The 57,671-nt window shown below is 39.9% G+C and carries 48 protein-coding genes and 1 tRNA gene (2 of these 49 only partly in view); 37 read left to right on the forward strand and 12 right to left on the reverse strand.

The window, feature by feature from the left end; genetic code table 11:
- Positions 1-818 carry the 3' portion of a universal stress protein gene (locus B9Y87_RS05390; RefSeq protein ID WP_085496949.1) on the forward strand. 7 nt of this gene lie to the left of the window's left edge, so the window shows 818 of its 825 coding nt (coding positions 8-825); its start codon lies beyond the left edge, outside the window; it ends in the stop codon at positions 816-818.
- Between the two features lie 33 nt (positions 819-851).
- On the opposite strand, the gene B9Y87_RS05395 is transcribed toward B9Y87_RS05390, so the two are convergent.
- Positions 852-1,256 carry a hypothetical protein gene (locus B9Y87_RS05395; protein ID WP_085496951.1) on the reverse strand — a complete coding sequence of 135 codons (405 nt, stop codon included), beginning with the start codon at positions 1,254-1,256 and terminating at the stop codon, positions 852-854.
- A gap of 92 nt (positions 1,257-1,348) precedes the next feature.
- On the opposite strand from B9Y87_RS05395, the gene B9Y87_RS05400 reads away from it, so the two are divergent.
- The 8 genes from B9Y87_RS05400 (at position 1,349) to B9Y87_RS05435 (ending at position 9,528) form a co-directional block, all read left to right on the forward strand.
- The gene (locus B9Y87_RS05400) at positions 1,349-2,860 is read left to right on the forward strand and encodes a sensor histidine kinase (protein WP_085496953.1); all 1,512 of its coding nucleotides are present in this window, start codon (positions 1,349-1,351) and stop codon (positions 2,858-2,860) included.
- A gap of 7 nt (positions 2,861-2,867) precedes the next feature.
- Entirely contained in the window at positions 2,868-3,920 is a 1,053-nt protein-coding gene (locus B9Y87_RS05405) for a response regulator (RefSeq protein ID WP_085496955.1), read from the forward strand.
- A 97-nt stretch (positions 3,921-4,017) separates the two neighbouring features.
- On the forward strand, positions 4,018-4,854 hold the full coding sequence (locus B9Y87_RS05410) for a universal stress protein (RefSeq protein ID WP_085496956.1): 837 nt from the start codon (positions 4,018-4,020) through the stop codon (positions 4,852-4,854).
- Positions 4,855-4,948: 94 nt separating this feature from the next.
- Complete coding sequence (locus B9Y87_RS05415) at positions 4,949-5,794, forward strand: universal stress protein (RefSeq protein WP_085496958.1); 846 nt, start codon at positions 4,949-4,951, stop codon at positions 5,792-5,794.
- 18 nt (positions 5,795-5,812) lie between these two features.
- Complete coding sequence (locus B9Y87_RS05420; RefSeq protein WP_085496960.1) at positions 5,813-6,679, forward strand: universal stress protein; 867 nt, start codon at positions 5,813-5,815, stop codon at positions 6,677-6,679.
- Complete coding sequence (locus B9Y87_RS05425; RefSeq protein WP_085496962.1) at positions 6,679-7,527, forward strand: universal stress protein; 849 nt, start codon at positions 6,679-6,681, stop codon at positions 7,525-7,527. The genes B9Y87_RS05420 and B9Y87_RS05425 overlap by 1 nt, the downstream gene beginning before the upstream one ends.
- A 166-nt stretch (positions 7,528-7,693) precedes the next feature.
- Complete coding sequence (locus B9Y87_RS05430) at positions 7,694-8,554, forward strand: universal stress protein (protein WP_085496964.1); 861 nt, start codon at positions 7,694-7,696, stop codon at positions 8,552-8,554.
- Between the two features lie 134 nt (positions 8,555-8,688).
- Positions 8,689-9,528, forward strand: a complete 840-nt coding sequence (locus B9Y87_RS05435) for a universal stress protein (RefSeq protein ID WP_085496966.1) — start codon at positions 8,689-8,691, stop codon at positions 9,526-9,528.
- Positions 9,529-9,572: 44 nt separating this feature from the next.
- Here the strand turns inward: B9Y87_RS05435 and trxA are convergent, their stop codons facing one another.
- Entirely contained in the window at positions 9,573-9,872 is a 300-nt protein-coding gene (gene trxA, locus B9Y87_RS05440; protein WP_085496967.1) for a thioredoxin, read from the reverse strand.
- A 114-nt stretch (positions 9,873-9,986) separates the two neighbouring features.
- On the opposite strand from trxA, the gene B9Y87_RS05445 reads away from it, so the two are divergent.
- The 10 genes from B9Y87_RS05445 (at position 9,987) to B9Y87_RS05490 (ending at position 18,429) form a co-directional block, all read left to right on the forward strand.
- Positions 9,987-10,823 carry a universal stress protein gene (locus tag B9Y87_RS05445; RefSeq protein ID WP_085496969.1) on the forward strand — a complete coding sequence of 279 codons (837 nt, stop codon included), beginning with the start codon at positions 9,987-9,989 and terminating at the stop codon, positions 10,821-10,823.
- A gap of 10 nt (positions 10,824-10,833) precedes the next feature.
- Complete coding sequence (locus B9Y87_RS05450; protein ID WP_085496970.1) at positions 10,834-11,679, forward strand: universal stress protein; 846 nt, start codon at positions 10,834-10,836, stop codon at positions 11,677-11,679.
- A 62-nt stretch (positions 11,680-11,741) separates the two neighbouring features.
- On the forward strand, positions 11,742-12,587 hold the full coding sequence (locus tag B9Y87_RS05455; protein WP_085496973.1) for a universal stress protein: 846 nt from the start codon (positions 11,742-11,744) through the stop codon (positions 12,585-12,587).
- A 12-nt stretch (positions 12,588-12,599) separates the two neighbouring features.
- The gene (locus B9Y87_RS05460; RefSeq protein WP_085496975.1) at positions 12,600-13,013 is read left to right on the forward strand and encodes a hypothetical protein; all 414 of its coding nucleotides are present in this window, start codon (positions 12,600-12,602) and stop codon (positions 13,011-13,013) included.
- Between the two features lie 71 nt (positions 13,014-13,084).
- Positions 13,085-13,984: a mechanosensitive ion channel family protein gene (locus tag B9Y87_RS05465; RefSeq protein ID WP_085496977.1), complete on the forward strand. Its 900-nt coding sequence runs from the start codon at positions 13,085-13,087 to the stop codon at positions 13,982-13,984.
- A 1-nt stretch (position 13,985) separates the two neighbouring features.
- Complete coding sequence (locus B9Y87_RS05470; RefSeq protein ID WP_085496979.1) at positions 13,986-14,831, forward strand: ATP cone domain-containing protein; 846 nt, start codon at positions 13,986-13,988, stop codon at positions 14,829-14,831.
- Between the two features lie 3 nt (positions 14,832-14,834).
- Positions 14,835-16,211, forward strand: coding sequence for an MBL fold metallo-hydrolase RNA specificity domain-containing protein (locus B9Y87_RS05475; RefSeq protein WP_085496981.1), 1,377 nt, complete (start codon positions 14,835-14,837; stop codon positions 16,209-16,211).
- A 61-nt stretch (positions 16,212-16,272) separates the two neighbouring features.
- A complete protein-coding gene (locus B9Y87_RS05480; protein WP_085496983.1) occupies positions 16,273-16,701 on the forward strand; it encodes a hypothetical protein in 429 nt (142 codons plus the stop codon).
- Between the two features lie 98 nt (positions 16,702-16,799).
- Complete coding sequence (locus B9Y87_RS05485) at positions 16,800-17,456, forward strand: hypothetical protein (protein ID WP_085496985.1); 657 nt, start codon at positions 16,800-16,802, stop codon at positions 17,454-17,456.
- Positions 17,437-18,429: a 2-hydroxyacid dehydrogenase gene (locus B9Y87_RS05490; RefSeq protein ID WP_085496987.1), complete on the forward strand. Its 993-nt coding sequence runs from the start codon at positions 17,437-17,439 to the stop codon at positions 18,427-18,429. Before B9Y87_RS05485 ends, B9Y87_RS05490 begins: the two co-directional genes overlap by 20 nt.
- Positions 18,430-18,439: 10 nt before the next feature.
- On the opposite strand, the gene cls is transcribed toward B9Y87_RS05490, so the two are convergent.
- From cls to B9Y87_RS05505, 3 genes are all read right to left on the reverse strand, one after another.
- The gene (gene cls / locus B9Y87_RS05495) at positions 18,440-19,852 is read right to left on the reverse strand and encodes a cardiolipin synthase (protein ID WP_085496989.1); all 1,413 of its coding nucleotides are present in this window, start codon (positions 19,850-19,852) and stop codon (positions 18,440-18,442) included.
- Between the two features lie 260 nt (positions 19,853-20,112).
- Entirely contained in the window at positions 20,113-20,664 is a 552-nt protein-coding gene (locus B9Y87_RS05500) for a hypothetical protein (protein ID WP_085496991.1), read from the reverse strand.
- A gap of 440 nt (positions 20,665-21,104) precedes the next feature.
- Positions 21,105-21,650 carry a hypothetical protein gene (locus tag B9Y87_RS05505; RefSeq protein ID WP_085496992.1) on the reverse strand — a complete coding sequence of 182 codons (546 nt, stop codon included), beginning with the start codon at positions 21,648-21,650 and terminating at the stop codon, positions 21,105-21,107.
- A 270-nt stretch (positions 21,651-21,920) separates the two neighbouring features.
- Between B9Y87_RS05505 and B9Y87_RS05510 the strand changes: the two genes are divergently transcribed.
- From B9Y87_RS05510 to B9Y87_RS05540, 7 genes are all read left to right on the forward strand, one after another.
- Positions 21,921-23,333: an alkaline phosphatase D family protein gene (locus tag B9Y87_RS05510; RefSeq protein WP_085497542.1), complete on the forward strand. Its 1,413-nt coding sequence runs from the start codon at positions 21,921-21,923 to the stop codon at positions 23,331-23,333.
- A gap of 183 nt (positions 23,334-23,516) precedes the next feature.
- Positions 23,517-24,797, forward strand: coding sequence for a mechanosensitive ion channel family protein (locus B9Y87_RS05515; protein WP_085496994.1), 1,281 nt, complete (start codon positions 23,517-23,519; stop codon positions 24,795-24,797).
- Between the two features lie 67 nt (positions 24,798-24,864).
- On the forward strand, positions 24,865-25,470 hold the full coding sequence (gene kefF, locus B9Y87_RS05520) for a glutathione-regulated potassium-efflux system oxidoreductase KefF (RefSeq protein ID WP_085496995.1): 606 nt from the start codon (positions 24,865-24,867) through the stop codon (positions 25,468-25,470).
- A complete protein-coding gene (locus B9Y87_RS05525) occupies positions 25,467-27,353 on the forward strand; it encodes a monovalent cation:proton antiporter-2 (CPA2) family protein (protein ID WP_085496998.1) in 1,887 nt (628 codons plus the stop codon). The genes kefF and B9Y87_RS05525 overlap by 4 nt, the downstream gene beginning before the upstream one ends.
- A 473-nt stretch (positions 27,354-27,826) precedes the next feature.
- Positions 27,827-28,927: a Re/Si-specific NAD(P)(+) transhydrogenase subunit alpha gene (locus tag B9Y87_RS05530; RefSeq protein ID WP_085496999.1), complete on the forward strand. Its 1,101-nt coding sequence runs from the start codon at positions 27,827-27,829 to the stop codon at positions 28,925-28,927.
- A gap of 11 nt (positions 28,928-28,938) precedes the next feature.
- The gene (locus tag B9Y87_RS05535) at positions 28,939-29,247 is read left to right on the forward strand and encodes an NAD(P) transhydrogenase subunit alpha part 2 (protein WP_085497001.1); all 309 of its coding nucleotides are present in this window, start codon (positions 28,939-28,941) and stop codon (positions 29,245-29,247) included.
- Positions 29,247-30,626: an NAD(P)(+) transhydrogenase (Re/Si-specific) subunit beta gene (locus B9Y87_RS05540; protein ID WP_085497003.1), complete on the forward strand. Its 1,380-nt coding sequence runs from the start codon at positions 29,247-29,249 to the stop codon at positions 30,624-30,626. The genes B9Y87_RS05535 and B9Y87_RS05540 overlap by 1 nt, the downstream gene beginning before the upstream one ends.
- Positions 30,627-30,834: 208 nt before the next feature.
- On the opposite strand, the gene B9Y87_RS05545 is transcribed toward B9Y87_RS05540, so the two are convergent.
- The gene (locus B9Y87_RS05545; protein WP_072861923.1) at positions 30,835-31,293 is read right to left on the reverse strand and encodes an Lrp/AsnC family transcriptional regulator; all 459 of its coding nucleotides are present in this window, start codon (positions 31,291-31,293) and stop codon (positions 30,835-30,837) included.
- A gap of 1,609 nt (positions 31,294-32,902) precedes the next feature.
- Here B9Y87_RS05545 and B9Y87_RS05550 point away from each other — a divergent pair.
- From B9Y87_RS05550 to B9Y87_RS05565, 4 genes are all read left to right on the forward strand, one after another.
- Entirely contained in the window at positions 32,903-35,839 is a 2,937-nt protein-coding gene (locus tag B9Y87_RS05550; RefSeq protein WP_217807488.1) for a TonB-dependent receptor, read from the forward strand.
- A gap of 27 nt (positions 35,840-35,866) precedes the next feature.
- Positions 35,867-36,367 carry a hypothetical protein gene (locus tag B9Y87_RS05555; protein WP_085497006.1) on the forward strand — a complete coding sequence of 167 codons (501 nt, stop codon included), beginning with the start codon at positions 35,867-35,869 and terminating at the stop codon, positions 36,365-36,367.
- Positions 36,368-36,401: 34 nt separating this feature from the next.
- The gene (locus tag B9Y87_RS05560) at positions 36,402-37,595 is read left to right on the forward strand and encodes a pyridoxal phosphate-dependent aminotransferase (RefSeq protein WP_085497007.1); all 1,194 of its coding nucleotides are present in this window, start codon (positions 36,402-36,404) and stop codon (positions 37,593-37,595) included.
- A 125-nt stretch (positions 37,596-37,720) separates the two neighbouring features.
- Complete coding sequence (locus B9Y87_RS05565; RefSeq protein ID WP_085497009.1) at positions 37,721-38,872, forward strand: AEC family transporter; 1,152 nt, start codon at positions 37,721-37,723, stop codon at positions 38,870-38,872.
- 190 nt (positions 38,873-39,062) lie between these two features.
- Here the strand turns inward: B9Y87_RS05565 and B9Y87_RS05570 are convergent, their stop codons facing one another.
- The gene (locus B9Y87_RS05570; RefSeq protein ID WP_085497011.1) at positions 39,063-39,419 is read right to left on the reverse strand and encodes a hypothetical protein; all 357 of its coding nucleotides are present in this window, start codon (positions 39,417-39,419) and stop codon (positions 39,063-39,065) included.
- 520 nt (positions 39,420-39,939) lie between these two features.
- Between B9Y87_RS05570 and B9Y87_RS05575 the strand changes: the two genes are divergently transcribed.
- The 4 genes from B9Y87_RS05575 to B9Y87_RS05590 all read left to right on the forward strand — a co-directional run bounded on the left by B9Y87_RS05575 (position 39,940) and on the right by B9Y87_RS05590 (position 44,195).
- Positions 39,940-40,188, forward strand: coding sequence for a hypothetical protein (locus B9Y87_RS05575; RefSeq protein WP_139827169.1), 249 nt, complete (start codon positions 39,940-39,942; stop codon positions 40,186-40,188).
- Between the two features lie 257 nt (positions 40,189-40,445).
- Positions 40,446-42,815 (forward strand): TonB-dependent receptor, encoded by a 2,370-nt coding sequence (locus B9Y87_RS05580; protein WP_245808655.1) that lies wholly within the window; start codon positions 40,446-40,448, stop codon positions 42,813-42,815.
- Between the two features lie 45 nt (positions 42,816-42,860).
- A complete protein-coding gene (locus tag B9Y87_RS05585; RefSeq protein WP_085497014.1) occupies positions 42,861-43,652 on the forward strand; it encodes a DUF4625 domain-containing protein in 792 nt (263 codons plus the stop codon).
- Positions 43,653-43,715: 63 nt separating this feature from the next.
- Complete coding sequence (locus B9Y87_RS05590) at positions 43,716-44,195, forward strand: DUF4625 domain-containing protein (RefSeq protein WP_085497016.1); 480 nt, start codon at positions 43,716-43,718, stop codon at positions 44,193-44,195.
- Positions 44,196-44,508: 313 nt separating this feature from the next.
- Here B9Y87_RS05590 and B9Y87_RS05595 read toward each other — a convergent pair.
- The 3 genes from B9Y87_RS05595 to B9Y87_RS05605 form a co-directional block, all read right to left on the reverse strand.
- Positions 44,509-44,583: transfer RNA gene (locus B9Y87_RS05595), tRNA-Pro, on the reverse strand.
- Positions 44,584-44,675: 92 nt separating this feature from the next.
- On the reverse strand, positions 44,676-44,915 hold the full coding sequence (locus B9Y87_RS05600) for a GIY-YIG nuclease family protein (RefSeq protein WP_085497018.1): 240 nt from the start codon (positions 44,913-44,915) through the stop codon (positions 44,676-44,678).
- A gap of 288 nt (positions 44,916-45,203) precedes the next feature.
- The gene (locus B9Y87_RS05605) at positions 45,204-53,636 is read right to left on the reverse strand and encodes a T9SS type B sorting domain-containing protein (RefSeq protein ID WP_085497020.1); all 8,433 of its coding nucleotides are present in this window, start codon (positions 53,634-53,636) and stop codon (positions 45,204-45,206) included.
- A 133-nt stretch (positions 53,637-53,769) separates the two neighbouring features.
- On the opposite strand from B9Y87_RS05605, the gene B9Y87_RS05610 reads away from it, so the two are divergent.
- Entirely contained in the window at positions 53,770-54,891 is a 1,122-nt protein-coding gene (locus tag B9Y87_RS05610; RefSeq protein WP_085497022.1) for a PQQ-dependent sugar dehydrogenase, read from the forward strand.
- Between the two features lie 40 nt (positions 54,892-54,931).
- Positions 54,932-55,336 carry a c-type cytochrome gene (locus B9Y87_RS05615; protein ID WP_085497024.1) on the forward strand — a complete coding sequence of 135 codons (405 nt, stop codon included), beginning with the start codon at positions 54,932-54,934 and terminating at the stop codon, positions 55,334-55,336.
- 1 nt (position 55,337) lies between these two features.
- Here B9Y87_RS05615 and B9Y87_RS05620 read toward each other — a convergent pair whose 3' ends face one another.
- On the reverse strand, positions 55,338-56,153 hold the full coding sequence (locus B9Y87_RS05620) for an N-acetylmuramic acid 6-phosphate etherase (protein ID WP_085497026.1): 816 nt from the start codon (positions 56,151-56,153) through the stop codon (positions 55,338-55,340).
- 285 nt (positions 56,154-56,438) lie between these two features.
- Positions 56,439-57,188, reverse strand: a complete 750-nt coding sequence (locus B9Y87_RS05625) for a DeoR/GlpR family DNA-binding transcription regulator (protein WP_085497028.1) — start codon at positions 57,186-57,188, stop codon at positions 56,439-56,441.
- 258 nt (positions 57,189-57,446) lie between these two features.
- Here B9Y87_RS05625 and B9Y87_RS05630 point away from each other — a divergent pair, with 258 nt between their 5' ends.
- Positions 57,447-57,671: the start of a SusC/RagA family TonB-linked outer membrane protein gene (locus B9Y87_RS05630; protein ID WP_245808656.1), read on the forward strand. It continues 2,685 nt past the right edge of the window; the window shows 225 of its 2,910 coding nt (coding positions 1-225); its start codon is at positions 57,447-57,449; its stop codon lies off the right edge, out of view.

A 57,671-nucleotide genomic window follows, 5' to 3' on the forward strand; every position in this document is an offset into this window, starting at 1 on the left:
ACATATTGGTACCTGTTGATTTTTCAAATCACTCGGCCTATGCACTGGAGGTCGCTGCCGGCATAGCAAAACAGCAGAACGCGGAAATTACCGTATTACATATGCTGGGAATTTCGGAGGCAGCATTTGCCGAAGAAGAATTTTCAGAGTACGAAGAAGCCAAATACTTTATGGGGCTTGCTAAGAAAAAATTTAGGACCTTTCTGGACAAACCCTATCTAAAGGACATTACTATTCATAAAATAGTACAGAACTACAAAGTATTCAATGAGCTCAACAATGTGGCCAAGGAACAAAATATAGATTTGATCGTGATGGGTTCGCATGGCAGCACTGGCTTCAATGAAATTTTTGTTGGATCCAATACAGAAAAGGTAGTGCGCACTTCCAATGTCCCTGTTTTGGTAATAAAAGAGCCAAATTCAAACTTCACTATAAACAATATCCTTTTCGCCTGTAGTTTTTCAGAAGATATGATTCCGGCATTTAAGAATGTTAAGTTGATGGCAAAAGAATTTTCGGCCCAATTAAAATTGATTTACATCAATACCCCATATCAAGATTTTTTGAGTACACCTGAAGGGGAAGATCGCATAGCCAAATTTATGTGGAAGGCCGGGGACACCCAATCCAAAGTTGAAATATACAATGACCGCAGTGTAGAAAACGGAATTCTTAATTTCAGTAAGACCGAAAAATTTGACCTCCTGGCACTTCCAACACATGGAAGAAAAGGCCTTTCACATTTCTTATTGGGAAGTATAGGTGAAGATATCGCCAACCACGCAAGATTGCCGGTAATGACATTTAAGATCTGATCAATGATCAGGGTCCCGACCAATTCTACATTACTATTCCTTTAGCAAAAGTTCCAGTTTGCCCAGCATCACCAACTCTGACTTATTTTTTCCTGAAAAACTATTGGAAATGGCATTTGCGGTGTCCAAAATAAGCACCTTGATAAATGCACTGAACATACCTTTATTATCCTCATAGAACTCCCTAAAATCGGCGTAACAGGCTTCACTGTCCAGATCATGGTCCATTGACCAATCAAATACCGATTCGATCTGATAAGCTGCATCGGTCCCAAAATCGTCCTCCAGCTCATCCACCTTCAACCAATATTGCCTAATAAAGGTCCTAAGCTTGCTAACTTCCTTTTCATGAACGCGGGAGTCTGCCATGGCAATGGCGTAGAATAATTTTCCCAAGTTTTCGTACAGTTCCTTACCTACTTCACTTGTATTTTTCATTGTTATATTATTAAAAAGAGTGAGCTAAAAATAGCGAATAGACCAAGCTTTTAATATGACAATAATCAGTTTAAAAATTTTATCTTTGGCTTATGCAGGCCTTTCAAAAAAACAGTGAAATATTCAATCTACTTTCCGAAGGGGTATCCGAAGGAATTATAGTTGTCAATACCAAACAGATTATAGTGGCCACCAATTCCTCGGCCGGGAGAATGTTTGGTTACGAAAAAGGAGAACTTTTGGGAAAACCATTGGACACCCTAATACCCAGAAGGTTCCACGGACATCACGGTCACCATGTTGAGGATTTTATTGACAAAAGTGAACGTCGGCAAATGGGCCGGGGCAGGGATTTGCACGGGGTACGAAAAAATGGGGAGGAATTTCCGGTCGAGGCGGGTCTAAATCCATTTAAGCTTTATAACGAAACCTATGTCATGGCTTTAGTAATTGATATTACCGAACGTAAGATCAAAGAAAGGGAATTGAGCCATTGGGCCAAGATATTTGATGAATCCCTTAATGAAATCTACGTTTTCGACGCCAACACATTACATTTTGTGAACGTAAACAAAGAGGCCCAGCGAAATATGGGCTATAAGTTGGAAGAATTTAAGGCCATGAAACCATTGGATATAAAGCCCAACATGGATGCCCCGCAATTCCAGTTACTTATAGAACCTTTGCTTAAAGGCAAAAGGGATAAGGTTAAGTTTGAAACCGAACATCAAAGAAAAGACGGATCCGTATATCCTGTAGAAGTACATTTGCAACTATCCACATTTGGTGAAAATGAGGTTATTGTTGCTATTATTTTAGACATTACAGAGCGTAAAAATTATACCGAAAAATTAGAAAAAAAGGTCCAAGAACGCACCAAACAACTCACCGAAGCCTTGGCCAAGGAGAAGGAATTGAATGAGCTTAAAACACGTTTCCTATCCTTGGTTTCCCATGAATTCAAAACCCCTTTGAGCAGTATCCTTACCTCCATAACCTTATTGGCCAAATATACCGAAAGCCACCAACAGGAAAAGCGAGACAAACACGTAGAAACCATAAAGAACAAAGTACGGTATTTGGATACCATTTTAACCGATTTTCTTTCGGTAGAGCGTTTGGATTCGGGAAAGGTAAACTACAAGATCGAAACCTTCCCTCTAAGTAAAATTGTAAACGAAGTAGTTTATGGTGCCAACATGCTCCTTAAGGCGGGCCAAACCATCCAATATCCCGAGAATATTGATGATATTTTCATCAGATTTGACGAAAAAACCTTGGAACTGGCATTGTCCAACCTAATACACAATGCCATAAAATATTCCCCTGAGGATACAACCATAAGTCTCGCTGTGAGCAGGGTTAAGGATACTATTTTAATAAATGTCATCGATTGTGGTATTGGCATACCTGAAGAAGACCAAAAACATATTTTTAATCGTTATTTTAGGGCAGAAAATGCGTTGTTAAACCAAGGTACTGGCATTGGACTTAACATTGCAAAACAGCATTTGGAAAATCTTGGTGCCACCATTGAATTTACCAGTGAAGAAAATAAAGGATCCATTTTTACTATAGTTATCCCATTAGAAAACGTAAATTGAATTAACAATGAAGACTATTCTATTAATAGAGGACGATAGGGCATTACGTGAAAACACCGAAGAGCTCTTGGAGCTTTCAGGTTATTCCATGATAACTGCCCCTAACGGAAAAATTGGTATTCAAATGGCCAAGGAGAAATTACCGGATATCATCGTCTGTGACATTATGATGCCAGAGGTAGATGGTTATGGGGTGCTTAAAGAGTTGTCTGTCCATGAAAAAACCAAACATATTCCCTTTATATTCCTATCTGCCAAAACCGAACACAAAGAGATAAGACGGGGAATGGATCTTGGTGCAGATGATTACCTTACCAAACCTTTCGAGGAAGAAGACCTTATAAATGCCATTGAAAGTAGATTGGCAAAGGTGGAGCTTTTGGGACGTCTGGCAAAGGAAGGATCCTTGCATCCTACCCAACCGGAAGATCAGATACGCTCCTTGAACGAGTTGAAGAATTTTTTTGACGACAATGGGGAACCCACTAGTTTTAACCAAGGAAGTACCATCTACCAAGAAGGAACCTATTCACATAAAATATACCTTATTCTAAAAGGGGTCGTAAAATGCCATACCATGGACGAGGACGGAAAAGAATTGATCACTTCCCTTTATAGGGCAGACGACTTTTTAGGTTTTACCTCCTTTATAGAAAATATCCCTTATCAAGAATCGGCAACTGCCATTGAGGATGTGGAACTGGCCGGGATATCCAAGGAAAACCTAAAACAGGTATTGGAGCAGAACCATAATATCTCCCTGGAGTTAATGGAACTGCTTACTGGGAATATCAAGGACATAAAGCAGCAATTACTGCAAATGGCCTATAGTTCCGTGCGTAAGAAAACCGCCCAAACCTTGTTGCAGTTCGCAGAACTAATGAACAAAAAATCCGAAGACCCTATTAAGATTTCACGAAACGATTTGGCCAGTGTAGCCGGTATTGCCACGGAAAGCCTTATCCGGACACTGTCCGGGTTCAAAAAGGAAGGGCTTATAGAAATTGAAGGTCGAAATATCCGTATCAAGGAATTAAAGGCCCTGCATTACATCAATTAAGATTATTCGTATAACTTTTTTTTGGAAACTGACCATTGTCATATTTCAAGCTTGACCATAGGTCTAGTTTTGTATGGATGTTTCTATTTAAAGTTGAATGAAGAATATACTGTTCCCCACCGATTTTTCCGAAAATTCATGGAACGCTATTGCATATGCCCTAAAGCTGTTCAAAGATGCCCCCTGTAATTTTTACGTTCTCCATGTTGATCCCTTAAGTAGATCGGGCGTAGAGAGCAATTCCTTTGTTATGCCGTCCAAAAGATTAAATACGGATCCCAGGAACCATTTAGCAGATATTTTTGGCCGCATTAAGACCAGCACCACCAACAAGGAACATCATTTTATTGCTCTCCATGAATTTGGCAATCTCATAGATATTATTCGAAAGACGGTATCGGATAAAAAGATAAATCTGATTGTCATGGGAACCAAAGGGGCTTCTGGCATTAAAGAAACCATATTGGGCAGCAATACCGGGAATGTCATGACCAAAGTACCCTGTAATTTATTGATGATTCCGGAAAAAGCCGAGCAATGCATCCCTAAGGAAATTGCCTTTCCTACCGATTACCATATTTTCTATTCCCATTCCATATTGGAAGCAATTTCAAATATGTTGCGTATCACAAAGGCCAAGCTAAGAGTTGTTAATGTCTCCAAGCCTGGGGTACAATTAAATGACACGCAAAATGAGAACATGATCTATCTACAGGACTATTTATTGGAACTTTATGAAGATTTGCATAGCATCCACCACTTAAAAAATGAAAAGGCAAAAAGGGCCATCGAGCAATTTGTAGTCAGAGAGAATATAGACATGGTACTCATGGTGGCCAAAAACCTAAATTTTTTACAACAACTGCTGTTCGATACCTCCATTAAAAAAATCAGTTTTCAGACCAGTATTCCTTTATTGGTCATGCACGAATAAACCTCCCCCCTATTGTGATATATGGCGACTGATAAATGTCATAGGTTTTGTAGGTCGCTACCGATAACTTTGGTAGGTATACAAAAGAAACCCTATGAGAGCAGTTTTAATTCCTACCGATTTTTCCAAGAGCGCTATGCATGCCATAGATTATGCACTTAATCTATATAAATGTGAACGCACCAATTTCTACTTTTTACATGCCTATGCAGACGAGGTTTATGGCCCCTTCAAAAACAATGGGGAAACCTCTTTTGAAGAACAAAAGGAAACTGTTAGGAATAACACGGATAAATCCTTAAAAGATCTCATACAAAAACTAGCTGCCAGGGAACACAATCCAAAACACACTTACGAAACCCTATCGGCATTCGACACTTTGGTCGATGCCGTTAACGACTTTGCCAACCAAATAAATGTTGACCTGGTCATAATGGGTACAAAAGGACAAACTGCCGACAAAAAAATTACTTTCGGCAGCCATACGGTACAGGTTTTCAAATACGTGCAGTGCCCGGTATTAGCAGTTCCTTTGGACTATAAGTACCATCAGCCAAAAAAGATATTGTTTCCCACAGATTATATGCTGCCTTATAAACGTAGGGAATTGAAGTTGTTGAACACCTTGGCCGCCGAATTTAAATCGGAAATTCACTGTCTTTATATTTCGGACTTTGAAGATTTAAGCAACAGGCAGATAGACAACCAACGTTTCCTTAGGGAATCATTGGCAGAAGCCTTCCTGTTTTTTGAAAGACGCCCCACAATGAATAAGGCGCAAGCCATAATGGATTACATCAAAAAGAACAACATAAATTTATTGGTCATGGTAAACTCGCGCCACTCATTCTTGGAAGACATGCTTTACAGATCAACGGTAGACGAAATTGGGCTACGTTTAAATATTCCCTTTTTAGTGATGCAGAATCTACCCCGATAATTCTAAAAAGATATAAGGATGAAAAAAGTATTATTGCCCACCGATTTTTCCGCCAATGCTTGGAACGCCATCGCGTATGCCTTAAATTATTTCCAAAATGAAAAGTGTCTTTTCTATATACTTCACACCTATACGCCCACTTTTTATAGGGTAGATTACATGATGGGCGGTCCGGTGAACAGTGCTATTCCGGACGAGGGGGTCGAGACGGCCCAGAAAGGTTTGGAAAAAACGCTTAGCGACATAAGAAAGAATTACCCAAATAAAAACCATCAATTCAAGACCATTTCTTCTTTTAATATTCTAACCGATGAAATTGAAGAGGTTACAGCACGGGAAGGATTGGACATTATTGCCATGGGAACCCAGGGGGCTACAGGGGCCAAGGAAATCTTTTTGGGAACCAACACGGTCCATGTTATCAAAAAAGCCAAGATTCCGGTATTGGCCATTCCCAATGGTTATGCCTTTAAGGAAATTGATACCATCGTCTTCCCTACAGATTACACCAGGCCTTATGACCCGGAAGCTTTAGGTTTTCTAGGTGAAATTTGCAAATGGCACAAGACTAAACTGATTGTATTAAATGTTAAGGAAGATTTTGTGCTTAATGAGCAACAAAATGCCCATAAAAAAGCACTTGGCGCTTTCCTTCAACCCATGGACCATAGCTTTGAGCAGGTGAAGGGCGAATTAATGCCCAATGCCATACATGAATATGTGGAAAAACACAGAATTGGGCTACTGGCCATCATGAACCGCAAACATACATTCTTACATCGCCTGATCAATAAATCTACCATAGACTCCATTGGATATCATTCCAGGATACCTTTTGTGGCCATACCGGAAACTTGGGAAGAATCCCTTAAAAAAACCAATTGATGAAAAATATATTGTTGCCGACAGATTTTTCCGATAATGCCTGGAATGCCATATTCACAGCATTAAAACTATATGCCAATGTACAATGTAAGTTTCTCATTCTACATGCCTATGAACCAAAGGCCATGAACATGTTGGGGCAAAAATACCAACAGCGATTAGGTGTAATTTATGACTCATTGGCTCAAAATTCGGTACAGGAACTAGATAAGATTTTGTCTTACCTCAACCAAAACCACAACAACCAGAACCATAGCTTTGAAACCATTTCCAGATCCGACACCTTAGAAGGATCGGTCAAGGAATTAGTCAAGATCAAAGATATTGACCTGGTTGTTATGGGTACCCAAGGTGCTACTGGGGCAAAGGAAATCTTTATGGGCAGTAATACGGTAAAAGTCTTAAAACAGCTTAAAAATATTTCCATTTTAGTAGTTCCCAATGACTTTAACTTCCAAAAGCTAAAAACACTCGTATTTCCAACAGATTATACAAGAAAATATGAAAAGTTTGAGCTATTTCCCATGCTAGAACTTGCAGAACTTTGGAACACTGCCATACAGGTGATATATGTGGCAGTAGAATTTATTCTTACCGATGACCAGAAAACGAACCTGAAAATTTTGGAAGAACGGTTGGGCGCTTATACATATACCCTGCATGATATTAACTTCGATGACAATATTGCGCAAAGTGTTGAGCGGTATGTTAATGAAACCAAGGCCGATCTCCTTACCATGGTGAGATACCGACATAGCTTTTGGGAAAGAATTATAGAAGAGCCTATTATTAAAAAAATAGCCTTCCATTCCATGGTACCGGTCTTGTTTCTTCCTGGGCAATCCTAGGAGAAGGAATTAAAAGAGGTTCAACCATTATTAGAGAAGGACCCACATAATGCCGAATATTATTATGCAAAAAGGGTCCTGACATTTTTTAATCATCCAAGGCTACGCCTCAAAGAACGAAACTTTCAGACAGGTGTTACCCCTTAGGAGCAATAACAACAAACAGATGAAAGCCAAGCATATACTTCTACCCACAGACTTTTCCACAAACGCCCGCAATGCCATAGACTATGCCATTTATCTATTTGAAAAGGAGAACTGTGTATTCCATATTTTGAATGCCTTTGAAGTAGGGGCCTCCAACTTAAGCAGTACAATGGGAAAGGCAAAAGACACCCGACTATTTAGGGCTATAAAAGATGAATCCAATAGAGACATAAAATCCCTAATAGACGAATTGAAATCCAAAAACACAAATAGCAAGCACTCCTTCAATGGATTGAGCATTGCCGATTCTTTGGTCAATGCCATAGGGAGAACCACAATAGATAAGGGCATACAATACATTTTTATGGGAACCAAAGGTTCCTCTGCATTAAAAGAGGTGTTTATGGGCAGTAACACGGTAAGGATCATTCAGAAAATAGACTTCTGTCCTATCATTGCCGTTCCTGAAAATTATAATTTTGACCTTCCTGATGAAATAGCCTTTGCCACAAATTTTGAACATATCTACAGTGAGGTAGAATTAGTACCACTTATAGGACTGGCCAAATTATGGGACTCCAGAATAAGCATAGTACATATTGATACGGGCAAGGATTTGCAAGCCCATCAAATTACTGCCAAGGATACATTGCCCGAACGGTTCTTTGGCCTAAAACACCGTTTTGAAGAGGTTAAAGGACATAGTACTATTTCTGGGGCCATAAATGACTATACCCATGAAAATGAAAACATAGGAATGATCGCCATGGTAAACTATTGGCATAGTTTCTTTGAGAAGCTTACCAAGGAAAATGTGATAAAGCGGGTAGCCTTCAATACGGAAGTACCTTTTCTAATATTTCCACTTATAGAGCCCTAAACACCACTGTCATTTTACAGCTATTAGAGCCAACATGATATATGTCATTCGGGAACAATTAAAGAACGATTAATTTTAGTTCATTATAATTTGCCAACCATACCAAACCATATTAAACCTTTAAAAAAACTTTTATGAAAAATATATTGATACCTACCGACTTCTCTGACAATGCTTGGAATGCCATTAAATATGGTACGGCATTGTACTCTAAAACCAGATGTACTTTTCATATCGTCCATATAAATCCCATTTCCTACAATTCCGGAGGCGAAGCCGCCATGTATGTCTCTCCGGAAATATTGGAGGAAACCATCCTTAAGGAAAGTAGGGAAAAATTGGAAAAATTGCTTAAAGAGGTCGAACGCCTGCCGCTAAACACCAAACATTCATTCAATATATCGGCCTTATACGGATTTTTTACCGATCATATTAAGCAGGAAGTGAAGGATAAAGACATTGACCTGATCATTATGGGAACCAAAGGGGCCACTGGTCTTAAAGCTGTTTCCATAGGAAGCAATACCGGCAACGTATTGACCAAAGTACGATGCGCGGTTTTGGCAGTGCCTGAAGACGCCGAATACAATACCCCACGAGAAATAGGGTTTCCTACAGATTTCCAGTTAAGCTATGACATTAAGGTCCTTAACCATATTAAGGAACTTACCATTATGCACAAGGCTGCACTACGCTTTCTGTATGTGTCCCAAAAAGGAAAGGACCTTACGGATCTACAGATGAAGAACAAGGAATTTATAAAGAATTATTTTAGTGAAAACGAACATTCCTTTCATACCCTTACCATAAAGAACCTGGATGACGCGGTGCAAGCTTTTGTAGAAAGCAGGGATTTGGATATGTTGGTCATGGTAGCCAAGAACCTAAACTTCCTGGAACGCATCCTATTTAAACCGGCGGTGGAAAAAATTAGTTACCATACCAAGATTCCATTTCTAATAGTACACGAATAAGAATGATGGTTCTTGATTGCAGGCCGAGTCCATGGGACCGCCCTTTATATATGCTGCTGAACAACCTGTAGTATGTCGTTCTTTTGAAGCACACCGGATTGCCTCCATACCTGCTTCCCGTTTTTAAACAATATCATGGTAGGCACCCCCCTTACCTGATAAGTACTGGCCAAGGATTGATTCTTATCCACATCGATCTTTACGATTTTTAGGGCAATCCCCATTTCGTCCTTGACCTGTTTTAAAATAGGTGCCAACATTTTACAGGGTCCGCACCAATCCGCGTGAAAATCAACCAGAACAGGGGTGTCTGAATTGATAATGTTATTAAAACTATCCTTCATAATCAAATTTTTAAAAAGTAAAATTACCTAAACAAAGAGAAAATGAAACTGACGAATATCATGGTTTTCAAAATTCTTCCGCTTTAGATTTACTGTACCAATGTAATAAACACTATGAAAAAAATATTGCTTCCTACTGATTTTTCAGATAACTCCATTAAGGCCATTGGCTACGCCTTGAAAATTTTCAAGAATGCAAAATGTAACTTTTACCTTATGCATACCTATATGCCGCCGGTATACAACGCCGAATATTTGGTAGGAAGTCCAGGTCTGATAGGCTTGGGCGATGTAATGCAGGAAACGTCCATGACCCAACTGGAAAAACTAAAAAGCCGTTTGGAAAAGGAACACAGCAACCCTAATCATAACCTGGTTATACACACTGCCTTCAACACCCTAGTAAATGAAGTTATGGAAACGGTTGAATCCGAAGGCATAGATTTGGTCGTAATGGGCACCAAAGGGGCCACAGGGGCCGAGGAGATCCTCTTTGGAACAAATACGGTGCACGTAATAAGAAAAGCCAATTGCCCTGTTCTGGTGGTACCTCCCAATTTTGAGTACGAGAATCCTATGGAAATATTATTTCCAACAGACTATGAAATTGTATACAATAAGGAGAAGTTGAGTCCGCTTTTGCACATAGCCAATGAATACGGATCCCAAATAAATGTTTTACACGTGTCCACAGGCTATGAACTTACAACAGATCGAGAAAAGCAAAAGAAAGGCCTTGAAAAGATTTTGGGTAACAAGGCATTGTTCCACAATGTTCCCAATAATGAAATTATAGATGCCATCAATGCCTTCCAGGCTAAGGAAAAAATCAACCTGCTGGTCATGGTTCAGAACAAACACACCTTTATGGAGCGACTTTTTATTGAACCTGTCATCAAAAAAATAGGTTTCCATGTTACTATTCCTTTTTTGGTAATTCCACAATTTTAATTTGTAGATTATGAAGAATATTCTTGTTGCCACCGATTTTTCCAATAATGCCTATTGCGCCCTGTTCTACGTAACAAAACTATTGGCATCGGAAAAATGTACTTTTTACATTCTTAACACCTATTCGGAACTTACCATAGCCCCAGGCAAAAAGCTTCCAATACTAAATATCAAAAAACATCTGAAAGAACTGGAAGTGGAGTCCAAAGATAAATTAACGCATACCAAACACAAAATAGTCTTGGACAATGAGAATCCTCTACACACCTTTAAGACCATATCACAAAAAGGGGACTTGGTAAATATCATAGCGCAACAAATAGAGGAACATAAGATTGATTTGGTAACCATGGGGAACAAAGGACTCACCGAAGCTACCGATGTATTTTTTGGGAGCAATACCATAAAAGTGGCGGATAATCTTAAATGCCCTTTATTGGCCATTCCGGGCGAAATGGATTTCCACCCTATAAAGGAAATTGCTTTTGTCACTGACCTGAGAAAGGATTGTGGCCAAAAAACAATAGATCAACTGCTCTACATGGCTTCTTTGTCCAAGGCTTCCATTAGGGTCGTACACGTTCAGGAACAGCATATGCTAAACAAGACACAGGAGGAAAACAGAAAGAAATTGGAAGATAGTCTAAATAAGGTAGGCCATTCCTTTCAATGGATCAAAAATTTTGACGACAAAGCCAAGGTAATAGATATCTTTTTGGAAAAACTGAAGGTGGATTTGTTCGCCATGGTACATGAAAAACGAAATCTTTTTGAAAAACTTACCCGTGAACCAGTGGTAAAAGACTTAAGCATGTATTCCGATATCCCCTTCTTAATTCTCCCCTCCCAAGAATGACCATTGTCATAGTAAATATGGCCAAACCCAATTATATTTAATAAAACTAAAGAAGCATTGAAATGGACAAAAGAATATTAATTCCTACCGATTTCTCCAAAAATGCGCTGAACGCTGCACGCTATGCCTTGGACCTTTATACAAAGCTCAATTGCGAATTCTATTTTTTGAACGTATTCCGGCTGACCAATTACACTACAAATACCTTAATATTGCCAGAACCAGGAAGTGCAGAATACGAAGCTGCCAAAGGGGCATCGGAGGAGGCTTTTATCAAGCTATTGGACATGCTGGAGTTACACCATGACAACCCAAAACATAGTTATCACACCATTTCTTCCTTCAATTTTCTCTCAGAGGCTATGAAACAGACCATTGATAACAAAGATATAGACCTTGTTGTAATGGGTACCCAAGGAGCTACTGGCGCCAAGGGAATCATTTTCGGAAGCAATACGGTAAATGCTATGGAGAAAATAAGGGAGTGTCCAGTACTGGCAGTTCCAGATGAACTGCGGTTTTCCATTCCCAAGGAAATTGTCTTTCCTACGAATTATAAATCCAGCTTTAGCCGAAAGGAATTGAATTATTTGATAGAGATTGCCAAGATGCACAATACATCCATAAGGGTTGTATACTTTACGAAAAAAACCACGCTTACCGAAGACCAAGAAAAACACAAACAACTCTTGGACGACATCCTCCAAGGTGTAGACCATAGCTTCCACACCGTACCGGATAAGGATGTTGCCCAGGGAATAACCTCTTTTGTTCAAAGTAGGAATAGCGACATGATCGCGTTCATTAACAAAAAGCATTTCTTGTTCAATAGTATATTTTCTAGACCATTGGTCAAAGAAATTGGTTATGATGCCACAGTGCCTATTTTGGCTTTGAACGAATCTTGAAAATACTGTATTATGAAAAATATTGGAATATGGATGGACAGGGAAAAAGCCCATATCATCCGGTTGGAGAACAAAGAAGAGAAATTGGAAACCATTTTTTCTGAGATGGAATTTTTTAATCGCAAGGGTACCTCCGGACCTAGGGTAAAATCTGGTGCAACCCAAGACGTTACACATGAGCGCACCTATCTGGAAAGGGAGAAAGCACAATTGAAATCATATTTTAAAAAACTTGCAGATGCCATAGGCGATGCAGATTCTATAGCGCTTTTTGGCCCGGCAGATACCAATGAAAAATTTAAAAAAGAACTACTGGAACACCACAAAGGCCTGGCAGAAAAAGTCAAAGCCGTAACCAAAGCCGATAGCATGACCGAAAACCAGACCAAAGCCTTGGTCAGGGACTTTTTTGGCCAAAAAAAATAGTTGGTTATTTTTTAATTGGGAGACCGCCTAAACAAAAATTGTTCTGGCGGTCTTATTTAAATCCATTGCCCATGAACAGTCCCTTGGACTTTATTAACGACCCTGTAGTATTACGAATTGCCAAACTTTTATTGTGGATACTGGCCATAGTAATTTTCATTGGGTTTCTTCGGAGGGTCTTAAAAAAAAGAATTGATAATGTCTCCGTTAGATATAAGGCCCAAAAAGGAGTAGAGATTATTGGCTACGTACTAATTACGCTCTTGATCCTAATGGCATTTACGGTAGAAAATATAAAGGACTATACTATTATTATAGGACTATTTACTGCTGGTATAACATTTACCCTTCAAGAATTGATTCTAAGTATTGCGGGATCCTTCTATATCTTTTTTGTAAAGGTCTATAAACCTGGTGATCGTATTGAAATTAACGGCATTAAAGGGGATGTCATTGATATAGATAGCATCTATACAACCTTAATGGAAATTGGGGAATGGGTGAGCAGTGACAATTATTCGGGTAGGATCGTCAAGATAAGCAACGCCTTTGTTTTTAAAGGCCCCATAAAGAACTATTCCATGGATTTCCCTTTTGTTTGGGACGAACTCAATATACTCATTACCTATGATTCTGATGTTGCCCTGGCAAAAAAACTGGTCCTGGAAAAGGCTACGGATTTCCTTTCCGAATACACTAAAAGCTCATTGGCCAAATGGGAGGAAATGGTGGAGCACTATTATATAGAAAATGCCAAAATTGCCCCTACCCTGGCCATTAGTCCGACGGACAACTGGATTGCGATAAACTTAAGATATATCACGGATTATAAATTAAGGCGTATTACGAAACACGAACTGTTCGAACAGATAGTACAGGCCCTTATGGCTACGGATGACAAAGTTAAACTTGCTTCCACCACCTTGCAACTACTAAAAATACCAGAATTGGATATTCATCTAAAGCAATGATATGGAAAAGGAATTGGACATTGAAATTCTAAAATCCTCTGGGGAACGGGCCAAATTTTCTTTGGACAAACTGCGTAAATCCCTAAAACACAGTGGGGCCGACCATAATCTAGTGGAACAGATCGTAGGACAGGTGAAGGATGAACTCTATGAGGGCATCTCTACCAATGAAATCTACAATAGGGCCTATGCCCTCCTGAAAAAGAACAAAGCGATCTTTGCGTCAAAATACAAACTAAAGAAGGCCATATACGAATTGGGACCAACTGGCTTTCCCTTTGAACGTTTTGTGGCCGCCATCCTGGAATATTCCGGCTACCACACTAGTGTAGATCAAATAATGAACGGTATCTGTGTTACCCATGAAATTGATGTAGTTGCAGAAAAAAATGGAACCGTCACTATAATAGAATGTAAATTCCACTCAGAAGAAGGTCGTAACTGCAACGTTAAGATTCCCCTATACATCCATTCCAGATATAACGATGTAAAAGCAAATTGGGCCACCAAAAAAAACGAAAGTAGGGAACTGGATAAAGGTTGGGTAGTAACCAACACACGCTTTACCAGCGATGCCTCAACCTACGGGAAATGTGTAGGGCTGAACCTCTTAAGTTGGGACCTACCCTTAAATGATGGACTTAAAGACCGTATAGATCGTTTAGGGCTTTATCCTATTACTGTATCCACCCTACTTAGCAATAGGGAAAAACAGTTTTTGTTGAGTAGGGATGTGGTCTTATGCAGGCAGCTTTGGAAAGATAAGTTCTTTTTGGACCATTTGGGAATCTCCAATACCAGGAAAGAAAAAATCCTGAATGAAATTAAACAACTTTGCAATCATTAGATCATGAATACTATCAAAATACATTTCCTAGGTGCTTCGGGAACCGTTACAGGCTCTAAATTCTACTTGGAAACCCCTAAATTGAATCTGATGATCGATTGTGGAATGTTCCAAGGACTAAAGGAACTACGACAACAAAACTGGAATCCCTTGCCCATAGATGTCTCTAAAATAGATTTGGTCCTATTGACCCATGGCCACCTGGACCATACAGGATACCTGCCCAGATTGTTAAAGGAAGGCTTTAAGGGAAAAATTGTTGGCACAGCCCCCACTTTGGCGATTACTCGAATAATTCTTTTGGATAGTGCCAAGATACACGAAGAAGAAGCCGAGCAGGCCAATAAGGAAGGATATAGCAAACATAACCCCGCACTCCCTCTTTACACGGTAAAAGACGCAGAGCGTACTATAGAATTATTCCAATCCAAGGAAAAGGACCAATGGATTAGCATTACGGAACACATTCGCTATAAATTTAGATATAACGGTCATATCATTGGAGCTACCTTTATAGAACTGGAAATCTTCGGAAAACTGTTCGTGTTTTCGGGAGATGTTGGCCGTTTGCAGGACAATCTATTAAAAAGCCCTGAACGTCCAAAATGGGCCGATTATCTTTTTGTGGAAAGCACCTATGGAAATAAATTACATCCTGAGGAAGACGTGGAGGGTATCCTTAGCGATCTCATAAAAACAACCATAAGGGAGAGGGGAAATCTGATCATCCCATCCTTTGCCGTGGAACGACTGCAATCGCTAATGTATCTACTTTGGAATTTGTACAAAAAAAACAAGATTCCCAATATCCCCATTTTTATAGATAGCCCCATGGGCAATAATGTATTGTCTGTATTTGAACAATTTCCACATTGGCATAAGCTACCTATGAACGAGTACCGTGCCATGTGCAATCATTTCAACATTATCACCTCCTATGGCGATACTTGGAAGACCATAGACGATCCAAGGTCCAAAATTGTAATTGCCGGAAGCGGAATGGTTACGGGAGGCAGGGTCCTTACTTATTTAAAACAGCTGATAGACCTACCATCAACGGCAATTTTATTGGTGGGTTTCCAAGCGGAAGGAACCCGTGGACGCCAACTGCTGGAAGGGGCCTATGAACTAAAACTGTTTGGAAAATATTATCCGATAAAGGCAAAAATCCATCATTTGGAAAGCTTATCTGCACATGCCGATCAAAGCGAGTTGTTACATTGGATGGAGGATATAGAAAATATTCCCGAAACAGTCTTCCTTATCCATGGGGAATCTACTTCCCTTGATGCCTTTAGGGTAAAGATCAAGGATGTTCATGGTTGGAATGTCCAAATTCCCAAACTCAACGAAATACAAGAAATATTTATCTCAAATTGAGATGACAAATCTCATTGCGAAGGTTTTTAAAAGTTCTTAACTTTATCCAAGATCCAAAAAAATGGAAAAGAAAAATACGGCCACAGATAACGGGAGGCAAGTTGCCCTGATGCACTGGAAAATCCAACAATGGAAATTAAGGTTTCAATTAATGGATGATGAAATTGTTTTTATAAAACGTTTATTGGATTCCAATGCTTTTAAGCCCAACATCCCTAACCTATTTGAACGCCTACAGGATTACAAATCCCGCTTGCAGGATATTGAAAATAGAAATGCGGCCGTAAGATCACAAATTTCATTGCACGAAAACAGTTTAGGCAGCGATCTGGATATAGCCGATAACTCCATTAGTGCTGCGGACGTTAAAAAGAATGATAGTCTTCAATTGGAGGTCGATGAATGTCAGGGGGATTACCAAAATTTGAAAAGCGAAATTTTCAATTATACGGGGAACATTCTTATTATGAACAAACCTGAAGTGAAATAATGGTTTAACTGACCAACGTCATATTATTTCATAAGCACAACCGCTACCTTTGCAACTATTCCTGAAATAAAAAAACCATTATTACAAAGGCTTATACCATGAAAAAAGTATTACTTCTATTCTCAATTTTACTAACGGCATGCTCTTCCACAAGTTTGGTTGAAAACTGGAAAAATCCGGACACCGTACTGTTCCATGCCAATAAAGTGTTGATAGTAGGAATGGCATCAGACCAGGAAGCCAGGACAGATTTTGAAACCAACATGCAAAAGGAATTTAGTAAACGAAATATTGAAGCCATGCGAAGCCTTGATGTTTTTGATGTTTCCTTTACCGATACCCGTAAGACCGAGAAAGAACTGGATGATGTGGAACAAAGCCTATTGGACAAGGATTTTGATGCCATACTATTTACAAAAGTTGTTGGTTCGGAGGATAAGGAAAGTTTTTTGAAATCCATTTCCAGGTGGAACAATTACCAAGGAAGATTTAATGACGATTATCTAAGTCACCAAGAAATCTATTACGACCAAGGATATTATGATAAATTTACGGTATACCATGCAGAGACTACACTTTACTGTATTTGTGAAGGCAAGGAAAGGTCAATGATTTGGAGAGGAAGTATAGACATCTCCGACCCCAAAAACATACAAAAAACCATTAAAGATTACATAAAACTCGTTGTAACGGCCATGGAAGACCAAGATCTAATTTTTATCAAAGAAGGAAAAAATGAAATTACTGGTCTATAGTGCTAAAGATTTTGAAATACCTTTTTTAAATGATGCCAATAACAAGATTCATAAGGTAAGTTATACAAAAGATGCCTTAAATTCCGAGACGGCCATCCAAGCGGTAGGGTATATGGCAGTTTCCATATTCTCCGGTGATGATGCCTCGTCTTTAGTGTTGGAAAAATTATCGGATCTGGGAGTTCGATATATTAGTTTGCGATCGGCCGGGTATAACAACGTACACCTAAAAACAGCACAAAAATTTGGGCTTAAGGTAGCCAATGTTCCGGAGTATTCCCCCTACTCCATTGCCGAACATGCAGTAGCCCTTTTGCAGGCACTAAACCGGAAGATTATTTTGGCCAATAGGCAGGTACACTCCTATAATTTCCTCCAAAACAACCTGATGGGTTTCGATTTGAACGGAAAGACTGTAGGCATTGTCGGAACTGGGAAAATTGGCAGTGTAATGGCCAAGATTATGAACGGTTTTGGTTGCAAGATATTGGCGAACGACCTTAAACCTGATTATAGACTAGTTCAATTATACGATCTTACCTACACTTCCTTGGACGAGATTTGCAAACAATCGGATATCATAAGCCTACACATACCACTCACACAAGAGAACTACTATTTGATAGATAAACAAAAACTAGCCCTAATGAAACAGGAGGTCGTTTTGATAAATACGGCAAGAGGGGCCTTGGTGGAAACTAAAGAATTGATAAATGCATTGGAAAAAAACGCCATTGGTGGCTACTGCACTGATGTTTATGAAAAGGAAATAGGATCGTTCTTTAAGGACAATTCTACAGCAGGAATCAAAGACCGTCTATTAATAAAGTTATTATCCTTTCCCAATGTACTGCTTACCCCCCACCAAGGTTTTATAACCAAGGAGGCGTTGACCAATATTGCCGAGGTTACTTTTGAAAATCTAAATAGTTGGGAAGAAGGTAAATCGTCCAAGAACGAACTGAGGTCTTGAAACGATCAATTCATAGCAAAGGACTAAATAGTTTTCCGAAACCTTCTTTAAGCCTTTCCCCCCAAGATCTTTTTATATGATCTTCATAGGTCAGCATTCTGCTAGAATAGGCATCCTTAAGAAAATCTTCCTTCAACAACTGTGCAAATGCGGCATCATAAACAATGGCATTTACTTCATAATTCTGTTCAAAACTCCTATCATCCAAATTGGCCGTACCTATGGTAGCAATGCTATCATCACTAACCATGATCTTACTGTGTAAAAATCCGTCTGGAAATAAATAGATCTTGATCCCGGATTTAAGAAGGGGTTCAAAATAAGACCGTACACTCCAACTTACTATTTTATTGTCCCCATTTTCCGAAACCATCAAACGCACGTCCACACCTCCCAGGGCAGCGGTCTGAAGGGCCTCCATTAATGCCTGTCCGGGAATAACATAGGGATTGGTAATAAAGAGATAATTTTTGGCCTTATTAATTATTGTAAAATAAGTTTGTTCCAACGAAGGAAAATCATCATCCGGTCCGCCGGAGACAATTTGGACGAGTTTACCTTTATTTTTTTCAATGGCTGCTTTTTCCATATCCAAGGGCAGGACAGGAATCGTCTTTTGACAAACCAAATACCAATCCATTGCAAAAACAAAATCCAAATGACTGGCGGCATTGCCCTCCAATCTTAAGTGCATATCGTGCCAATTGCCCAGTTCCACATCGCCCTTCAAGTATTTATCCGATACGTTTATGCCTCCGGTAAATGCCACCTTGCCATCTACTACAATAATCTTTCTATGATTTCTATAATTCAGGGAAGAAAAAAAACGCCCAAATTTGAACGGCAGAAAGGGATATACCTCAACACCAATAGCCGCTAATTTTTTTAAATAAGCCTTACTTAATGTAAAACTGCCTATACCGTCGTAAATCATTTTCACCTGTACCCCTTCCATAATTTTACGTTCAAAAAGCTGTAATAGCTTTTGTGCAAGTTCCCCTTCTTCAAAAATGTAGTATTGTAAATGTATTCTGTGTTGGGCACTTTCAAGGGCCTCAAAAATGGATTCGAAGGTCGTTTTTCCATCTTTTAGCAGTCGGAGTTCATTATTGTCCGTGGGAGGGAAATGTGAATTTCGGTAGACCAAGGTCATAAGTTTTTGGTACTTCCCACTCATAGAAGTCATGTGCTCCATTAAGGGCTCCGGCAAATTTAAAAAAGCCTTCTTTTTTAATTTCAACAACTTATTTTTTCTCCTATTTCTTCCCAGAAGTAGATAAAGGAACATTCCGCCCACCGGTATGGTAAAAATAGCCAGAAGCCAAGCCAAACTTTTTGAAGGTTTGGCACCGTGCAAAAGAATACTTATGATGATGGCTAGGGCAATAAGTACATAAAGACTAAGAAAAATGGCATTCCACATGTGTTCTTTATAATTAATTGACTGGGATAAGTGCAATTAACAAAGTTCGGAAATTGTGGTGTTTAATATATGATAATTATCAGCTTATGATAGCATAGAGTCATTAACACCTAACCCTTAAAGTATAGCATAACGAATATAAAACCCTCAAAACAGAATATTCTGTTTTGAGGGTTTTATACAGTTTATATAATATTTTTTCCCGTAATTGTGAAAACTAGTTATATGCCCGAATCTACGGAATTTTTGTATGACTTAACCTATGAATGGGCCAGTTTGCCTGTGAGTATGCCCGGGCCTTTAAAAAATTGTGCAATTGACCTGAAAAGTCCCATTGATTTATAAGGCACAAAATCAAACCGAAGAATAGTTTCCGGAGATTCCCCACCTGCAATGGTTAGTCCGTTAATTATCTCGAAGTCCAGAAACTTAATTCCGTCCGCACGTTCTTGATATCTATCACTATAAGTTATTTTACTTCCGGATTTGGCAAGATAAAATCTAAAGGTTCTATAAGAACCTGTTTCCAAGTTAAGAACGCTTTTGGATTTTAGAAAAAGTCCTGTATGCATACCTTTGATAGGTATGGCAGCCTGACCTTGGAAGTCTGTAATAAAATGCTCTTGCCCCTTTGTGTCAATAGCAGAAAACTTAGTAATGTTCAAATCCATTTCGGACACTTTCATATCAGTGGCGTAACCGTTCCTAAGCACCAAATCCTTTATACATTTTCCATCTGAATCCAATAGATACCTATCGGAAAGCAGTGGTACCACTTGCCAAGTCTTGGGATAAAAATTCATTTTTTTCATAACGAAGTAATTAAAGAATACGCTTACAAATTTATAGACATACACTTCCTCATGAAACAGCTGGATTTTCCAATTTATATGCTATTTTAACCACCTGTTAAATAATATTCTTAAAGCAATGTTAATATTTAGCACACTTGGACCAATACCGACAATTAGTACGTTAGAAGCTCCTAAAATTGTTGCGATATCCAAGAGGTTAAGCTGTAGGAAACAATAATTGTAATTGCAATTAATCCGGAATTCGCTATTGGGATAAAATTGATTTTCTAAAGCCTTTATTGGGTAGTATGATTGAAGCTATCTTCAAAAAAAGGGAGTTCGGTTTTATTTCGATACTAGGTGCATTGAATGATCGTCATACAGGGTATAAACCTAATTACAATAGTGTTTGGGCTGGCATTATGACATCTTGGGTGCAACCCTAATCCGCCTAACTTCTAAAAGGTAATATTTACGAACGGCAGTATGGGACTGGTATATACGCTTTCATCTTCCTTATACAACAAGTTGTACTTAGCCCCTACCGATATTTTTTCGTTTATATTCCATCCTAAACCTACGAAGAGTGCAGTGTCCCAATAATCATCCGTAACTTTTCCCGTAGGGGTCTCGGTTTTGGTATTCACCTTCAGCTGGGCAAATTCCAATAAGGTGGTCAGTTGCCTTATAGGCCTATATTGGGTTATGATGTTCGCTCCAAAAGTAGTGGTATTCTGCAAATCCTTGATAGAGGTATAACTGCCCTGTATTCCCCCACCTAGACTCACTTTATTACTTACTTCATACATTAAATTGGGAGCTAAACTAATATTGGTACCTCCAACAAAACTCAATCCAAACCCAAAACCAAATTTTAATCTATTTTCTGTTTTGGAGGTACTATCCACTACCGCGATATCTGTAGTCTGGCAAAATAAATGTTCACTGTATAGGAACACTACAAGAACAGTGTTCATGGTTAAAAGGAATCTATTCAATTTCATATTGGAGCTGTTAATGGTTGGTTCTATTTATAAGCTAAGTTTAGATTATTCAAGATATGGCTTTTTTTAACAGTATTCAATAATTATTTTGCTGCAAGGAACAATCAGGCTGAACCCCTTACTATTAAATCTGGAGTCTTGGCCATATATAAACCAAGGGAAGGAGCATCTTACATCCACAAAAGGGGAAGTGCTTATATACTATTAGGGTTTTAATAAATGGCATATATTTGATTTAGAATGTTATTTAAAATGATCAAAAAATACATCTTGAAAAATAATATTATTGCCTTAATAGGAACTTTTGTTGTACTGATTTCCAATGTACATGCACAAAATAGTGACCACGTATATTTTACCAACGGTTTTAAGATTGGGGAATTAACCCATAGCTCTGCAGTAGTATGGACCAGATTGTGTAAATCTGAAAAACCGGTACCCATAAAACATCAACAAAAAGGGGCTCCCTTCAGAAGTCCCATCGATTTTGACAATAATATGCCTGTAAATGAAATGGACGGGGCCGTGGAGGGTTCCTTCGGGCAGATAAGCATTGAAGTGCGTTCTAAAGATACGGTGATAAACACGCCATGGGAGTATGTTTCGGAGTATAAGGACTTTACTTTAAAACACAGAATTACAGGCCTTAAATCCAAAACTATACATACAGTGACCGTTAAGGGCAGAAAATCAACTGAATCGCCCATTACCGAAATACAGGGAAGGTTTACCACAGCTCCGCTGCCCACTGAGGTGGTACCGGTACTTTTCACCTCCTCCACTTGTCAATATTTTTGGTCTTATGACGATCCTAAAAGAGGGTTTAAGATATATGATAATATGCTTAAATTAAATCCGCTGTTCCACTGCCAAACGGGCGATTACGTGTATTATGACAAAGCTGGCCCCATGGCCTACAATTTGGAATTGGCAAGACATAAATGGCACGCCATTAATTCCTGGCCATCATTGAATAATTTCTACAATAATACCCCCCTTTACTTACAAAAGGATGACCACGATGTATTAAAGGATGATGCCATGCCCAACTCTACCCCTTTTGGAGAACTGAGTTTTGAGGATGGCCTGTTAATATGGAACGAACAAGCCCCGATTATGGATAAATCCTATAGAACCTTTAGGTGGGGAAAAGATCTACAAATTTGGATGGTAGAAGGCAGGGATTACAGAAGTGACAACAAGGCTCCAGACGGGGAAGACAAAAGCATTTGGGGCAAAGAGCAGATAGCATGGTTTAAACACTCGGTGGAAGCCTCGGATGCTACCTTCAAAATCCTTAGTTCACCCACTCCTGTGGTGGGGCCCGACAGGGCAAAAGGAAAAATTGACAACCACTCCAATGATTCATTTAAAACAGAAGGGGATTGGTTACGCAAATACCTTTACGAGCAAAAAATGTTCGTTATCAATGGGGATAGACATTGGCAATATGTGTCTGTTGATCCGGACACTGGACTGATGGAGTTTAGTCAAGGCCCCTCCAGCGACTCCCATGCCCAGGGATGGGATGCCAACGACATGCGCCCGGAGCATAAATTCTTAAGGGTCAAGGGCGGTTTTTTGGCCGTAAAAGTACATCGGGAAGGGAACACCCCTGTCATAGAGTTTATTCATTATGATGTTGATGGCAATATGGTGAACAAGGAAACCATAAGTAGGTAAAAATGAACCGTACATAAACGTTAAAGTCCATTGGTATTCCGGTATTGACATAGAATCCACTTATAATAGAAAAGTATAATGAAATAGCTTTTATGAGAAAGCTTCCACACTTTTTAACGAACTACTGCCACAACTGAACTGCAATCCTTATTTTTGTCAAGTATTCATTATTGCATTTTGGTCATGAACAACGGTTTAAGACGATTACTTTACGATTACCTTATCCAATCTGGTCTGGAAGCCAATACGGCCTCCTACCTAAATGCCCTAATACTTTTCATAGGAATAATTTTAGTGGCCCTTTTGATGGATTATGTGCTATGGAAACTATTCCGTTTCCTATCGGTGAGGTTCGCTAGGAAATCCAAGACCAATTTTGATGATTTTTTAGTGTTCAATAAGGTGCCCAGATTTGTGGCGCACATTATTCCCTTATGGTTGTTGTACCGATATCTTCCTTTGGCCTTTCTGGATTTTGAAAACACGGAAGGCATTATATTGAAGTTAATCGAAATACTTGCCGTAATACTGGTTTTGGTGCTGATTAGAAGCCTGCTCTTAAGTATCAAGGACTATTTTAAGACCTTGCCCCATATGAAGGACAAGCCTTTGGATAGCTATATTCAGGTATTTATGATATTCGCTTGGATAGGGGGCATTCTAACTCTTTTTGCGGTATTGACCGATATCACTATTTGGAAATTTTTTACCACCTTGGGAGCCGCCTCTGCCGTAATCCTTTTGATATTTAAAGATACCATTTTAGGCCTTGTTGCCAGTATACAAGTAAGTATTAACGACATGGTCCGTATTGGAGATTGGATAACCTTTGAAAAATTTGGGGCAGATGGCAATGTTACCGAAATTTCACTTGCCACGGTAAAAGTCCAGAATTTTGATAAGACCATTACCACAATTCCGACCTATTCTCTTATTTCGGATTCGTTCAAAAACTGGCGGGGAATGCAGGCTTCAGGAGGTCGTAGGATTAAACGCGCCCTACTTATAAAACAGAAAAGTATCAAATTCCTTACTGCAGATAATATTGAATCCTTAAAAGGCATACAGATAATTGCCAAGTATATTGAAACTAGAAATAGCACTATAGACACCTATAACCAAGAGCACCATATTGATAAGCAATTGGCCATAAATGGAAGAAACTTGACCAATATTGGCGTTTTTAGAAAATACGTGGAAACTTACCTCAAGAACCATTCTGCCATAAACCAGAATATGACCTTAATGACTAGGCAGCTACCCCCTACACCTCAAGGCATACCTTTGGAAATCTATGCTTTTAGCAGTGATAAACGTTGGGAAAACTACGAATATATAATGGCCGATATTTTTGACCATTTGTTGGCGGCGCTGCCCTATTTTGAGTTGGAAGTGTTTGAATTCCCAACCTCTTTTAATGATGGCTTGGATAAAGTGGCAAACGGAACGGAAGGGCCACAATAAAAGGATGGAATGCCATAATTATCGTAAATGTAGCTTTGGTTTGGAAGTTTACCTTTAAATTAAAAGTATGAATCGAATTTTAATTTTGTTTGCACATCCAAAATTTGAACAATCCAGAGCAAACAAAGCTTTGGTCAAAATGGTAGAAAACAAGGAGGGAGTTACTTTTCATGACCTCTATGAGCGTTATCCTGATTTTAACATAGATATCATAAGTGAAAAAAAACTTCTGACCGACCACGATGTTATTATTTGGCACTATCCCTTTTATTGGTACAGCTGCCCGCCTTTGATGAAACAATGGATGGATGTAGTACTGGAATTCGGATGGGCCTATGGGGCAAATGGTAATGCCTTACAGTCCAAAAAATGTTTAAATGTGATTACCACTGGCGGAACCAGGGCCGTTTACTGTTCCGAAGGGAGCAATAACTATTCTGTAAATGAATTTTTGCGACCGTTTGAACAGACTGCCAGACTTTGTAATATGGAATACCTTCCTCCTTTTACGGTTATGGGAACCCATAACATGTCCGATGAAGAGTTGGAAGATTATACCTTAAAATATGAACAATTGTTATACGAATTACAGCAAAGCCTTTCTTTTGACAAGATCAAAAACTGTGAATTCTTAAATGACACTCCCCAACTAAATAAGGTAACTTCAAAATGAGCGGTAGCATTCTTTTTGCAGCAATTGTTTTTCTAACCGGGGCCATTATTTGTGTTCCCATAGCCAAAAAGTTTGGTTTAAGTTCCGTTCTAGGCTACCTCTTGGCCGGAATATTGATAGGGCCTTATATTTTGGGCTTTGTTGGGGACGAAGGTCAGGACATACTTCACTTTGCCGAGTTTGGTGTGGTCATGATGCTTTTTCTTATAGGCCTTGAAATAGAACCAAAGAGCTTTTGGCAAATGAGAAAAACCATAATTGGTGTGGGAGGAGCCCAGGTTTTGGGAACCATGATTGTTTCCTTCCTCCTATTTACCACGATTGGATTTGATTGGAAAGTTTCCCTGATCATATCTATGGCAGTGTCCCTCTCCTCCACGGCAATAACCTTACAGACCATAAAGGAAAATGGATTAATGAATACCACCTATGGCGCCTCATCTTTTTCCATTCTTCTTTTTCAGGATATTATTGTTATTTTGATGTTGGCGGTTATCCCTTTGCTTACAGATTCGGAAAAAACTGTAATTGCCAGTGACCATTCGGATCATATTTATCTACTTGAAAATTTGCCTTTAGGTTTTCAGGCTTTGGCCATTTTCATGTCGGTGGTCACCGTGGTTCTTGCCGGACGTTATTTTTTTGTTCCCATGTTAAGGCTAGTGGCCAAAACAAGACTCAGGGAGCTATTGTCCGCCTCTGCACTGCTTATCGTTATTGCCTTGGCCTATCTTATGGAACTTGTTGGATTAAGTCCGGCATTGGGAGCCTTTCTAGGTGGGGTGGTATTGGCTACCAGTGAATTTAAACATGAACTGGAGAGCAATTTGGAACCCTTCAAAGGCCTATTGTTGGGCTTGTTCTTTATGGCCGTTGGCGCCTCCATTAATTTTATTGTTATTGGGGACAATCCCGTAATGATTGGTGGCCTGGTAGTAGCCGTAATCATTTTAAAAGCCATAATCCTATTCTTGGTAGGGGCCATTTTTAAGCTTAAGGCAGATCAAAGACTGCTCCTAACTATTGGACTGGCCCAAATTGGGGAATTTGCTTTTGTCCTACTTTCCTTTGCCTTCCAATTGAATATTCTAAGTAGGGTTGAATTGGATATGATGTTGGTGGTAACGGCACTAACCATGACCCTCACGCCCATACTTGGAATACTAAACGATAGAGTGATACTGCCCCGGGTAGGCACCAAAAAATCGGAAACCAGACCAGTGGATCATATAGCCAAGACCCACAAGGTAATTTTGGTTGGTTTCGGCCATTTCGGAAGTACGGTTGGAAGGTTCCTCAGATCCTATGGCATTGAAGCAACTATATTGGACAACGATTCCAACCGGGTAGACCTATTAAGAAAAATGGGGTTTGAAGTATACTATGGAGATGCCACCCGCATGGATCTTTTGGAATCGGCAGGAATAGCCGAGGCCAAGATTCTCATATCGGCAATAGACAATAGCGATAACGTAATCCATTTGACGAAAATGGTTAAGGAGAAATATCCTAATGTGAAGTTGATGTTACGGGCAAAAAACAGATACGATGCGTACGATTTACTAAACATGGGTGTTGAAGATGTGTACAGAGAATCTTTGGAAACCTCCGTTAAAATGGCAAGTGATGCGTTAAACCATTTAGGATATAGAAAATACACCATATACCGACAGGCCCAAAAATTTATTCAATACGATGAGGATAGCCTAAGGCGATTGTCCAATAAACCCAAAACCAGGGAAGAGTATATTTTTAAGGCCAAAGAAGAGATAAAACAACAAGAAAAACAGTTGGAGGAAGATCTTAATAGAGGTATTGTTGAATTTGACAATCATTGGGACAGCGAACAAATGAGAGCGGCCCATAATACTCCAAAGAACTGAGTATAAGACTATATCCATTCCAAATGCTTCAATATAAATCCTCTATGCTCTCTAGATTTCTCTAAAATCCTTAATTGACCGGACAATTTTATCAATGCTATGATTCGTCCCCGTTTCAATTAGTACGGAGAAGAATACATTTTCTAAAGAGGCACTCCTACAATAATCACCAAAATTACCTTATAATATACTTCCAATACCCAGACAGTACAGGATGCCCTTTACCCTCTTTGGGTTTATTATTGCAGTCATTTAACAAAAAAAATATAGTAATAAAAAAGCGGAATGAAAGAGCAGATTACATAAGGTAGTTCTTGTAAATTTTACAAATTATTAAACATTTAACATAAAAATTGTAAACTTTATTACAAATACCCCATAAGATAACCTCAATTCTCTAATTTTGCGACTTTTCAATTATCATAACCAATTATGTTAATTCTACTTTACAAATAACCAAACCATTAACCAAAATGAAAATAGGCATATTAAAAGAAACCTTGGATGGTGAAAGTCGTGTTGCCATTACCCCGAATATCGCCAAACAACTAATTGCCGCAGGCTTTGAACTTCTTGTAGAGCAAGGTGCAGGTGAGAGTTCTTCCTTTTTGGATTCAGATTATAACAAGGTTGGGGTGACTGTTGAAAAAAGAGCCGTTATTTTCCATGAAGCTCAGGTACTTTTAAAAATAAACCCCTTTGATGAAGAAGATTTGAAACTAGTGGACGAAGGGCAGGTATTGATCAGTAAATTGTACCACAAATCCAATCCTGAACTTATCAAAGCAATTGCCAACAAAGGCGTAACCGCATTTTCCATGGATGCGATCCCTAGAATTTCAAGAGCTCAGGATATGGACGTATTGAGTTCCCAAAATAATCTGGCAGGTTATAAAGCGGTGATTTTGGGAGCCTTTGAAATGACCAAAATCTTTCCTTTAATGATGACATCCGCCGGGACCATTGCCCCTTCTAGAGTACTTATTTACGGTATTGGTGTTGCGGGCCTACAGGCCATAGCCACTGCCAAAAGATTGGGTGCTATAGTAGAGGCTACGGATATAAGATCGGAAACCAAAGAGCAGGCAGAATCCCTAGGGGCCAAATTCATTTCAGTGGACAATACGGGAGAGGAATCGGAAGGAGGGTATGCTAAGGAAGCTTCGGCAGATTACCAAAAAAGACAAAAAGAGGCGGTAAACAAATCATTGTTTCAGGCAGACTTGGTCATAACCACGGCCAATATCCCAGGAAGAAAAGCTCCAATCTTAATTACCGAAGAGCAGGTAATGCAAATGAAAAATGGCGCTGTAATCATAGATTTGGCTGCTGCCCAAGGAGGAAACTGCGAAGTAAGCGAGATCAATAAGACCATTGTAAAAAATGGGGTAAAAGTCATTGGTACCAGCATTGATCCCAGAAGCGTATCTACAAACGCAAGTGATCTTTATGCCAAAAATATCTACAACTATATTATGCATTTAACCGAAGGGACCAATTTTAAATGGGATCTGGAGGAAGAAATAACGGATGAGACCTTGATCGTCCAAAATGGAACTATTAGAAAAGATTAAAATATTAAGCCATGAATGAGTTTTTGGAATTTATAGAGAATAACCTACAAATCACCTATATCCTAATCCTTGCCATATTTGTTGGGATAGAGGTTATAAAAAGTATTCCTGCTGTTTTGCACACACCATTGATGTCGGGGGCCAATGCCTTGAGCGGAGTTGTAATTGTGGGAGCCATATTGGTGATGTTGCACGCAGATCCCGCTGATTATGTAGCCATGTCCTTAGGCTTCGTTGCGGTAGTCTTGGGAGTCTTAAATGTAGTTGGTGGCTTTGCTGTTACCGATAGAATGTTACAAATGTTTAAAAGAAAAAAATAATGGGAATTTTATTAAATCTTATATATCTCATCGCTACGGTTACGTTCATAGTAGGTCTAAAAATGTTGGGCCACCCGGAAACGGCAAAAAAAGGTAACCTAATTGCGGCCGCCGGAATGGGATTGGCCATAGTAGGTACCATTTTTGTTCATGAACAACAGGTGTCCTCCATTATTTATATCCTTATTGGTGCCGCAATTCTAATAGGTTCCATAATTGGCTGGCTGATAGCCATAAAAGTGGAAATGACCAAAATGCCCGAACTGGTATCCTTATTCAATGGCTTTGGGGGTGCCAGTGCAGCACTTATCGGGTTGGTGGAATACGGTAAAAATGTTAGCAACGTTACCCAATCCACAACCATCGTTTCAGGTATAATAATCGGGGCCATTACTTTTTCAGGAAGTTTAATTGCCTGGGGTAAATTAAACGGCACCTTAAAAAGTGTAGTAAGGATACCCTTCTACAACATCATAAACAACCTTGTAATTATTGCCATTGTCATTTTTGCTGGATTTATGGTCGCCTCTGGCATAGACAATCAACTTTTGTTGTATGTACTATTGTCAACTGGCCTGATCTATGGAGTTCTCTTTGTTCTTCCAATTGGAGGGGCCGATATGCCAGTGGTAATCTCTTTGTTGAATTCTTTGACAGGTATTGCCGCGGCAATAACAGGAATTTTATACAATAATATGGTGATGCTCGTAGGGGGTATATTGGTAGGTTCTGCCGGCATCATATTAACGGTAGCCATGTGCAAGGCCATGAATAGGACTTTGGGGTCTGTAATTTTTGGTGCTTTTGGTGGCGCAGCCGCAACGGAAGGAGAAAACAAGGCTATGGGATCCATTAAGAGCACCAACCCCAGCGATGCCGCCATAATGATGAATTATGCAAACAATGTGGTCATAGTTCCTGGTTACGGCTTGGCAGTTGCTCAGGCACAACATGTAATTCATGAGCTTGAACAGATGTTGACAAAAAAAGGGGTAAATGTTAAGTATGCCATCCATCCGGTAGCAGGACGTATGCCTGGCCATATGAATGTGCTATTGGCAGAATCCAATGTTGAATATAACATGCTGGTGGAAATGGAAGATATAAATCCACAGTTTAGCAATACCGATATAGTCCTGGTTGTTGGAGCCAATGATGTTGTTAATCCTGCAGCTCACAACAATCCAGCTAGTCCTATTTACGGTATGCCCATTTTGGATGTTGAAAATGCCAAACATATTATCGTAAATAAACGCGGTATGAATGCAGGTTATGCCGGGATAGAGAATGAATTATTCTATAATTCAAAAACTTCCATGCTTTTTGGAGATGCTAAGGCAGCCTTGACAGATCTGGTGGCCGAATTGAAAAATATGTAATAATCCAAAATGGCATAGAGGTCAAATATATTACAACCTCCATAACTCAGAGGATGCCGAGTGTCTCCAGCATTATTATATTAAGGAAATCTAGAAATCCTTAACGATGACTCCTGTCGAAAAAAAATAGGATGAATTATAGAGAAGACGGACATAGGTCTCCCCTAATTGAGGATGAATGGGTACCCAAAAGATGAATAAATCCAAATTATTCAAAAGCAATGTGCCTGCTCATGTTTTCCTCAACGGACATAAAAGATTCCACCCCTTTAATACCTTCTATGGTTAATATGGTATCTTGGTATACATCCCTATAATGCATACTATCCCTTGCATGCATTTTAAGAAAAATATCGTATTTACCTGTACTGTGATGAATTTTGACTACCTCCGGCACTTTGCGCAAGGCCTCAATAACTTGTTTGTACATAAAACTTTCACGTAGGTAAACCCCTAGAAAAATGGTCATTTTCCATCCTATCTTGCTGTAGTCAAGATTTAAGGTTGCTCCCTTTATCAGCCCCAAATTAATCATTTTCTTGGTCCGGGCATGAACTGTACCAGGGGAAATACCAGCCTTTTTGGCCACCTCCGTATAGGGCATTTGCGCATTGTCTGCCAGCAAACTTAAAATTTTGAAATCCATTTCATCTATTCTATCTTTCATATTGTTCAATTTTAGATTATCTAGACTATTACATATCTGTTACCTGTATAATATCAATTGCAAAATGATGTGTTTTATTCTGATATTTTTAGGTTTCAGTAAATTTAATTCATCATTTAGCGAAAAACACTAATAATATGATAATAAAAAGATGAAAAAATAATTTTATGTCATTTTTCAGAAGTAGGATTTTTCATATTATTAAAAATCATTTTTACAATTTTTTGTTTGCTACAGCACCCATTGAACATTGAATTTAAAAATCTAACAAATCATTTAAAAAAAGTGAATAAATATATTTATACAACATATAAATAGTGTTTTAAATGTCAAATATTTAGATTTCAATAAAGACAATCGCCTTACTGGAAATCTTTGGGCCAACCACCGCCGTCTTTCCTAATTGAATGCTGTATCCAATACATGTTGTATATTTTTAACCCTGGCTAGCGGAAGCTGTGTCCAAAATCTATTTCTAAATTGAGCTATGACTAACTATAATTGTAAGTAAGTTTGTTTTGTAGCGCCTTACGTTTTGTACCAACACTTGATTCAAATTATTTAATAAAACCAATACGACTTTACTAATTTGGCCTTTGGTACTATTACCTATATTCAAAGGTATAGTTCAAAGAAATTATCGACTACTATATATAGGTATACATTTCCCAAAATTAATAGTGATGGCATGTAGTACCATACATATTCCATTAGGCACCAACAAACCACAATGGTATTAACAATATATACACATGTGCCATAAACCATTTTTGAGTTCCTTTAAAACCCAATCTGATCAAGAAACCATGTTGATATCCCATTAAGGTAATTAGAACATTGAAGCCCTACGCAACTATTTAACAGCCCATATTGGTCAGCTACAGACTAAAAGTTGCTCCATTGTGTCCTATATAGGAAACCTTTAACCCATTGTTGGAGCTAAATTTTCAAGCATCCATGGGGATTTGGGGGTCAACAGCAGCCTTTGAAGATAAAATTTAAGGCCTAACCCTTTGCTTAATTTAATAAAAACATCCATCCGGAACCAATTTCCGTAGTTCTAGCAGTTTTTAAATGATAAAAAACATATTCGTCAGATTTCACATAATCATCAGTAAATAATATTCAAAAAAATCCTTTCAATAGCCAATTTTAACATATTTAATTTATCATTTTATAAAAAACATCAATAATATGACAATAAAAATAACTAAATACTGATTTTATTATATTTTGCGCAAGAGGCTTTTTATCATAATGATAAAAATGAATTATCGCAACAATTCATCAATATGACAGCTTTTGTACTCTAAAAATCCAAAGAACTATCATTTTGTTAGAAAATGAATTGATTTTTGGTTATTTGATTAATTACATCTCTTCAACTACCTATATTTCAGTGTTTTACAAAGTGTAGATAATTTTATTTATCCTAATGTATTGTTAAATTTGTCATGTCATTTAACAATAAAAGTAGCGTTGTTTTTTGATGGTTAAGTATCCGGAACTTTCCTTTTACCAGGTGTACAATTGATTTTCCATAGCCGTGGAAACGATTGGAATTGTTATGCCTAAAACATTGTTTACTAACTCCCATAAACTATTGTATATGAAGAAAGCTCTAATACTATCACTCGCACTATTCAGTATGCTAGCGATGAACGCCCAACAAATTACTGTATCAGGAAAAGTTACAGATGAAGTCGGCACCCCCCTACCAGGCGTGAATGTAGTAATCAAGGGTACCACTAAAGGAAGTATCTCGGATTTTGATGGAAATTTTTCCATTGACGCGGAATCCGATGCAGTTTTGTTATTATCCTCTTTAGGTTATGCCAATAAGGAGATTCTAATTGGAGGAAGAACCAATATTACGGTAACCCTCCCCGAAGCTGCCGAAATGTTAACGGAAACAATAGTTATTGGCTCCAGAAGTAAGGGTAGGACCAAATTGGAAACTACAGCCCCCGTTGATGTTATAAGCATAAAGGAACAGGCTATTAATATGCCTCAAATGGATCTGGCGCAAATGCTAGTGGCTTCCGCCCCTTCATTTAGCGCCTTTCGTTCCCAGGGCGGTGACCTTTCATCAGCCGTTGACCCCCCCACCCTCCGTGGGCTTGCCCCGAACCAAATGTTGGTACTTGTTAATGGTAAAAGGAGGCATACTTCGGCGCTTTTAGCAGGATCACAGACGGGATCAGCTGCAAATGCCACGGATATGAGCTTTATTGTACCGGACGCTATAGACAGGGTCGAAATTTTAAGGGACGGTGCATCGGCGCAATACGGTTCCGATGCCATTGCCGGCGTAATGAACGTTGTATTAAAAAAAGGTACTGGCGAGTTTAGCGGAAATTTTACTGTGGGCGGATTCCCAAATTCCGCCCCAGATCTTAGCGGAACCGATGTAAGTGAAGAAAATCAGGCTTTGTTGAAAGACACGGAACCAGATGGCATCAATTATCAATTGGCAGGAAATTATGGAATCTCCTTTGAAGAAGGTGGCTACTTAAACATTACTGGACTTTACCGTCAGGCGGAGGCAACCGTCCGCCCCAACATAAGTAATGCTACGCCTTATGGAGATGCATACCTTAACAATGAGCGCACAGATGCCCAGGGAAATATTATCATTACCAACCCAGAATTAGTAGCGGCTCAGGCATCGGGCAATAGCGCACTTGCCGATGAGCTCAGGACAGATACCGGACTTATGGCCGCAAGAGGTCTTACCTATAAGGATTTTTCCACCTATGCAGGTACTGCAGCATCCAATCTAGGAGTGGTGGCCTATAATATGGCATTGCCCCTTAATGAGGATTTGGAATTTTATTCTTTTGGTGATTTTGGATATAAATACGTTTCTGGATACAGTTGTTTTTACCGAAGACCGGCCCAAGCCGATCGTGCCAATTTTGATCTATTCCCCAATGGATTTAGGCCTCAAATTGCCAGTACCCAGACCAACATCGCCTTTACAGGTGGTATTGATGGTACTTTGGGCGATTTCAATTTTGATTTTAGCAACACCTTTGGTAGAAACAAAATGAATTATGATATGTTCAATACCTTCAACGCCAGTTTACAATCCGAGTCTCCGACTACCATGGATTTGGGAACACATAGTTTCTACCAGAATACTACCAACTTTGATGTCTCCAAATATTTTGGTGATGTATTGTCTGGACTAAACGTTGCCATAGGAGTAGAATTAAGGGTAGAAAACTATCAAATTGAAGCTGGCCAGCCAGAAAGTTATTCCATAGGCGATGCAGGTATTTATACAGCCACTACGGACAACGAAGCATTATTGGGGCCTGATGGTTTTCCCTTGGAAGATCTTAACTCCCAGCCTATTGTGAATGCAGATGGTAGCCCGGTTGTTCTGCCTTATGGCGAAGCCAGTACCAACATAAATAAGTTCTACAGTCCCAACTGTCAGTGTTTTAGAGGATTTGCACCTGAGAATGAGGCCAATGAATTTCGCTCGGTTACAGCTGCGTATTTGGATGCAGAACTCGATGTTACAGAAAAATGGCTCTTAACAGGTGCCGTACGTACAGAGAACTATTCAGATTTTGGAGATGTCTTTACAGGTAAAATAGCTACGAGATATTCTATCCTGGACAACTTTGCTTTGCGAGGATCATTAAGCACAGGCTTTAGGGCTCCATCGCTACAGGAATTGAATTATTCCCACACCTTTACCTTCTTCGTAGGTCTTGATCCATTTGATGGAACACTTTATCCAAATACAAGTAGTGCTGCACGAGCCATTGGCATAGAAGCCTTGAGACAAGAACAGTCCACGAATTTAAGTATAGGTTTCACAACCCGTCTCTTCAACAAAATAGACCTAACGGTAGACGCCTATAAAATTGATATTAAAGACCGAATCTTCGAAACCGACAATTTTGATGCTAGCGAGGCTCCTGTATTGGCTCCAATTATTGGTTCCGGATTGGCTAGTTTTAGAATTAATGGTGGCGACATAAGCACCAAAGGTGTTGAGATAGTGGCCAACTATAGAGAAAAGGTTGGTGAAGGCATGTTGGGCCTTACACTATCCGGTGTATTACGTGAAAACACTTTTGAAGGGGCGAGTGTTCCCGACCTTAATACCATTTTGTCCGATGAAGAATTGGAAACCAAATACGTAAACAGGTCGTCCATAGGTCAATTCGAGACAGGTACTCCCAATACCACTTTTATTGGATCTGGAACTTATACTTGGGGTAAATGGTCAGGTATGCTTAAAGGGTCTTATTTTGGAGAAGTAACTTCTTTGGACAACACTTTCCGTACCCTTAATGATGGTACAGAAGGATATTCGGATCAAACCTTCTCTGCTCAATTTGTTACCGATATAGGGGTTACCCACAACTTTACAGATAAGCTTGCATTGACTGTAGGGGGCAATAACATCTTTAATAAATACCCAGATATTCTAAGAGCTGAAGAAAGAGGGTTTTACCTCTACTCCAATTATCAGCAAGGTTCTAACGGAGCATATTATTTCGCTAGGCTAACTTTTGGATTCTAATCTGTTAACGCTATAAAAATAAAAGATATGACACGTACATCTATAAAAATAATTAGTTTGCTATTTCTTGTTTTCTTCACTGCTTCCTGTGAGCAAGAAATGCCAGAAGCTGCATTGGAAGTCGCCGAAGGCGGAGGTACTTTAAGAAATTACACTGCCTATACCATAGATGCTGCCGACCCCAGTGGATCCAATGTATATGGGCGCGTGGTTTTTTGGAAAGGCACACTTAACAGAACCCTAGTTCAGGTTTCACTCTACAACACCATTGAAGGTCAACAACATCCTGCACTCATTTTAGAGGGGGTTACAGGAGTGGAAACAACAACCCTTCTAACACTGGATACCGTTTCCGGTGATACGGGCGAATTAAATGACAACAAATTCTACGTCATTAGCGACACCTCCTTTTATGATGGGCTTTTGGATCTGGATGCCCATATCAACATCTACCTGAGCGAAACGGATAATACTATAGTGGCCTCAGGAAATATAGGCGTAAATGCCGACCCAGTTGAAAGTAACTAAGTATTAAACGCAACAACTTAAATACAATAACATTATGAAAACATTAGACAGAAGAGCATGGTTAAAAAGGGGTGCTTTAACAGCTGCAGGCGCCATGGTAATGCCTCATTTGAGCTTTGGAATCTCGGAGATGCCCAAAGTGCCTTTGACACTTGATGCACAGGGCAATGCTATTTACACTCCGTTTTTTAAGGAATTTTTACCAGACTATAGTCGAGAAATGCCATTATTGGAAGCTAAATTGAATGCCAACGAAAATCCATACGGTCCATCACCGAAGGCAATTTCCGCCTTACAGAAAGTAGCCTTCAAAGGCAATAGATATGCCTGGTACGAACTTTTTGACCTAATGGGAAAAATAGCTAAGGAAGAAGGTGTGGACATCAAGAACATAATGATGGGACCTGGATCGTCCGATCTCTTGGAAAAAACAGCAATGGTCCTATTTGCCAATGGTGGCAATGTAGTATCCGCAGATCCCACTTATATGTCATTGATTCGTGTAGCCGAGGCAACAGGTGCTTCCTGGAAAGCCGTTCCCTGTAAGGCAGATTGGTCCCATGACCTTAAAGCTATGGAAGCTGCCATTGACGCAGATACAAAATTGGTATACATCTGTAATCCAAACAATCCTACAGGGGCTATGACGGATGCTGCTGAATTGATAGATTTCTGCTCTAGGGTTTCCGAAAAAGTACCTGTTTTTGTGGATGAGGCCTATATGGGCTTTTTGGAGGATGCTGACAAAAATAGTATGGTGTCTCTTATAAATGAGGGCAAGGACGTAATAATAGCACGTACATTCTCTAAAATACACGGTATGGCCGGCCTAAGGGTAGGATATATAGTTGCACAGGAATCGACGCTGACCAAACTTGAAAAAGTTACCCGTGGAGGTATGGGTATTGCTTACACCTCCATTTTTGCGGCTACTGCCAGTATGGATGATGTTGCCTTTCAGGACAAATCCAGAAAGCTTAATGCTGAATGTCGCGATTATGTCTACCAAAGCTTGGATAAAATGGGCTTTGAGTACATTCCATCATACACCAGTTTTATCATCTTCCCTATAGAGATGGAGGGAAAGGCCTTCCTGGAAAAAATGACCGCCCAAAAAGTGGGTGTTCGCGCCTTCGAGATTATGGGCAAGAACTGGTGCCGGGTAAGTATGGGTACCATGGAGGAAATGAAGCTTTTTACAAAAGCGCTGGAAAAAGTATTGGTTTAAGTTGAGTTTGCCCACTAGTTGGATCAATAGGAGGGCCGTCTCGATCTTTCTTTGATCCAACTGTTGGTGGGTTTTTGAGTACCGATACATCCAAACGGAATAGCGAATTATTAAGAACTTATAATATGAATTATGCTTTACAAAAAACTTTAGAACTCCTGCTGATTATAGGTCTGGGTCTATTGCTTCAAAAAAAGGTGGCCAAGGAAGACCTCAAAGGGATTAAAACCTTGATATTGAGCGTGGCCTTGCCAGCCACCATATTTGTGGCCCTATTGAAAATAGAGCTTAAAGGATCATTGCTGATTTTCCCCCTTATGGCTTTGGTGTTTAATTTTATAATGGCCATAGTCACTAAGTATCTATTAGCCTCGTCTCTATCCAACAATGAAGGTGCAAAAAAAAGAACATTAACAATGCTCCTACCTTCTTTGGCCCCAGGCCTTTCCTGTTTCCCCTTTATCATCGTCTACTTGGGCGATGAATATTTGGCCCTGGCCGCATTGGCAGACGTAGGGAATAAAATCTTTGTCCTTATTCTTTTGTATATGTTGGGAATGCATTGGTATCATGCCAGGGCGGTCAAAGATTTGGTTGCAACTACATCCAGTAAGTTAAAAGGCCTATTTCTTTCAATGCTGAATGAACCTATCAACCTGGTTATAATAATAGCCATGGTATTATTGGGGTTTGGACTAACCCTGAGTTCCTTTCCTGAATTCTTGGAAAACACTATAGTTAAAATGAGTTTAATCATGACTCCCTTGGTACTTCTTTTTATAGGTATGGCGGTCCGCATAAAATTTAGGGAATTCGGCTTTATCTTTTCCCTTCTGATGAGACGGGCCGGTATCACCTTCTTGCTATCGGCTATTTTTGTATTCCTATTCCCTGCCTTGGCTGCGCCAATGATTTTATTTATTGTGGTATTCCCACAGAGTGCGTGTAGCTTTTGGCCGTTTGCCCATATGAGTGCGGTAAGCACATTGGAAGAAAAGGACGAACAGAAGAAGCCCACTTTCGATATTAACTTTGCCGTTAATATCTTGGCTTGTTCCATGCCGTTTTCCACCATTTTAATCATTAGCATATTTTCTTTCAGCGAATTTTTCGTGAACCCTTTAGTCCTAATGATTACTGGAATTGTCATAATGGCTGTAACCTACATCCCCAATTTGATAACTAAATTGAAAAGAAGCAATAAATCCGAGGAAGTCGTTAATTACAATACTTTTTTTGGAATAAATACCAATGCACATTCATCGGAAAATCAATAATTTTTAATTAAGGTTACCAGCCATCAATTGGTTTTATTATGTAGCTGTTATGAGAAGACCAGAACTTATCCAATAAGTCTCCAACAATAGTAGAAGTAGCCGTCAAAAAATAATTACAGTTCTCCGTAAAAATCAAAAGGCCCCTGAAAATATTTTCAGGGGCCTTTTTCTATTATTTTACTGGATCAGCTTACAGGATACTACCCTTTTTACTAACCTCTAAAGGAATACGATATATAACTCCTTGCTCGAAGGTTCCTTTGGAAACTTTCTGAAAATCTATACTATTGCGAATATAGGTCTCTAAAGCTTCGTTTTCTGTTTTAACACTGAGAACGCGTAAATAGTCGCCATTGTCCAATGCAATACGTACTTCAGCTGTGGCACCCCGAATCTCATCCGGAATAATATTATCGCTCAACAATTGGAAAATTTGGGTCGTAACCGCCTTCGCAGGTTTTGCCTCGCCTTTTTGTGGGTCGCTAGCAAATACTTGAACCACGTTCAACAACATTGCAGCCATTAAAATAAATATTGACTTTTTCATATTTTAGATTGATTTAAATTTATTTTTAACTAATTTTAATCAAACTTATTAAATATATCGCAATACAAGCCCTGTATATTATAGATTTAATAAATTTTAACATTACAAAATACGAATATTCAAAATTCAGCTAAAAAGCTAACGAATCGTCAGCTTTTCATAGGATTCCAATAGTCGGCAAAAGTAAACTTTGAAGGGAAATATATGAAAAGAAGGATTTCAAAATATATTCGATAAAATCCTTGAAGTTACCTTGATGAGCTTTATGATCCAGCAGCAAAATTGTATCGTACTATAATTGGCCATAGGTTGACACCTCTCCTTCATAATGGTTTTCCATCACTAAAGTGCTAATCGTTATTATATCGAGATTTCTATCTACCATAATTCACCAAAAACATTAATTAAGTTAAGATTATTTTAACACTGTAATTCCCTTATATTATTATGTTTGCATTTGATGAAAAATAGTCGTCTAAAAAATAGCATCAGCATTCTTTTCCTTGCTCTTTTCCTCTCGATGAAAATGGCAGGGCTTCATGTGCTTTCCCATACAGACGATAAGGAGCATGCACTGCATTGTTATATATGTGACCATGCGGTTTCCCATAATTTAACTCCGGCTATTTCAGCAGATATACCGGATTACGGGATTAGAAACACAGAATCCATTCCTCAGATAGAGCATTCTGAACATTACGATTATGTTGTTTCAAGTACTATTGCTACTGATCAACTCTTTTCTCGACCTCCTCCTGCCCTACTGTAAGTTTCCCTTGCACTTAATTCTTTCTGGATTTCCTGGATAACTCCAATGTGTAATTGTTATACCCATTTCATAACGGAGAATGGTATATAGGTTATTTCATAAAATCACTTTTTGCAATTAGCAATAGTAATTTTCACGGTCTTTTGGCTAGCTGCTAAAAACCAAGACGGCGTTATCAATTTCCAAATAGGATTAATTGCATAGGTTTTATAATGCCCCCTCCGTGGGCAATTGTTCAAACTTATAGTAATTATATAATGATCCATAAAATGTTGGGCGTATGGCTATATTTTAGCCTATGCTCCATAACGTTTGCGCAGGATTCTTTCCAAATAGAAGGATCCGTTGTAAATGCCAACACCTTACATCCTCTAGAAGGCGCCAATATTATTGGTAAGGGCCTTTTTTCAATTTCATCTGCGACCGGGACATTTACCATAAATAATGTAGTTGAGGGTACGTACTCCTTGACTATATCCCATATTGGTTACTCGTCCGAAACAGTGACTATTACGGTAGGACCAAAAATGGACACCTTAAAGGTCCACTTAAAGGAGTCTGTCATCGAGCTTGAAGACGTGGAAGTCAATGGTAAAACCCATAAAAGGGAGGCCCAAGAATTGGCTACGGTATCGCACACTGTCTCTAAAGATTTCCTTGATAAAAACAGGGAGAACAGTTTAATGCAGACTTTGAAAAATATACCGGGCGTAAGCACCATTAATATTGGTTCAGGGCAGTCCAAACCTGTAATCAGGGGCTTGGGGTTCAATAGGGTAGTCGTAGTCCAGAACAGTATAAAACACGAGGCCCAACAGTGGGGCAATGACCATGGTTTGGAAATTGACCAATACGAAGTTGAAACGGTAAAAATTATAAAGGGGCCCGCCTCATTGCAATATGGTTCCGATGCCATTGCGGGCGTGGTAGATATTCAGGCTCCGAAATTGCCCGGTCAAAATTCGTTAAAGGGAGAGGTAAACTTGTTAGGAGAAACCAATAATGATCTATTGGGGGTTTCGGCGGGCATACAAGGGCGTAAAAACAAGTGGTTTTATCGCGGGCGATTAACATATAGGGATTATGGCGATTACAAAGTGCCAACGGATAGAATCAATTATGAGAATTACATTTTTGAACTGCATGATAATAACTTAAGGAATACGGCCGGGAAGGAAGCTGATGTAAGCTTGGGGATCGGTTTTATTTCAGGCAACCTTAAGTCCGAAACTAATTTTAGCAATGTAAATGCTAAAAATGGTTTTTTTGCCAATGCCCATGGCTTGGAGGTCAGAAGTTCCAGCATTGATTACGATAGTTCCAATAGGGATATCGATTTACCCTATCATAAGGTGAACCATTTTAAAATTACGAACAATACTTCCGCTGGTATTGGAAACCATACCCTTCAATTGGACCTGGGATATCAAAACAACCATAGGGAGGAACTTTCAGAACCTGTTCCGCACGGATATATGCCAATACCACCAGATAGCAAGGAACGGATATTTGATAAAAATACCTACACCTTAAATATAAAGGACTCCTTTAGCCCCAATCAAAGGCATGATATTACAGCAGGTGTAAATTTGGAATATCAAGACAATAACATAGGGGGATGGGGGTTTTTGATTCCTTCGTATAACCGATTTACCGTTGGAGCTTTTACCAATGACCAATTCGAGATTCATCCAGATCTCCATTTATTAGCAGGCTTGCGTTATGACTATGGGGTGCTGGATAGCAAATCCCATTATGACTGGTATCCCTCAACAGTGAACAACTCTGATGGTTCTACGTCCTACGTCTATCTTCAAAGGGCCAAAAACAAAACCTTGGATTTCGGCAATTTCAGTGCTTCGCTTGGGATTAGTTACATACACCAAAATACTACCTATAAAATCAATTTAGGTAAGAGTTTTAAAATGCCTTTGGCCAACGAATTGGCTTCGGACGGCGTAAATTATCATATGTATCGGTACGAAAGGGGAAATCTGGATCTTGACCCCGAATCCTCTTATCAGTTGGATCTTGAGGTAGACCATAGTTCTGATTCCTTCAGTTTTGGGGTCAGTCCTTTTGTAAATCTTTTTGAGAATTTCATCTACCTAAATCCAACTTCCAATTATTATGAAACCCTTCAGATATATGAGTACACGCAGAGCAAGGTGTTCAGGGCCGGAGGAGAGATCAGGGCAAGTACCACTGTATTAAAAAACCTACAATTGGATGCTTCTGCAGAGTACGTTTATTCCAGGCAGACAAGTGGCCCCAAAAAGGGCTTTACACTTCCGTTTTCACCCCCTTTGTCGGGATTGTTCTCCGCCAGCTATCAACTCAAGGATTTTCTTTTTCTTGAAAAACCTCAAATAAGGGCAGACTATAGGGTTACTGCCGCACAAAATGAAATAGTACCTCCCGAAGAAGTAACGGAGGCATATCAGGTGCTCAACATGTCCTTTACAGCTCAAATGAACCTTATTAAAAGTACCAAGCCTATTGAGGTACGGGCAAAACTCAACAATGTGTTGAATACACACTTTTATGACCATACCAGTTTTTACCGGTTGATAGATGTACCAGAACCCGGCAGAAACTTATCCATCTCATTGACAATACCTTTTTAATAAATAGCAAACACAAATAAATCAATAACAATTAAAATCAAACACATGAAAACAAACATTATGAAATCAAATTTTAAATTATTGGCCATTTTTACCTTTTTAGGACTCTTTTTGAACTCTTGTAGCAGTGACGACGACGGAGTTTCTGATGCATCGGCTCCAGTAATTACCAATTTCGAATTTGGGGAGGGAAGCGATCATTCCACGGAACCATTTGCCTATAAGGGTTCCGACCTTCATTTGGAAGCGGAAATAAACGCGGAAGGAATAGTCCGCAGTATTTCCATAGACATACATGCCGATGATGTTCAGGTTGGAGAAGACGAAGTTGAATGGGATTATGAAAACACCTACACAAATGCCTCCTACCTCGTAATTAACCCAACCTTTCATGAACATATTGATATTCCCTCGAACATTCCGGCAGGTGAATATCATATTGTGTTAACGGTAACCGATGAGTTGGGAAATAGCACAGAGATTGAGGGTCATCTGGAGATTTTGGATCCTATTGTGATAAGTGATTTTTCTATGGATACCACCGTCCAAAGAGGAAGTGATTTTCATGTTGAATTTATGATCGATGCCGTTAATGGCATACACAACATTACGGTAGATATACATGCACATGACCTGACAATTGGCGAAGGGGAAGTAGAATGGGACTATGAAGAGATTTTTGAGGATGGATTCCATGAGGAGATCGAAGCAGAATTCCACAAACATATCGATGTTCCCCTTACCGCTCCTGCCGGCGAGTATCACGTCCTTTTTACAGTTGAAGATGAAGATGGAAACACAAAGGAGTATGAAACGCATATAGACGTTACTGCATAATAATATTATAACTATACCGCATGACATAGACACATTTATGTTATGCGGTTTAAAATTTACATTATGGGATTTTCAACAAAATATTTTTACATTCTAGTTTTAGGCCTTGTTTTAGCTTCTTGTAGCACCGATGACAATGCAGCTAAGGACGAACAAAAACCTACCATTGACATCAATTATGATGAAGGGTTTCCCCAAGCCTGTTCACAACTTGTAAGAGGGGAAACCTATTCTTTTAAGGCGATGGTCTCCGATAATGCGGAATTGGCCTCTTATAGCCTGGATATCCATCACAATTTTGACCATCATACCCATGATGATCAAGATGGAGAGTGCAGCCTGGACCCTAAAAAAACAGCCACAAATCCATGGATTTTTATTGAAAATTATTCCATTGAAGACGGGTTGACCACCTATGAATTAAGCATAAGCTTAACAATTCCCAACGATATTGATACTGGGGACTACCATTGTTCCTTTTCGGTAATTGATAAAACAGGGTGGCAAAGCAGGACATCGGTAGATATAAAAATTATAGAATAAATGGGAAACAACGGCTTTACATTTTAAATGCATATTTGTAATCCAAGTTGTTCTTTTATAGAGCATCACTTATGACAATCCTGGGATATAAACCTGAATTGTATAATGGAACGACCCATCCAGACGGTCAAGAATACATTCTGAGCTGCTTGTTGTTAACAATAACAACCTATTAAATTTCATTGCTATTCCAGAAATTAGGCATAATCCCAAATGATATCATTTGATATCAAGGAAAATGTGTAAAAACAAAAAAAACACTGAAAATCAATTTGATTAACAGTGTTTTTGATACTACCTATTTCTAGGTTCGTCGGGGTGGCAGGATTCGAACCTGCGACCTCCGCGTCCCAAACGCGGCGCGATAACCGGGCTACGCTACACCCCGAATTTTAATAGAACTGAATATTTTAATTGGGAATTCAATCCTATTTTTTTGACAACTGTTTGAGCGTAGTTTATGCCGTGCATGACACGGTACTACACCCCGAAATGGTCATCTACAAAACGTTTTGCACCTCTTTTCTTTATACGTCGCTCCAAAATTAGAGCTTCCGAGCGAGATAATACTTCCAGTTGCAAAACTAATCTCCAAGGGGTCCCACTCTTGGTAGAAGGGACAATCCCAAGATTATGTCTTTTCAATCTTTTTGTCATATCCGTAGTCTGACCTACGTAATACCTTGAACGTTTCTCGCTATATAAAATATAAACGAACATATACCAACTTTCTTAGGGTGGTCACGCCCAAAGCGTGACAACCTCCGCGTCCCAAACGCGGCGCGATAACAATGCCTTTGGCTTTGCAAGCCGGGCTAGACCTGCCACGCCATCAGCGTGGTACACCCCGAATTTTAATAGAACTGAATAATTTACTTGGGAATTCAATCCTATTTTTTAGGACTGCAAATATAGAATAATCCCTGGAAATAAAAAGTTCTAGTTCACAAAAAAGGACACTAAAAGATTAAGTGTCCTTTTCATGGAAAAATACAGCTAAAAATTCCGTTATCTATATAGGGTAAAATGCCCCATAAACTGCTGTTTATCCTCATCATTGGCGTTCACTTCATACCAATAATCCCCAGAAGGCACAGCCTTACCGTCGTAATTGCCGTCCCAGCCGGATACTTGGTCCAAAATGGCCACTACCCTACCATATCTATCATAAATCTTAACTTCTATATTGGGGAAATAATCCCTGTTTCCTGGGAACCATTCATCATTCATGTTATCCCCATTTGGAGTAAAGAAATTGGGTATTTCCAACATACCCGTAAATTTGAACGGAATGGTTATGGTGGCCTCGCAACCCATGCGATCCTCTACCCTAACCGTTACATTGGCATCCTGGTTGGACAAAAACACATTCACTTCGCCATAAGAATCCCCTTGGAAGAAATATTCATAATCGCCAAAGCCTCCCGTAGCCGCTGCCGTTACCTCATTGGGACCTGTTTTTATCGCAGTCAAGGTCAATGGTTCATATGCTTCCACCGTAAAATCTACCGAAGTGGCACATCCATTTTCATGATAGATATAAACAGTATGGTCGCCTGCCACCAAATCTCCAAAAACAGTCTGGGTATTGGCCAAAGTCATATCATCAACATCCAGCGAAAATAAAAGCCTGGACATTAGGCTTGTATCCGTCATGCGAATAGTAACGGTACTGTTCGGAAAAATTCCCTCACATCCATATTCAACAATTGGCTCGGCGCTTAGATCAACTCCGATCATGATCGGGACAACGGCGTTTGTCTCACAACCCATGGAATCTCGGATGAACACTACATACGTTTCACCGCCCATTAGGTTATCGAAAAATAAGGCATCGTTTCTCACAAAAACTTCGTCCCCTACGGAATCAGGTCCAATAATTTTGGTTTCATAATATTCCACTCCGCTTAGTATATCCACAAATGGCGTTCCTCCCATCATGGTCAGCTGTGCCGAACCGTCGGAAGCCATAACACAGGTTTCCGGGGTAGTATCCACGTTGGCCACAACCAATTCTTCGGGCTCCGTAATGGTCACTTCCTGCAAAATATTACATCCCAATTCGTCCTGTACTATTATTTCATAGGTACCTGGTGGTAAATCAGTAAAAGTGAAAGAATTTGGATTTGAAGGATCTTCCCCTTCAAAGAATTCACTTAAGGTATCGGAAATGGAGAAACGAATTTTTCCGGTACCCCCGCTGGCTTCTATAATGACCTGTCCATCTACATCGCCATAACAACTAACAGGCACCATTTCCAAACGATCCAATATCAATGGATCCTTTGGGGTTATCAGAATTTCCCCGGAAATGGCAGTACATCCCAGACTAGTAGCATAAACATAATAGGATCCCGGTGGCAAATCCCTAAATATGCCTGAGCTTTGAGGTCCCCTCACAATATCGGCAGCAACAGGAAGCCTGGGAACACCAGGTGTTCCACTATCCAAAATGTTGTTTACCAGAGTATAAATATAATTTCCCACCCCACCAAAGGCTTCCGACCTCACTATACCTGTTGGTTGACCGGCACATTTAATATTGGCATCTACAAGATCTAGGGCTATCACCAAGGGTAAAGCTGGATCAAGATTAATTTCATTCGACTTCTGCTCCGGACAACCATTGCCATTTTGAACATCAAATTGATAGGGTCCGGGATTAAGGTTTACATTGGGTATAACAATCTCGACCGTAATTACACCAATCCCTCCAAATGAAACAAATGGATCCGTGGTCCCAGATCTACGATAGAAATACTCCATCCCAGGTACAGGGTTAACGATAGTGAGTTCCATTCGTCCTTCGTCCCCACAACCAGGTGCCAAGGTTTCCAACAAGTCGGCATCCACGGGAAGCGGATCTTGGATAAAAATTGGCAATGTGGTAAAACTACACCCCCAGCCGTCATAGACCACTATGGTATAATTTCCTGTGGGTAGGTTAGGGAAGACAGGAGATTCCTGTAAACCACTGGTATTTAAAATATTACCAGAGGTATCCAACCTATTCAACTGGAACAGATACTCTTCGCCATCCCCATTAATATCTTCCCCTCCACTTATGTTATAAGCTTCAATGATTCCATCATTTGATCCAGGACATAGTAATGGCTGTACAATTCTAATATCGGCAGCAATCGGTACCGGCGGACTAATTACGAAATCCTCCGTCACCACACAGCCTCCAGAATCACGGATACCCACGCGATACGTGCCACTTGTTAAATCACTAAATACATTGTTGACAGAAAAGGAAGTAACCATAAGGTACACCCCTGGAGCAGTTTCCATTTCCAATTGATACTCGTAACCTCCCCAGCCACCATCACCTGAGACCGTTATTTCACCCCTACCAGGGATAAAACAGGTAACATCCGCTGTTTGAGCCGGTGTAGGATCTAAAGGTCTATCCGGTCCGTGTACCGTAGTTGTATTACTAACGGTATCACAAAATGGACTATCAACTGCTTCTACACGTACCAATAAGTTTCCTGCAGGCACTCCCGTAATTATTTCAGGACTGTTAATTGGATTGGCCGTATCAAAACTTCCGGTAACCCCTGTACTGGTTTCAACACCGGCGGCATCACGGGAAAATACCTCATAGTTATAAACACCGGTATAATTATTGAGTTCAATACTAATTTCACCATCAGATCCGTTAAAACAGGTTACTGGTTTCACCTCATTAATAACAGCCTCTATAAGGTTATAATCAGGCACATTGTAGGTTGGTGTCACAAACAAACAGCCACCATTGGCAATATCCCTTACGGCAAAAATATAGTCTCCAGGCGTATCCAAGTCCCATACAATCCTATCGGCACCGCTGGTTAGTCGCTCTGGCTGCGAACCTAAAGGCAATATTTCAACACCATAGTCTCCAGGACCTTGATCTATAATAATCTCAACGGTACTGGCCATTACACCAGATCCCGAAGCATCGCAGGTAATAGGGGTAAGTTCGTTAAAACTAAAGGTTAGTCCGGAGGGAGGAGCCAAATTTACCGTATCTGTAATTTCACAACCATTATTATCCCTTATGGTAACTATTATGGTTTGAGCCCCTCCATTATCAATAATTTCAAAGGTATTGCTACTCTGAAAATTGGTTCCATCAAATACTGGGCTACCATCATTGATGCTATAAGTATATGGTCCTGTACCTGTCAAAGTTCCTGTTCCGTCACCGTTGTTATCGGCATATGCCGTAATTATTGTGGTATTAAAGGTATTACTGGAAGGATTACAGGTAAATGCAGGAGCTGATGCCCCCCCCATCAATGCTGTAGGTTCAATAATATTCGCAGGCACTCGTGCTGATGTACACCCTCTACTGGACACTACCTCAACCTCATAGTTGTCAGGAGTTAAATTATCGAAAATGGCATCGGCCTGACTCGTTACCAAAACACCGCCACTATCATACAAATTATAAACAAAAGGTCCGTCCGTAGCGGATGCCGCTACCAAATCCACCGAAATACTACCATCGGCACTTCCGAAACAAGAAATATCTTCGGTCAACACAGCATCTATTATTGGTTGATCTACCGTAATTATTTCTACAACCGCGGTATCCTCACACAATGGAGAAGTATTGGAACTCCTATCCGTTACGGTTATGGTATAATTCCCAGGAGGTAGGGCGGTAAACACTGGATCGTCCGATTGATTTACCACAAAACCGGCCCCATCGTCCAAAACATAGTCAAAATCCCCGCTACCACCTGAAGTCACAACAGTAATAGAACCATCTGCATTGTTACAGGAAGGCTCCGCCGTTGCACTGGCCGTTATGGAAAAGAAGTCGAACACCTCAAAAGTATTGGTAGCTGTACAACCGTTGCCATCCCTTACCGTCATGGTATAAGTACCTGGATTGGGTACCGTGAAAAATGGACTATCCTGAAATCCACTACCCATATCGTATTGAAAAGTAGTCTCCGGGGCTGGTCCACTATTTACAGGGCTTGTAACCTCCACATTATAGGAAGCGACCACAAAACATTGATTGGTAACATCAATGGTAGGTGCCGCAACTCCTGGATCCTCCAAAATGGTCACCGTAGTGAAAGAGCTACAACCACTGGCATCCTGTACATATACATCATAATCTCCCGCAGGCAACCCATAGTCGGTAGTCCCTGAATAAACCCCAACCGGTGTTGTAGTAGGTACCACAGAATATTGGTATGGCCCTGTTCCCCCAACTCCTCGTATCACCAAATATCCGTTTGGATCATTACAATTGGCATTGGTATTACTATCAACGTTAATTGTGGGAATATCTTGGGCTATTATTGCCTGTGCACTAGTGGTACAACCGGAAGACACATCTTCTACCAAAACACGGTAGTTACCTGGAGGCAAGTTGGTTATCTGTCCTGTGTAAGGAGTACCCGGAACGTAAGCTGGTACGGTAATAGTTGTTGCTGGTGCCACAATGGCACCTGTAGTAACGTTGATTACTGTAATTTCCAACTGTGTACCAGTATATTCCTCAACTTCATAATTGAATATGCCATTTCCAGAAACGTCACAGGAGGCTGAAGTCGCAGAAGCTGTTGCAATAAAATTAAGCAATGGACCACTTACAGGAGGAATTTCCTGCTGATAAATACAGCCTGTTATTACATCCATAACCTCAACCGTATAGGCCACTCCATAAATAATACCGTTAGCTGCATAACTAAAAGTATGGGAATTGGGTCCTGGAACCAAGGCATAAAAACTGGCCTCACCAACTATTCTAATCTCATAAGATCCGGATCCACCTGCAACATTTACTGTATAAGTAAAGCCATCACCAGCAGGATCACAACTTGCGGGCAATGGTGGTGGAACCGGGGTTATGGTTACACCTGCATGTCCCAAAGTGACTGCGTCCCTATCTTCACAACCGGATGCATCCCTTGTAATTACGGTATATTCCCCTTCCGGTAAATTGGTAAAACTATGGGTGTCACTTGCCGTATTTACAACCGGACCGACAACGTTTCCGTTGACATCCAATACAGTATAGGTATAAGGGGCTACACCATTGATATTACCAGTAACGTCGATACTTCCCGTAACCACTCCCGAGGCGCAGGTAGCATCATTTGGCACCACCGTGGCATCCACTCCGGGATCTGGAGGTCCTACCGTAAAATGGACATCTATAAAACAACCTCTACTATCCCTAACATAATAGGTATAATTTCCAGGGGAAAGATTTCCATATACGGCTTGACTTGTATAGTTGGTACCATCTGTACTATATTCATATGGTGCCACCCCTACCGTGGTATCAGGAATCAAGCGGACTACCCCGGTATTGGGATCGTCGCAACGGGGGTTCGTAACATCTGACGATGCTGCTATTACATCCGTAGGGCTTATGGTAACCACATTGGTTTCCACCACACAGCCATTTCCATCAGTAATTTGAAACTGGTAGGTACCTGGACTTGGGGTTGTATATACAAAACTACTTCCTGAAATTGGGGTTGTTAGACCATATCCCCCTCCATTAATGTTCACTGCATAATTGGCATAGGGTGGATTACCATTACCTATATTTACCCTAATATCCGCATCACCTGCACCTGGCACCAAACTACAGGTAAGTTCCTTTTGTATACTTACGGTAGAGGTGGTCTGTGGCCTAATATTCCTTACCACATCATCCATACAGTTATTTCCATCCCTAACCTGAACGGTATGGTTGCCAGGGGTAAGACCTCCAAAACTTGCACTGGCACCACCGGCTACCCAAGGTCCATTATCTATGCGGTACTCATAGTTTCCATCCCCACCACTGGCATTGACCACCATGGTTGTGGCATTGGAACTATCAAAACAAAAATCGGAAGCTCCAGTATCCAAAACCAAAGTAGGTGCCGTTAACCGCGTAAAAGTATAACTTGCGGAAGCCGTACAACCACCTCCATCTTCAACAGTTATAGTGTATGGTCCGGAATCATCCGTTAAACCCGTAAAATTGGGATTGCTCCTTGGACCAATATGAGTACCGTTTGGTCTGGTTAGGGTGTATTGAAATCCGCCCCATCCTCCTGATGCATTCCCGTTAACCGCACCCCTATTGTTGTTCTGGCAACTCATATCGGTCCATATAGGAGAAATGGCCAAGGGAGCTGTTGGTTCGGCAATAACAAGGGTCGCCGTATCCACGCAATTGGTATCCTCATCCGTAACCGTTATGGTATAGGAACCAGCATTTAGTCCGCTTACAGAAACAATATTGGAGGTCTGCCCAGTTACTACAGGATTTGCATCTATTTGATACCTATAGGTACCATTAAATCCGTCCACTATAAATCGGCCGGCCCCATCACTATCCCCAAAACAGGTTACATTGGTCAGCAACTGACTGGCAACACCAATAGAACTAATATCGGTTATGGCAAAACTTTCTGTATAATTACAACCCGCGGAATCGGTCACTCTAAAGGTATAACTACCTAAGCCCAATCCTGTGAACGTATTGGACCCGCCATTATTTACACTCGTAGGGGCAATAATTTCATAAGTACTTATGGCCGCACCTCCTGTTACCGCTAAAGAAACGGATGCCGTACCTGTAGCACAATCTATACTGGACACCGTAAAATCGATATCCGTAGGTTTGTTCAACGGACTAAAAACTATGGCAGGCAAGGTAGAAACACAGCCATTGGCATCACGTATCTGTGGGGAATAGGTCCCTGCGGAAATACCATTAAAGACGGTGTTGTTCAGAATGAAGCCAGAGCCAATACTATATTCATATGGACCTACACCTCCACTGACTCCAGAAAAGGTGATCTGGCCTCCACTTTCATTTAAACAAGTTGGGGTTTGGGTGGCATTGGCATTTCCCAAAATGGTAGAAGGAGTACCTATGGTTCTACCAACCGCCGGGGTGGTACATGAAAAAGTATCTTGTTGATACCTGATTACCACATTATAATTTCCTGGTGCCAAATTGGAGAAAACATTGCTGTTTTGGAAGGATCCTCCATTATTAATACTGTATTGTAAATTATACCCATTACTATTGGTAACATTTACGGTAATGCTTCCGTTGTTGGAACCTCCACAATTGGCATCTACAGAACTGATATTGTAAACAGGGGGCGGAATGTTCTCAACATCCACCGCCGCATTTTTGGTACATCCATTGGCATCCCTTACCACTATATTATAGGTACCTGGACTACTTACTGTATGCGTGGTGGAAGTTGCAAAACTTCCGCCGAAGGCACCTCCATTTACGCTATACTGATATGGTCCCGTACCACCACTCGCATCTATGGTGATATCTACAGATGTGGCACCACAGCCAAAACTGTCGGTCGCAAAGGCAGTGGCATCTACAGGAACAAGTCCGGCGCCTATCGTAATTGGATTTCCATTAATAGTACTAATAGTTTGGGTACAACTACTGCCAGCCTGAACGGATACGGAATAGGTACCTGCCCCCAAATTATTAAAGGTATGTGTATTGGACCCATTAGGCCCAAAGGTGTTCATGGTAACACCGTTTCTAATTAACCTATAGCTATAAAACCCTGGAACTCCAGAAATGTCAATGCTTATACTTCCCTTATCACCACTACAGATAATATCTACCTTGGAAACCGCCACCGTCATATCCACCTCGCTTATGGTTACGGTTTGCGAAGGAAAAACACAGGCACTGGGCGAAGCGTTCTTTAAACGGGTATACACCTGATAATTCCCTGGTGTAAAGATATCAAAATACGGATTGTCCTGATAGGGACCTGCAGCAGAATTAAGACTGTATTCGTAGCCGGCAGGCACATTGGTCACCTCTACCCTTCCTGGATTACCGCAAATAATATTCTGGGTACTAAGTTGGGGATTCAAGGGGTTGGAGGAAACCCTGAAATAATAAAAAGCACCAGAGCCTACCCTAACGCGATATTCCCCCGCAACGTAGGGATCACTGGCATCTAGGAAATATGTTGGACCTGTTACTGCTGGACCATAACAACTATTATCCTTTACCGGACAGGTGTCCGTTCCCACAAAAACACAGCTTGATGAAAGCTTCTGCCAAGTTATAGTGCCAGCTCCGCTAACGGAAATAGTTCTATCATCGCCCGTACCACATAGAAAAAATTTGGCCAGGGTACTTCCGTCATTGGTACAGGTTACCTCTTCATTGGCCCCATTGATGATCGTAGCAAACATCATAGGACTGGAGGTAACATCTATTTGGACCTCTTTCTTGGTATTGGAAATCTCCAGTGAACTATTCTCCAAGGGTTGTTCAACGGCAATTTTCGTCGAATTAATATTTTCGACCGCGGAAGATACATCCGCAATAAGCTCATAAACTATTGAGTTTGCCTTCGTGGCACTAAACACAACGCTCAGTGCTAGCAGAAGTAGGGCATAATAAATATGCCGTGGTTTTTTCGGGAGCATAGGTTAAGTAGGTTTTACAAAATATAATCGGACTTGGGGAGTCTAAGTATATTTTTGGTGTAATAGTTTTGCTTATATTTTATATTTATCTTTAGCGTTCTAAGCTACATTATTAATTATTTAACGTGGAATTATGAAAAATAGTATCCTAATTATATTCATCGCCTTTGTTTCATTGCATATATCTTGCGCACAACAAACTGAAAATGAAGTGAATAACGCAGAAAACCCACCGTTCAGTGTCGAGCTAATAATCGATGAACTACAAATACCATGGGGATTTACCTTTCTTCCGGATGGCAGTATGCTCATTACGGAAAAGACAGGTCAATTGATCCATTACAAGGATGGCAAAAAAAATATGGTGGACAATGTCCCTGCCGTGTATGTTAGGGGCCAAGGAGGGTTGTTGGACGTTGTCGCACATCCCGATTATGCCAATAACGGATGGATCTATATATCCTATGCCTCCGAAGAAGGTGATGATAAGGGTGGAAATACGGCCATTATCAGGGCAAAGTTGAACAACAATAGTCTTACCGATATCCAATTATTATACAAGGGTACCCCCAACACCACCAAAGGTCAGCATTTTGGCTCTAGAATCGCCTTTGATGATAACGGTTATCTATTCTTTTCCATAGGAGATCGTGGAGACCGTGACGTTAATCCTCAGGATATTACCAGGGATGGTGGAAAAATATATCGTTTAAACGCGGATGGGAGTATCCCGTCAGACAATCCTTTTGTAAACACCGAAGGTGCAAAAACGGCTATATACAGCTATGGCCATAGAAATCCCCAAGGTTTGGTAAAAAACCCTATGACCGGGGAAATCTGGGATAACGAACACGGCCCACAAGGTGGCGACGAAATCAATATTATTGAAAAAGGCAAAAATTACGGATGGCCAGTGATCACCTATGGTATTAACTACAGCGGAACTCCCATTACTGACAAAACCGAAATGGAAGGCATGGAACAACCAATACATTATTGGGTACCATCCATAGCACCAAGTGGAATGGCCTTTGTAACATCTGACAAATATCCGGAATGGAAAGGTAACTTATTAATAGGTTCCCTAAAATTTCAATATTTGGAAAGACTGGAATTAAAGGGGAACAAGGTTGTTTACAGAGAAAAATTGATGCCCGATTTGGGACGTGTTCGAGATGTAAGACAAGCACCGGACGGTTTTATTTATGTGGCCGTGGAAGGCAAGGGAATTTACAAACTTGTACCCAAGAAATAATTGTCCTTACATTACGTGTCATCATTTTAAAAAGTAACATATGAAGTTCTTGCTTTTAACATATATTTTATCCATTTCATTATTGTCCTATATATTGTTCCAAGACAAAGAATTGGAAGAGAGTATCAATAGAGGTGCGGAGATTTATTCGGACTTCTGTATAAACTGTCATATGGCCAATGGGGAGGGTGTTGAAAAAACATTTCCTCCATTGGCCAAGTCAGATTTTTTATTGAACAAAAGAGAAGAAAGCATAAGAGGCGTAAAATACGGCCAGCAGGGTTATTTTTTGGTCAACGGGGTAGCCTATAACAACATTATGCCCCCAATGGGATTGGAAGATGAGGAAATTGCAGATGTAATGAACTATATCCTTAACTCCTGGGGAAATAAAAGCGATAGCATAGTAACTCCAGAAGAAGTTTCTATGAATATCAACAAATAGTCTATCCTTTACTAGCGTCTATGGCGTTCTTAACAGATCCGTATTTCTTTAATAATTTTTCGGCCTCGGAATAATCTATCTTTAATTCCTCAACCAAATACCGGGTGCCACGATCTACCAATTTTTCATTGGTAAGCTGCATATTTACCATCTTATTCCCTTTTACCCTCCCAATCCTGATCATTAATGCAGTGGAAATCATGTTAAGCACCAACTTTTGCGATGTTCCACTTTTCATACGTGTACTTCCCGTAAGAAATTCTGGCCCCACATTTACTGCGATGGGAATCTCCACAGCCTGGGTCAATGGAGAACCTGGATTATTGGTGATACATGCGGTGAGCAATCCTCGGGCTGCCGCTTCCTTTACCCCACCAATAACGTATGGTGTGGTACCTGAAGCCGCTATCCCTACTACCGTGTCGTTCTTTGTTATTTCAAACGCCTCCAAATCCTTCCAAGCCTGAACGGTATCATCCTCGGCATTTTCAACCGCCTTTCTAATGGCAACATCCCCTCCGGCGATAAGTCCTATAACATGATCATGGGACAACCCAAATGTTGGAGGGATTTCCGAAGCATCCAAAATACCTAATCGGCCGCTGGTACCCGCTCCTATATAAAATAATCGCCCCCCTTTGTCAAATCTTTCCTTAAGGGCATCTACCAGTTTGGTTACTTCCGGTATCACTAAAGATACTGCATCAGCGATCAACTTATCCTCCTTATTCATATTGGTAAGGATTGTTGCGGTATCCATCAATTCAAGGTCATTATATTTCGATGGCAATTCGGTTATCTTTTTATAATCTTGCATATTTTATGGTTGGTATTAAATTTTATAGTACTTTATATAAGATTCAGAAATTAGGGTTCACTATAAGGAATTGGTTGGTTGCATCAGTCTATATATCGAGTGTTTACTTCTTGTATTCTGGTATTTAAATATTGATTGAACTTACTTCTTTCCCAAAAATCAAATAATTCTATTAAAATTAGGGCAAACTTAGGAATTTTTAGTTTTTCGCAGTGTTCAAAACAATCAGTGGTCATTAAAAATATAGCCCATGAAAAAATACCATTTTATAATAAATAAATAGCGTTAAAGTAATTTTACTTTGGCATCCCTAAAATCCTTTAATTTATCGTCGTCTGGTTCCAGTTCGGTAATTAAAACATCTATTGTGTCCAAGCCACAAATTTTAAATCGCTGAGTAGAATTCAATTTCTCGGAAATTGATGGGGCCACAATTCTCTTGGAAGCACTTATCATAGCTTTTTTTATTTGAACAATATCCCAGTCGAAATCGGTTACCCCATTTTTAACATCGATGGAATTGATTCCCAAGAAACAGATATCAACCTTAATATCATTTAACATGTTTATAGCACAACCTCCAATCGCAATTTGGGAATCCCTGGATAATTTTCCACCTACCAATATCACTTCCACATCCGATTTGGCCATTAATTGAACGGCAACCGGCAAACTAGGTGTAAAACAGGTGATTTTCAAATGGGGAGGAATCATTCGTGCAATTTCCATATTGGTGGTTCCACCACTTAGCAGTACCACCTGACCACTTTTTAACAAGGTTATGGCTTTTCTGGCAATCCGTGACTTATTCTCAAGAGCATATATCTCTTGATTTTCAACATGGTAATTGTTAAATCCTAAGGATATGGCCCCGCCGTGCACCTTCTTTAACTTTTTGGCAGCACCGAGCTCTTTGATATCTCGGCGTATGGTATCTACCGAAACATTTAAAAGTTCGGCAATATCCGTAAACAAAACCCTATTGTGAATCCTAACCTCGTTTAAAATTACTTGTTGTCTCTCGGCTTTTAACATAAAATTATCATATTAACATAATGCAGGCAATATTAGCAAAATACTGCAAACAAACCTCATCCAGCTAATTAAATCAATAATTATTGCAATATATTGCAAATAATTGCAATAGTTGCAGTTTTTTGCATATTTTTGAAAATATCAATTATACAATTTCTAATTTAATTCACTAAAAATTAACTCTAAAAGCCGATGAAAAAATTTCAAACAATTAGAGGAAAGTTACCAAGCCATTTACTTCTTTGGCTACTCCTGGTAATGAGTACAAACGTATTTGGGCAACAATCCCCAATTACAATCAGTGGAAACATTACTGAAAGTGGTTCAGGGATACCAATAGCAGGGGCCTCTGTATTTATTGCGAATACCTCTTTCGGTGCAGTTTCGGATTTTGACGGAAACTACAGTTTCAAAGCCAACCTTGAAAACGGGACCTATAATCTCACTGCCAGCTATCTTGGTTTTAGCACCCAAAAAGTGTCC

It is taken from the genome of Arenibacter troitsensis (genome assembly GCF_900177645.1).
In the GTDB taxonomy this organism is placed as follows: domain Bacteria; phylum Bacteroidota; class Bacteroidia; order Flavobacteriales; family Flavobacteriaceae; genus Arenibacter; species Arenibacter troitsensis.

Coding starts and splice junctions, on each gene's coding strand:
- trxA (WP_085496967.1), bottom strand. CDS start 9,872: ATGAAGGATAGTTTTAATAACATTATCAATTCAGACACCCCTGTTCTG.
- B9Y87_RS05475 (WP_085496981.1), top strand. CDS start 14,835: ATGAATACTATCAAAATACATTTCCTAGGTGCTTCGGGAACCGTTACA.
- B9Y87_RS05460 (WP_085496975.1), top strand. CDS start 12,600: ATGAAAAATATTGGAATATGGATGGACAGGGAAAAAGCCCATATCATC.
- B9Y87_RS05480 (WP_085496983.1), top strand. CDS start 16,273: ATGGAAAAGAAAAATACGGCCACAGATAACGGGAGGCAAGTTGCCCTG.
- B9Y87_RS05445 (WP_085496969.1), top strand. CDS start 9,987: ATGAAAAAAATATTGCTTCCTACTGATTTTTCAGATAACTCCATTAAG.
- B9Y87_RS05570 (WP_085497011.1), bottom strand. CDS start 39,419: ATGAAAAAGTCAATATTTATTTTAATGGCTGCAATGTTGTTGAACGTG.
- B9Y87_RS05420 (WP_085496960.1), top strand. CDS start 5,813: ATGAAAAAAGTATTATTGCCCACCGATTTTTCCGCCAATGCTTGGAAC.
- B9Y87_RS05430 (WP_085496964.1), top strand. CDS start 7,694: ATGAAAGCCAAGCATATACTTCTACCCACAGACTTTTCCACAAACGCC.
- B9Y87_RS05615 (WP_085497024.1), top strand. CDS start 54,932: ATGAAGTTCTTGCTTTTAACATATATTTTATCCATTTCATTATTGTCC.
- B9Y87_RS05490 (WP_085496987.1), top strand. CDS start 17,437: ATGAAATTACTGGTCTATAGTGCTAAAGATTTTGAAATACCTTTTTTA.
- B9Y87_RS05565 (WP_085497009.1), top strand. CDS start 37,721: ATGAATTATGCTTTACAAAAAACTTTAGAACTCCTGCTGATTATAGGT.
- B9Y87_RS05545 (WP_072861923.1), bottom strand. CDS start 31,293: ATGAAAGATAGAATAGATGAAATGGATTTCAAAATTTTAAGTTTGCTG.
- B9Y87_RS05580 (WP_245808655.1), top strand. CDS start 40,446: ATGATCCATAAAATGTTGGGCGTATGGCTATATTTTAGCCTATGCTCC.
- B9Y87_RS05590 (WP_085497016.1), top strand. CDS start 43,716: ATGGGATTTTCAACAAAATATTTTTACATTCTAGTTTTAGGCCTTGTT.
- B9Y87_RS05455 (WP_085496973.1), top strand. CDS start 11,742: ATGGACAAAAGAATATTAATTCCTACCGATTTCTCCAAAAATGCGCTG.
- B9Y87_RS05625 (WP_085497028.1), bottom strand. CDS start 57,188: ATGTTAAAAGCCGAGAGACAACAAGTAATTTTAAACGAGGTTAGGATT.
- B9Y87_RS05600 (WP_085497018.1), bottom strand. CDS start 44,915: ATGTTCGTTTATATTTTATATAGCGAGAAACGTTCAAGGTATTACGTA.
- B9Y87_RS05535 (WP_085497001.1), top strand. CDS start 28,939: ATGAATGAGTTTTTGGAATTTATAGAGAATAACCTACAAATCACCTAT.
- B9Y87_RS05410 (WP_085496956.1), top strand. CDS start 4,018: ATGAAGAATATACTGTTCCCCACCGATTTTTCCGAAAATTCATGGAAC.
- B9Y87_RS05500 (WP_085496991.1), bottom strand. CDS start 20,664: ATGAAAAAAATGAATTTTTATCCCAAGACTTGGCAAGTGGTACCACTG.
- B9Y87_RS05560 (WP_085497007.1), top strand. CDS start 36,402: ATGAAAACATTAGACAGAAGAGCATGGTTAAAAAGGGGTGCTTTAACA.
- B9Y87_RS05470 (WP_085496979.1), top strand. CDS start 13,986: ATGGAAAAGGAATTGGACATTGAAATTCTAAAATCCTCTGGGGAACGG.
- B9Y87_RS05435 (WP_085496966.1), top strand. CDS start 8,689: ATGAAAAATATATTGATACCTACCGACTTCTCTGACAATGCTTGGAAT.
- B9Y87_RS05395 (WP_085496951.1), bottom strand. CDS start 1,256: ATGAAAAATACAAGTGAAGTAGGTAAGGAACTGTACGAAAACTTGGGA.
- B9Y87_RS05515 (WP_085496994.1), top strand. CDS start 23,517: ATGAACAACGGTTTAAGACGATTACTTTACGATTACCTTATCCAATCT.
- B9Y87_RS05620 (WP_085497026.1), bottom strand. CDS start 56,153: ATGCAAGATTATAAAAAGATAACCGAATTGCCATCGAAATATAATGAC.
- B9Y87_RS05425 (WP_085496962.1), top strand. CDS start 6,679: ATGAAAAATATATTGTTGCCGACAGATTTTTCCGATAATGCCTGGAAT.
- kefF (WP_085496995.1), top strand. CDS start 24,865: ATGAATCGAATTTTAATTTTGTTTGCACATCCAAAATTTGAACAATCC.
- B9Y87_RS05465 (WP_085496977.1), top strand. CDS start 13,085: ATGAACAGTCCCTTGGACTTTATTAACGACCCTGTAGTATTACGAATT.
- B9Y87_RS05575 (WP_139827169.1), top strand. CDS start 39,940: ATGAAAATGGCAGGGCTTCATGTGCTTTCCCATACAGACGATAAGGAG.
- B9Y87_RS05585 (WP_085497014.1), top strand. CDS start 42,861: ATGAAAACAAACATTATGAAATCAAATTTTAAATTATTGGCCATTTTT.
- B9Y87_RS05505 (WP_085496992.1), bottom strand. CDS start 21,650: ATGAAATTGAATAGATTCCTTTTAACCATGAACACTGTTCTTGTAGTG.
- B9Y87_RS05405 (WP_085496955.1), top strand. CDS start 2,868: ATGAAGACTATTCTATTAATAGAGGACGATAGGGCATTACGTGAAAAC.
- B9Y87_RS05555 (WP_085497006.1), top strand. CDS start 35,867: ATGACACGTACATCTATAAAAATAATTAGTTTGCTATTTCTTGTTTTC.
- B9Y87_RS05530 (WP_085496999.1), top strand. CDS start 27,827: ATGAAAATAGGCATATTAAAAGAAACCTTGGATGGTGAAAGTCGTGTT.
- B9Y87_RS05605 (WP_085497020.1), bottom strand. CDS start 53,636: ATGCTCCCGAAAAAACCACGGCATATTTATTATGCCCTACTTCTGCTA.
- B9Y87_RS05540 (WP_085497003.1), top strand. CDS start 29,247: ATGGGAATTTTATTAAATCTTATATATCTCATCGCTACGGTTACGTTC.
- cls (WP_085496989.1), bottom strand. CDS start 19,852: ATGTGGAATGCCATTTTTCTTAGTCTTTATGTACTTATTGCCCTAGCC.
- B9Y87_RS05450 (WP_085496970.1), top strand. CDS start 10,834: ATGAAGAATATTCTTGTTGCCACCGATTTTTCCAATAATGCCTATTGC.
- B9Y87_RS05550 (WP_217807488.1), top strand. CDS start 32,903: ATGAAGAAAGCTCTAATACTATCACTCGCACTATTCAGTATGCTAGCG.
- B9Y87_RS05415 (WP_085496958.1), top strand. CDS start 4,949: ATGAGAGCAGTTTTAATTCCTACCGATTTTTCCAAGAGCGCTATGCAT.
- B9Y87_RS05610 (WP_085497022.1), top strand. CDS start 53,770: ATGAAAAATAGTATCCTAATTATATTCATCGCCTTTGTTTCATTGCAT.
- B9Y87_RS05525 (WP_085496998.1), top strand. CDS start 25,467: ATGAGCGGTAGCATTCTTTTTGCAGCAATTGTTTTTCTAACCGGGGCC.
- B9Y87_RS05400 (WP_085496953.1), top strand. CDS start 1,349: ATGCAGGCCTTTCAAAAAAACAGTGAAATATTCAATCTACTTTCCGAA.
- B9Y87_RS05485 (WP_085496985.1), top strand. CDS start 16,800: ATGAAAAAAGTATTACTTCTATTCTCAATTTTACTAACGGCATGCTCT.